Origin of the sequence: Pseudomonas sp. PS01297 (genome assembly GCF_029959305.1) — a bacterium.
Classification (GTDB): domain Bacteria; phylum Pseudomonadota; class Gammaproteobacteria; order Pseudomonadales; family Pseudomonadaceae; genus Aquipseudomonas; species Aquipseudomonas helleri.
The window spans coordinates 1-56,011 of sequence record NZ_JASCPQ010000003.1 but is presented as its reverse complement, the minus strand read 5'-3'; the positions used below and the strand labels follow the sequence as shown (position 1 = coordinate 56,011).

The 56,011-nt window shown below is 58.0% G+C and carries 52 protein-coding genes and 3 pseudogenes (1 of these 55 cut by a window edge); 18 read left to right on the top strand and 37 right to left on the bottom strand.

The window, feature by feature from the left end; translation table 11 throughout:
* Positions 1-558, bottom strand: partial view of a LysR substrate-binding domain-containing protein gene (locus QMX84_RS02120; RefSeq protein WP_262125719.1) — the 5' portion only. Its footprint begins 351 nt before the window's first position; 558 of the gene's 909 nt are visible here — the first part of the coding sequence; it begins with the start codon at positions 556-558; the stop codon falls past the left edge of the window.
* Between the two features lie 125 nt (positions 559-683).
* On the opposite strand from QMX84_RS02120, the gene QMX84_RS02115 reads away from it, so the two are divergent.
* Both QMX84_RS02115 and QMX84_RS02110 read left to right on the top strand, forming a co-directional pair.
* A complete protein-coding gene (locus QMX84_RS02115; RefSeq protein WP_048390829.1) occupies positions 684-1,295 on the top strand; it encodes an FMN-dependent NADH-azoreductase in 612 nt (203 codons plus the stop codon).
* A gap of 169 nt (positions 1,296-1,464) precedes the next feature.
* Positions 1,465-2,496, top strand: coding sequence for a dienelactone hydrolase (locus QMX84_RS02110; protein WP_153332713.1), 1,032 nt, complete (start codon positions 1,465-1,467; stop codon positions 2,494-2,496).
* On the opposite strand, the gene QMX84_RS02105 is transcribed toward QMX84_RS02110, so the two are convergent.
* From QMX84_RS02105 to QMX84_RS02080, 6 genes are all read right to left on the bottom strand, one after another.
* Positions 2,493-3,677, bottom strand: coding sequence for an MFS transporter (locus QMX84_RS02105; protein WP_262125721.1), 1,185 nt, complete (start codon positions 3,675-3,677; stop codon positions 2,493-2,495). The genes QMX84_RS02110 and QMX84_RS02105 overlap by 4 nt on opposite strands.
* A gap of 240 nt (positions 3,678-3,917) precedes the next feature.
* Positions 3,918-4,709, bottom strand: coding sequence for an ATP-binding cassette domain-containing protein (locus tag QMX84_RS02100; RefSeq protein ID WP_123748913.1), 792 nt, complete (start codon positions 4,707-4,709; stop codon positions 3,918-3,920).
* An 18-nt stretch (positions 4,710-4,727) separates the two neighbouring features.
* Positions 4,728-5,465 (bottom strand): ABC transporter permease, encoded by a 738-nt coding sequence (locus QMX84_RS02095; protein ID WP_282362982.1) that lies wholly within the window; start codon positions 5,463-5,465, stop codon positions 4,728-4,730.
* A 21-nt stretch (positions 5,466-5,486) separates the two neighbouring features.
* Positions 5,487-6,203, bottom strand: coding sequence for an ABC transporter permease subunit (locus QMX84_RS02090; protein ID WP_153329899.1), 717 nt, complete (start codon positions 6,201-6,203; stop codon positions 5,487-5,489).
* 65 nt (positions 6,204-6,268) lie between these two features.
* On the bottom strand, positions 6,269-7,126 hold the full coding sequence (locus tag QMX84_RS02085) for a transporter substrate-binding domain-containing protein (RefSeq protein WP_262125723.1): 858 nt from the start codon (positions 7,124-7,126) through the stop codon (positions 6,269-6,271).
* 562 nt (positions 7,127-7,688) lie between these two features.
* Positions 7,689-9,230 carry an aromatic amino acid ammonia-lyase gene (locus QMX84_RS02080; RefSeq protein ID WP_282362981.1) on the bottom strand — a complete coding sequence of 514 codons (1,542 nt, stop codon included), beginning with the start codon at positions 9,228-9,230 and terminating at the stop codon, positions 7,689-7,691.
* Between the two features lie 168 nt (positions 9,231-9,398).
* On the opposite strand from QMX84_RS02080, the gene QMX84_RS02075 reads away from it, so the two are divergent.
* Positions 9,399-10,376 (top strand): LysR substrate-binding domain-containing protein, encoded by a 978-nt coding sequence (locus QMX84_RS02075; RefSeq protein ID WP_262125727.1) that lies wholly within the window; start codon positions 9,399-9,401, stop codon positions 10,374-10,376.
* 58 nt (positions 10,377-10,434) lie between these two features.
* Here the strand turns inward: QMX84_RS02075 and QMX84_RS02070 are convergent, their stop codons facing one another.
* Positions 10,435-12,021 carry an ABC-F family ATPase gene (locus QMX84_RS02070; protein ID WP_282362980.1) on the bottom strand — a complete coding sequence of 529 codons (1,587 nt, stop codon included), beginning with the start codon at positions 12,019-12,021 and terminating at the stop codon, positions 10,435-10,437.
* 20 nt (positions 12,022-12,041) lie between these two features.
* A pseudogene (locus QMX84_RS02065) lies at positions 12,042-12,251 on the bottom strand (site-specific integrase); the annotation flags it as partial.
* Between the two features lie 175 nt (positions 12,252-12,426).
* On the opposite strand from QMX84_RS02065, the gene QMX84_RS02060 reads away from it, so the two are divergent.
* Complete coding sequence (locus tag QMX84_RS02060; protein WP_262125731.1) at positions 12,427-12,963, top strand: hypothetical protein; 537 nt, start codon at positions 12,427-12,429, stop codon at positions 12,961-12,963.
* A gap of 52 nt (positions 12,964-13,015) precedes the next feature.
* Here the strand turns inward: QMX84_RS02060 and QMX84_RS02055 are convergent, their stop codons facing one another.
* A complete protein-coding gene (locus QMX84_RS02055; RefSeq protein WP_048370123.1) occupies positions 13,016-13,762 on the bottom strand; it encodes an outer membrane beta-barrel protein in 747 nt (248 codons plus the stop codon).
* Between the two features lie 734 nt (positions 13,763-14,496).
* Positions 14,497-15,438: a LysR family transcriptional regulator gene (locus QMX84_RS02050; RefSeq protein WP_153433076.1), complete on the bottom strand. Its 942-nt coding sequence runs from the start codon at positions 15,436-15,438 to the stop codon at positions 14,497-14,499.
* Between the two features lie 129 nt (positions 15,439-15,567).
* Here QMX84_RS02050 and QMX84_RS02045 point away from each other — a divergent pair, with 129 nt between their 5' ends.
* Positions 15,568-15,843 (top strand): DUF2798 domain-containing protein, encoded by a 276-nt coding sequence (locus QMX84_RS02045; protein WP_153372658.1) that lies wholly within the window; start codon positions 15,568-15,570, stop codon positions 15,841-15,843.
* A 12-nt stretch (positions 15,844-15,855) separates the two neighbouring features.
* Here QMX84_RS02045 and QMX84_RS02040 read toward each other — a convergent pair whose 3' ends face one another.
* Positions 15,856-16,356, bottom strand: a complete 501-nt coding sequence (locus tag QMX84_RS02040; protein WP_262125735.1) for an HPP family protein — start codon at positions 16,354-16,356, stop codon at positions 15,856-15,858.
* Positions 16,357-16,461: 105 nt separating this feature from the next.
* Between QMX84_RS02040 and QMX84_RS02035 the strand changes: the two genes are divergently transcribed.
* The 7 genes from QMX84_RS02035 to QMX84_RS02005 all read left to right on the top strand — a co-directional run bounded on the left by QMX84_RS02035 (position 16,462) and on the right by QMX84_RS02005 (position 21,633).
* Positions 16,462-17,019, top strand: coding sequence for a TetR/AcrR family transcriptional regulator (locus QMX84_RS02035; RefSeq protein ID WP_262125736.1), 558 nt, complete (start codon positions 16,462-16,464; stop codon positions 17,017-17,019).
* A 25-nt stretch (positions 17,020-17,044) separates the two neighbouring features.
* The gene (locus tag QMX84_RS02030) at positions 17,045-17,422 is read left to right on the top strand and encodes a hypothetical protein (protein ID WP_262125737.1); all 378 of its coding nucleotides are present in this window, start codon (positions 17,045-17,047) and stop codon (positions 17,420-17,422) included.
* A 182-nt stretch (positions 17,423-17,604) separates the two neighbouring features.
* Positions 17,605-18,642: a zinc-dependent alcohol dehydrogenase family protein gene (locus QMX84_RS02025; RefSeq protein WP_262125739.1), complete on the top strand. Its 1,038-nt coding sequence runs from the start codon at positions 17,605-17,607 to the stop codon at positions 18,640-18,642.
* Positions 18,643-18,933: 291 nt separating this feature from the next.
* The gene (hdeA, locus tag QMX84_RS02020; protein WP_262125740.1) at positions 18,934-19,248 is read left to right on the top strand and encodes an acid-activated periplasmic chaperone HdeA; all 315 of its coding nucleotides are present in this window, start codon (positions 18,934-18,936) and stop codon (positions 19,246-19,248) included.
* Positions 19,249-19,498: 250 nt separating this feature from the next.
* The gene (locus tag QMX84_RS02015) at positions 19,499-19,960 is read left to right on the top strand and encodes a hypothetical protein (protein WP_262125742.1); all 462 of its coding nucleotides are present in this window, start codon (positions 19,499-19,501) and stop codon (positions 19,958-19,960) included.
* Positions 19,961-20,091: 131 nt separating this feature from the next.
* Positions 20,092-20,466, top strand: a complete 375-nt coding sequence (locus QMX84_RS02010; protein WP_262125744.1) for a hypothetical protein — start codon at positions 20,092-20,094, stop codon at positions 20,464-20,466.
* An 18-nt stretch (positions 20,467-20,484) separates the two neighbouring features.
* Positions 20,485-21,633 (top strand): PQQ-dependent sugar dehydrogenase, encoded by a 1,149-nt coding sequence (locus tag QMX84_RS02005; RefSeq protein ID WP_262125746.1) that lies wholly within the window; start codon positions 20,485-20,487, stop codon positions 21,631-21,633.
* Between the two features lie 55 nt (positions 21,634-21,688).
* On the opposite strand, the gene eco is transcribed toward QMX84_RS02005, so the two are convergent.
* Positions 21,689-22,171 carry a serine protease inhibitor ecotin gene (gene eco, locus QMX84_RS02000; RefSeq protein ID WP_048370392.1) on the bottom strand — a complete coding sequence of 161 codons (483 nt, stop codon included), beginning with the start codon at positions 22,169-22,171 and terminating at the stop codon, positions 21,689-21,691.
* A 235-nt stretch (positions 22,172-22,406) separates the two neighbouring features.
* Between eco and pgm the strand changes: the two genes are divergently transcribed.
* The gene (pgm, locus tag QMX84_RS01995; RefSeq protein ID WP_262125749.1) at positions 22,407-24,047 is read left to right on the top strand and encodes a phosphoglucomutase (alpha-D-glucose-1,6-bisphosphate-dependent); all 1,641 of its coding nucleotides are present in this window, start codon (positions 22,407-22,409) and stop codon (positions 24,045-24,047) included.
* A gap of 73 nt (positions 24,048-24,120) precedes the next feature.
* Here pgm and QMX84_RS01990 read toward each other — a convergent pair whose 3' ends face one another.
* The 3 genes from QMX84_RS01990 to QMX84_RS01980 form a co-directional block, all read right to left on the bottom strand.
* Positions 24,121-24,603, bottom strand: coding sequence for a YbaK/EbsC family protein (locus QMX84_RS01990; protein WP_048370150.1), 483 nt, complete (start codon positions 24,601-24,603; stop codon positions 24,121-24,123).
* An 80-nt stretch (positions 24,604-24,683) separates the two neighbouring features.
* Positions 24,684-25,694, bottom strand: coding sequence for an NAD(P)-dependent alcohol dehydrogenase (locus tag QMX84_RS01985; RefSeq protein WP_048387862.1), 1,011 nt, complete (start codon positions 25,692-25,694; stop codon positions 24,684-24,686).
* A gap of 54 nt (positions 25,695-25,748) precedes the next feature.
* Positions 25,749-26,045, bottom strand: a complete 297-nt coding sequence (locus QMX84_RS01980) for a helix-turn-helix transcriptional regulator (RefSeq protein ID WP_048387864.1) — start codon at positions 26,043-26,045, stop codon at positions 25,749-25,751.
* A 183-nt stretch (positions 26,046-26,228) separates the two neighbouring features.
* On the opposite strand from QMX84_RS01980, the gene hemB reads away from it, so the two are divergent.
* The gene (gene hemB, locus QMX84_RS01975) at positions 26,229-27,203 is read left to right on the top strand and encodes a porphobilinogen synthase (RefSeq protein ID WP_048370157.1); all 975 of its coding nucleotides are present in this window, start codon (positions 26,229-26,231) and stop codon (positions 27,201-27,203) included.
* Between the two features lie 58 nt (positions 27,204-27,261).
* On the opposite strand, the gene QMX84_RS01970 is transcribed toward hemB, so the two are convergent.
* From QMX84_RS01970 to QMX84_RS01930, 9 genes are all read right to left on the bottom strand, one after another.
* Positions 27,262-28,878 (bottom strand): alpha/beta hydrolase-fold protein, encoded by a 1,617-nt coding sequence (locus QMX84_RS01970; RefSeq protein ID WP_282362979.1) that lies wholly within the window; start codon positions 28,876-28,878, stop codon positions 27,262-27,264.
* A gap of 7 nt (positions 28,879-28,885) precedes the next feature.
* Entirely contained in the window at positions 28,886-31,264 is a 2,379-nt protein-coding gene (locus QMX84_RS01965; protein ID WP_282362978.1) for a TonB-dependent receptor, read from the bottom strand.
* A gap of 69 nt (positions 31,265-31,333) precedes the next feature.
* Complete coding sequence (locus QMX84_RS01960; RefSeq protein ID WP_282362977.1) at positions 31,334-32,296, bottom strand: FecR domain-containing protein; 963 nt, start codon at positions 32,294-32,296, stop codon at positions 31,334-31,336.
* Positions 32,289-32,819 carry an RNA polymerase sigma factor gene (locus tag QMX84_RS01955; protein WP_048387871.1) on the bottom strand — a complete coding sequence of 177 codons (531 nt, stop codon included), beginning with the start codon at positions 32,817-32,819 and terminating at the stop codon, positions 32,289-32,291. The genes QMX84_RS01960 and QMX84_RS01955 overlap by 8 nt, the downstream gene beginning before the upstream one ends.
* Positions 32,820-33,007: 188 nt before the next feature.
* Positions 33,008-33,784 carry an energy transducer TonB gene (locus QMX84_RS01950; RefSeq protein WP_282362976.1) on the bottom strand — a complete coding sequence of 259 codons (777 nt, stop codon included), beginning with the start codon at positions 33,782-33,784 and terminating at the stop codon, positions 33,008-33,010.
* Positions 33,785-33,853: 69 nt separating this feature from the next.
* On the bottom strand, positions 33,854-36,784 hold the full coding sequence (locus QMX84_RS01945; protein ID WP_282362975.1) for a TonB-dependent receptor: 2,931 nt from the start codon (positions 36,782-36,784) through the stop codon (positions 33,854-33,856).
* A 102-nt stretch (positions 36,785-36,886) separates the two neighbouring features.
* Complete coding sequence (locus QMX84_RS01940) at positions 36,887-37,846, bottom strand: FecR family protein (RefSeq protein ID WP_262125758.1); 960 nt, start codon at positions 37,844-37,846, stop codon at positions 36,887-36,889.
* Positions 37,839-38,378 (bottom strand): sigma-70 family RNA polymerase sigma factor, encoded by a 540-nt coding sequence (locus tag QMX84_RS01935; RefSeq protein WP_178110070.1) that lies wholly within the window; start codon positions 38,376-38,378, stop codon positions 37,839-37,841. Before QMX84_RS01935 ends, QMX84_RS01940 begins: the two co-directional genes overlap by 8 nt.
* A gap of 656 nt (positions 38,379-39,034) precedes the next feature.
* Positions 39,035-39,304, bottom strand: a complete 270-nt coding sequence (locus QMX84_RS01930; RefSeq protein ID WP_153433090.1) for a short-chain dehydrogenase — start codon at positions 39,302-39,304, stop codon at positions 39,035-39,037.
* 446 nt (positions 39,305-39,750) lie between these two features.
* Here QMX84_RS01930 and QMX84_RS01925 point away from each other — a divergent pair, with 446 nt between their 5' ends.
* Positions 39,751-40,440 carry an HAD-IA family hydrolase gene (locus tag QMX84_RS01925; protein ID WP_262125760.1) on the top strand — a complete coding sequence of 230 codons (690 nt, stop codon included), beginning with the start codon at positions 39,751-39,753 and terminating at the stop codon, positions 40,438-40,440.
* A gap of 26 nt (positions 40,441-40,466) precedes the next feature.
* Here QMX84_RS01925 and QMX84_RS01920 read toward each other — a convergent pair whose 3' ends face one another.
* A complete protein-coding gene (locus QMX84_RS01920; protein ID WP_262125961.1) occupies positions 40,467-41,885 on the bottom strand; it encodes a PLP-dependent aminotransferase family protein in 1,419 nt (472 codons plus the stop codon).
* A 122-nt stretch (positions 41,886-42,007) separates the two neighbouring features.
* Here QMX84_RS01920 and QMX84_RS01915 point away from each other — a divergent pair, with 122 nt between their 5' ends.
* Positions 42,008-42,460 carry a carboxymuconolactone decarboxylase family protein gene (locus tag QMX84_RS01915; RefSeq protein WP_262125761.1) on the top strand — a complete coding sequence of 151 codons (453 nt, stop codon included), beginning with the start codon at positions 42,008-42,010 and terminating at the stop codon, positions 42,458-42,460.
* 326 nt (positions 42,461-42,786) lie between these two features.
* Here QMX84_RS01915 and QMX84_RS01910 read toward each other — a convergent pair whose 3' ends face one another.
* The 4 genes and pseudogenes from QMX84_RS01910 to QMX84_RS01900 all read right to left on the bottom strand — a co-directional run bounded on the left by QMX84_RS01910 (position 42,787) and on the right by QMX84_RS01900 (position 45,782).
* Complete coding sequence (locus QMX84_RS01910) at positions 42,787-43,779, bottom strand: hypothetical protein (protein WP_282362974.1); 993 nt, start codon at positions 43,777-43,779, stop codon at positions 42,787-42,789.
* Between the two features lie 487 nt (positions 43,780-44,266).
* Positions 44,267-44,449: a hypothetical protein gene (locus QMX84_RS01905; RefSeq protein WP_262125763.1), complete on the bottom strand. Its 183-nt coding sequence runs from the start codon at positions 44,447-44,449 to the stop codon at positions 44,267-44,269.
* 283 nt (positions 44,450-44,732) lie between these two features.
* Positions 44,733-45,028, bottom strand: a pseudogene (locus QMX84_RS26480) (hypothetical protein); the annotation flags it as partial.
* 163 nt (positions 45,029-45,191) lie between these two features.
* The gene (locus tag QMX84_RS01900; RefSeq protein WP_282362973.1) at positions 45,192-45,782 is read right to left on the bottom strand and encodes an ABATE domain-containing protein; all 591 of its coding nucleotides are present in this window, start codon (positions 45,780-45,782) and stop codon (positions 45,192-45,194) included.
* Between the two features lie 173 nt (positions 45,783-45,955).
* Here QMX84_RS01900 and QMX84_RS01895 point away from each other — a divergent pair.
* A pseudogene (locus QMX84_RS01895) lies at positions 45,956-46,827 on the top strand (alpha/beta hydrolase).
* Positions 46,828-46,877: 50 nt separating this feature from the next.
* Here the strand turns inward: QMX84_RS01895 and QMX84_RS01890 are convergent.
* The 6 genes from QMX84_RS01890 to nikA form a co-directional block, all read right to left on the bottom strand.
* Positions 46,878-48,992 carry a TonB-dependent siderophore receptor gene (locus tag QMX84_RS01890; RefSeq protein ID WP_262125766.1) on the bottom strand — a complete coding sequence of 705 codons (2,115 nt, stop codon included), beginning with the start codon at positions 48,990-48,992 and terminating at the stop codon, positions 46,878-46,880.
* Positions 48,993-49,100: 108 nt separating this feature from the next.
* Positions 49,101-49,889 carry a nickel import ATP-binding protein NikE gene (gene nikE, locus QMX84_RS01885; RefSeq protein ID WP_262125767.1) on the bottom strand — a complete coding sequence of 263 codons (789 nt, stop codon included), beginning with the start codon at positions 49,887-49,889 and terminating at the stop codon, positions 49,101-49,103.
* A complete protein-coding gene (locus QMX84_RS01880; RefSeq protein WP_048387897.1) occupies positions 49,886-50,659 on the bottom strand; it encodes an ABC transporter ATP-binding protein in 774 nt (257 codons plus the stop codon). Before QMX84_RS01880 ends, nikE begins: the two co-directional genes overlap by 4 nt.
* Positions 50,656-51,501: a nickel ABC transporter permease subunit NikC gene (nikC, locus tag QMX84_RS01875; protein WP_282362972.1), complete on the bottom strand. Its 846-nt coding sequence runs from the start codon at positions 51,499-51,501 to the stop codon at positions 50,656-50,658. Before nikC ends, QMX84_RS01880 begins: the two co-directional genes overlap by 4 nt.
* Positions 51,498-52,439: a nickel ABC transporter permease subunit NikB gene (gene nikB, locus QMX84_RS01870; protein ID WP_282362971.1), complete on the bottom strand. Its 942-nt coding sequence runs from the start codon at positions 52,437-52,439 to the stop codon at positions 51,498-51,500. Before nikB ends, nikC begins: the two co-directional genes overlap by 4 nt.
* Positions 52,440-52,442: 3 nt before the next feature.
* Positions 52,443-54,017: a nickel ABC transporter substrate-binding protein gene (nikA, locus tag QMX84_RS01865; protein WP_282362970.1), complete on the bottom strand. Its 1,575-nt coding sequence runs from the start codon at positions 54,015-54,017 to the stop codon at positions 52,443-52,445.
* Between the two features lie 92 nt (positions 54,018-54,109).
* On the opposite strand from nikA, the gene nikR reads away from it, so the two are divergent.
* Entirely contained in the window at positions 54,110-54,526 is a 417-nt protein-coding gene (gene nikR, locus QMX84_RS01860) for a nickel-responsive transcriptional regulator NikR (protein WP_048370204.1), read from the top strand.
* A gap of 7 nt (positions 54,527-54,533) precedes the next feature.
* Here the strand turns inward: nikR and QMX84_RS01855 are convergent, their stop codons facing one another.
* Positions 54,534-55,745 (bottom strand): MFS transporter, encoded by a 1,212-nt coding sequence (locus tag QMX84_RS01855; protein ID WP_282362969.1) that lies wholly within the window; start codon positions 55,743-55,745, stop codon positions 54,534-54,536.
* Positions 55,746-56,011: the final 266 nt, after the last annotated feature.

Genomic DNA, 56,011 nt, shown 5'->3' with positions numbered 1-56,011 from the left:
TTTGAGATCGTCCGGAGTCTTGATTGCCCACTGCTCAGCGAACGCCGGGCTGGCGACCATGACGGTCACCGCCTTGCGCAAACGCCGCGTCACCAGCAGCGGGTCTTCATCGCCCAGTTCGCGGACGCGCATGGCCACGTCAATGCCTTCGGTGATCAAGTCTACGCGGCGGTTGAGCAGGCTGACTTCCAGTTGCACATGGGGGTAGGCGCGCAGAAAAGAGCTGACCACATCGGGCATAAACTGATGGGCCAGACCCACCGGGCACGAGACCCGCAGGCGCCCTCGGGGCTCGCTGGACATGCTGGCCACGGCCTCGTCGGCCATTTCGGCTTGCAACAGCATGGCCTGGCAATGACTCAAGTAGCGCTCGCCAACGGCGGTGAGCTTTAGCTGGCGCGTGGTGCGCTGCAACAGACGTGCACCCAGGCGCTCTTCAAGTTCGGCCACACGCCGCGACAGGCGTGACTTGGGGATGCCCAACAGACGGCCCGCTGCCGCAAAACCACCGGCTTCGACCACTTTGGCGAAGTAGTACAGATCATTAAGGTCCTGCATTGCTTTTCTCACTGTCCTACAGGTGGGACGAACTATCGCATGCTCGCTGACTTATCGTCGATTGCTTTCATCGGTAGCATCACCTTCACTTGATCGCCTGAGGCGGTCTTAATTTGGAGATCCGCATGAAACTTTTGCATATCGATTCGAGCATCTTGGGCGACAACTCGGCTTCGCGTCAGCTGAGCGGTGAAGTAGTCAAGGCTTGGCAAGCGGCTGAGCCGAGTGTTGAAGTGAGCTACCGCGACCTCGCCAGCGAAGGCATTGAGCACTTCTCGGCGGCCACCCTGGTGGCGGCTGGCACCCCGGCTGAACTGCGTGATGCGGCGCAAAAATACGAAGCGCAATTGAGCGCAGACACCCTGGCGCAGTTCCTGGCCGCGGATGCAGTGGTTATCGGCGCGCCGATGTACAACTTCACCATTCCAACCCAACTCAAGGCCTGGATCGACCGTATTGCGGTGGCCGGTCAGACCTTCCGTTACACCGAAACCGGCCCGGTTGGCTTGTGCGGCGGCAAGAAAGTGATCGTGGTCTCGACCTCTGGCGGCATTCACTCGGGCCAGGCGACGGGCGTTGCGCACGAAGAGTATTTGAAAGTGTTGCTGGGTTTTCTCGGCATCACTGATGTTGAGTTTGTTCGTGCGCAGGGCCTGGGTTATGGCGATGAAGTGCGCAGCAAAGCCCTGAGCGATGCTCATCAGCACATTAGTCAGGGTCTGTTCAGCGCCGCGTAAGCTGCCCTGTAGTGCCCGCATAATAAAACTCTGTATTCTGGATACCGTCATTGGCCAGAGTACGGAGTTTTTTGCATCTGGCTTTAATGGCTTGGGTTATGCAAAGAAGTGGGTAACCGTCTTTTTTCATTGCCTGCTGCAAGCTGAGCGCTATTAAAGGTAAGCCGCCATGATGCGTCTATGCGCTGTCGTGTTTCTCATAATGGCTAGTTGCCCTGTGCTGGTGCACGCCGAGCCACTGAACCAATGGAGCGTGGGCTTTCATCGCCTCAGCTTTCTGGACCCGGTGGACGGCCAGCCTATGAACGCCATCGCCTTCTATCCGTCTACCGATGACGAAGTCCACAGCCGCATTGGCGTCTACGACATCGATGCCAGCGAAGATGCCAAAATTGCCATCGGCCATTACCCGTTGCTGGTGCTGTCCCATGGAAACGTCGGCACGCCGCTGGCGCTGCACGACCTGATCACCGCACTGGCACGCAAAGGCTTTGTTGTCGTCGCGGTGCTGCATCCGGGTGACAACTTCAAAGACCACAGCCGTACCGGCACCCTGAGCAATCTATACGGGCGGCCGATGCAAATATCGGCGGCGATTAGCGCCGTGCTGGATGAAAACAGCCTGTCTGCTTACGTCGATGCGGATCAGGTCGGAGTGATCGGCTATTCGGCAGGTGGTGAAACGGCGCTGATTCTGGCTGGGGCCGAGCCTGACTTGAACCGACTGCGGCGTTATTGCCAAGAGCGGCCCGATGACCACGATGCCTGCACGACCCAAGGTGAACTGATCGCTGATCGGGATGATTTGTTGCCCGTCGCGGACCCGCGTGTGCGTGCGTTGCTGTTAATGGCGCCGCTGAGCCTGATGTTTGGCCGCGACACCCTGGCCCAAGTGCATGTGCCGGTTTTGTTGTACAGCGGCGAGGGTGATCAAACCGTGTTCCCGGACAAAAATGCCGAAGCCCTGGCGCGTAAATTACCGATCCCCCCTGAGTTCAATCTGATCCCCGGCGCTGGACATTTTGTGTTTCTGGCGCCTTGCTCGGATGAACAGCGCGCAACCATGGCCTGGGCCTGCACCGATGCTGACGGGGTTGATCGTGAGGATATCCATCGCGATTTGATTTACGAATCAGGGCGCTTTTTCAGTAAGGCGCTGAATAACAACGCCCACACACTGTTACGTACCGCAGACCACTAGCGGGCCCGGCGCGAGAGCCCTAGGGTAAGCAGCAGGCCCGCAATGCACATCAGTGCTGCGCTGAAGAAAATCCAGGGATACCCCAGGTTCAAGGCGATGGCGCCCATCAGCGGCCCGGCCATGGCCAGCGCCAGATCAAAAAATACTGCATAAGCGCCCAAGCCTGCACCCCGGCTCGAACTGGGGACTTGCTTGACCGCCTCAACGCCCAGGGCCGGGTACACCAGTGACAGGCCAAACCCTGCCAACCCGGCACCGATCAAGGCATAGCCGGTAGACGGCGCGAGCCACAACAGCACCAGCCCCAGGGTTTCCATGGCCATACAGGTCATTGCGACGCTGTAGCCACCCAGGCGGTTAATGCTGTTGGTGAAAATCAGCCGGGACAGGATAAAACACACGCCAAACACCGACAGGCAATAGGCGGCGCCCGTCCAGCCCCGGTCGATATAGAACAGCGTGATAAAGGTCGTCAGCGTGCCATAACCAATAGATGCCAGCATCAGGCTGAGGCCATAGGGCGCGATCAGCCCCAGCACCGACCAAAAGGACAGGCGCACCCCGGCGATCACCGGCGTCGAGGTTTTGTTGCGGATGGTCAGCAGTGCCAGCAACGCCAGCCCCAGCAGCGCAATGCCCAGGCTGGAAAACCCCAATGTGTCGATCATCAGCACGCCCAGCGGGGCACCCAGGGCAATCGCCCCGTAAGAGGCAATACCGTTCCAGCCAATGGTGCGGGCGGTGTGTTCCGAGCCGACTTGCGCGATGCCCCAACTGATCGTGCCGACACCGATAAGCCCTTGGGCAATGCCCAGAAAAATGCGCCCGACGATCAAAATACCAAGGCTCAGCAGCGGGGAGCTTTGCAGCATAACGGCGACGTACGTGAGTACGCCGCTGATGGCGATGCCGATCAGGCCGTACACCACCGCAGGCTTGGTTCCGCGTTTGTCGACGATACGCCCTGCCGAAGGACGCGTCAGCAGGGTGGCGAGGTATTGCGAGGCGATGGTCAGGCCGGCAACCACAGCGCTGAAACCCAATTGGTCATGCACATAGCCCGGCAAGACCGCGATGGGCAAGCCAATGCAGATAAAGGCGATAAAGGTGTAAAAAACAATCGACAGGATTTGCAGCGTAACCGACAGAGAACTCGGATGAGGAGGGTGTTGCGCAGACATGAGCAGCGGTTCCGGCTGGCGTTTGGGCGCCGCTATGATGGCGTGCCTGCCGGTTAAATGAAAGCAGGCTAACGATAGTTCGTTTGGAGCACCCTTTTAACCTCGTGAGCCATAACGCCGATCGGTTCAAGCCCCGCCTTTTTCCAGTGATACGCAACCCCGAATCGGCAGCAGCTTATGAGTTGCTCCAGTAAGGGGTTGCGCAGGGTTTCGCCGCGTCGCATCAGGCCCGGGACCTGTTTATTCGGCACTTCTATCGTTATGGCTAGAGACGAATTGGCGAAAACGTTCGGTGGGCAAGCCTTCGAACAGTTCCGTCGGCGTGCCCTGAGCGTCGATCAAGCCGCCGTGCATGAACACCACCCGATTCGACACGTGCCGGGCAAAGCCCATTTCGTGTGTGACCACCAGCATGGTGCGGCCTTCTTCGGCCAGTGAGCGCATCACTCGCAACACCTCGCCCACCAGTTCAGGGTCGAGCGCCGAGGTGGGTTCGTCGAACAGCATTACTTGCGGGTTCATCGCCAGTGCGCGGGCAATTGCGACCCGTTGTTGCTGCCCGCCGGACAGGTGCGCCGGGTAGTAGTCCTTACGCTCGTACAGGCCGACCTTGTGCAACAGGGCCTCGGCCTCTTCGATGCATTCGGCGCGAGGGCGTTTGAGCACACGCATCGGGCCTTCTATCACGTTCTGCAGCACCGTCATGTGCGACCACAGGTTGAAGCTCTGGAACACCATGCCCAGGCTACTGCGCATGCGCTCGACCTGGCGGTTGTTGCTCGGCGTTTGACGGCCGTCGACATGCTGTTTCATCTCGATCACTTCACCGTTGACGCGGATGATGCCTTGATCGGGGGTTTCCAGCAGGTTGATACAGCGCAGGAACGTACTTTTACCGGACCCGCTGGCGCCGAGGATCGAGATCACGTCACCTTTGTGTGCGTCCAGATCAATACCCTTGAGGACATGGGCGCTGCCGAAGGACTTCTGGATGTTAGTGACCGACAAGGCTGAAGCGGACTGAATGCTCATGGCAGGCTCCGTATCAAATCAGGAATGGGAAGGCAGTGAAGGGCTGGATTTTTTTGCGACGTCTGCGGGGCGTTCGCGCAAGTGTGGCGAGAGGCGATATTCGAGCCAGGCGACTGCACGCACCACCAGGTAGTTCAGCACCAGGTAGATCAGGGCCGCGCAAATGAACACCTCCATGGTGCGGTAGGTGCGCTGGATGATCTGCTGGGCGACGCCCGTGACATCCCAGACCGTCACCAGGCTGGCGAGGGCGGTGGATTTGACCAGCAAAATGGCTTCGGTGGAGTAGGCCGGCAAGGCCTGGCGCAGGGTCACAGGGGCAATGATCCGGTACAGCAGTTCCCAGGGCGACATGCCAATGGCCTTGCCGGCCTCGATCTGACCTTGGGGCACGCTGAGCAGGCCACCGCGGATGATTTCTGCGGTGTAACCGGCGGTGCACAAGGCCAGCGACACCACTGCGCAGCCATAAGGTGAGCGCAGCACGACCCAGGCAAAGCTGTCGCGGATGGCCGGGAACTGGCCCAGCCCGTAGTAAATCAAGAACATTTGAATCAGCAGCGGCGTGCCGCGAAACAGCATGATGTAGAACCGCGCCGGGTAGCTGAAAAACCACCAGCGGCTGACCCGCAGGCTGACGATGCCGACCGACAGGGCAAGGCCGAGCACCAACGAGCAGAAAAAGATCGACAAGGTGGTGGGCAGGGCGGCCAGCAGCTTGAGCATGGTGTCTGCGAGGAACGGAAAATCAATCATAGGTGTCGCTCCCGACGCGAACTAGACTGGGCTGCGCTGCCGCGTACGACGCACGCGAGCTTCAGCCATATGGAACAGCCGACCGGATAGGCCGGTGAGAATGAGGTACAGCGCGCCCCCGATGATGTAGAAGGTGAAATATTGGCGGGTGGACCCGGCTGCGACCTGACTGGCGCGCATCAATTCCACCAGACCGATCACGGAAATCAGCGCGGAATCCTTCAAGCTCATTTGCCAGACATTGCCCAGCCCCGGCAGCGCGTAGCGCAAAATCTGCGGCACCAGAATCCGTTTGAAGCGCATGGCACGGCTCATGCCGATGGCCATCCCGGCTTCCAGCTCGCCCCGCGACACGGCAATAAAGGCGCCCCGGTAGACTTCCGCCTGATAAGAGCCGGAAATCAGCCCCACCGCCAACGCCCCGACCAGAAAAGGCGGCACGTCGATATAACCTTCGCCGCCGAACCAATGGCCAACAGCCGTCACCACACTGGCCCCGCCAAAGTAGAACAGGTAGATCACCAGCAACTCGGGAATCCCCCTGAACAGTATCGAGTACAGATTTCCCAGCCCGCGCAAACTGCGGCGGCGGGAGAGTTTGGCCGCCGCCACCAGGCTGCCAAATACCGCCCCCACCAGCAGTGCTGCGAGGGTCAATATCACGGTCATGCCGGTGGCCTTGAGCAGCGCCATTCCCCAACCTGAGTCACCAAAACTGAGTAGCTGCAAGAGGTTCATAGAGGATCCCACGTCTAAAAAGGGTTAAGCAGCCCGGCACGCTTCACGTTGCCGGGCCGTTCAGATCATTGCTTGGGGGTCAGGTCCTGCTTGAACCACTTCTCGCTCAGGGTTTTGATCGTGCCATCAGCCATGGCTTCCTTGAGGGCGGCGTCGAACTTGGCTTTGAGCTCCACGTCGTTGTGGCGAAAGCCCAGTGCTTCGCCTTCACCCCAGATCGGGCCTTTGATCACCGGGCCGGTGTACACCAGTGACTTGTTCTCCGGCTTGTCCATGAGCGAGTTGAAGAAGGTCACGTCATCAAAGGCAACGTCGATTCGCCCGGATTGCAGGTCGAGGATGGCCTCGGACGAGCTGCCGTATTCACGGATCGTCGCTACATCCTTGAAGTTTTGATCAATGAACGAGGTGTAAATGGTGCCGGAGGCGATGCCGATGGTTTTGCCCTTAAGCGCCTTGCGCAGATCTTCAATGCCCGCCCGGATTTCCTTGGGGTCGGTGCCCAAGGTGATGGCCGCGTCAGTACCGGTTTTACCCGGCAGCAAGTCGGCTTGCAGGGCGACGAAACTGGCCGGGGTCTGGGCGTAAGGCGTAGAGAAGGCCATGACCTTCTGGCGTTCGTCGTTGATGACAATGGCGTCCATCAGCACGTCGAATTTGCCTGCGTTGAGGCTGGCGATCATGCCGTCCCAGTTCTGCACGACGATGTTGCACTTGAGCTGCATGCGCTGACAGATCACGTCCATCAGTTCTGGCTCGAAGCCGCTGATTTTCCCGCCTGGCAGTGTCAGGTTCCAGGGTTCATAGGCGCCCTCTGTGGCGATATTGACCGATGTCCACTCTTTGGCCTGGAGTGCCGGAGCACAGGCCAACACCATTGCACTGAGCGCTACAGAACCCAACCAGCTTGATTTGTTCGACATCTTGGTACTTCCTGTCTAATCAATTGAGTGTTGCGAACTGATCCGGCTCAGGCCGAATCGCCAAGGTCGGTACACACCGTTTTTTCTGGGATTGCAAACGGATGCAAACCGGTACTAAGCCAGTGAAGGCGAATGCATTTTCCACGCCGACGTCCCGGGCCATCTGACGGATATTGTTGCCGTGGTTGAGCGTTGGAACGTCCATTTATCTGTCACTCGACTCGATCAAACCAAACCCGCTGGGTAGAGAGGTACGTGCGAACATGTATTTGCTTGTACATACAAGCATATGCAATCAATCGGCCAACTTGATTTCTCATCGATCAATCCGTTTTGAGTTCAGTAAAAAGGTTTTAAAAACAGTGAGTTATGGGTGTTTATTGGTTGCGGGGTTTTTATCTGGCAGTGGCAAGACGGAGGCTTGAGTCTGAAAGTGCACCACGGTGGTACGAACGGTGACAGTGTGGATTAAAGTGGTGCGCGATGAGGGGTAACGGGTACGACTGTCTGTGTGGGGAGGGCCGTACCTCATTGGCCAGCCCTCCCTTGGAACGCGGCCTGTTTACTTGAGGTTTTTCTGCACAGTGGCCAGTACTTCGCCGCTACGCACTTGCTCGGTCACGCTGGCAATGTCGGTATAGAACGCGCGGTCATGTTCAGCCACCGGTACACGGCTGCGCACCAGGTCATACACCGCCTTGGTCACGCTGGAGGCTTTGCCCACGTCATGGAAATCGAGGGCCTGGCAGCCCACCAGCAGCTCGATGGCCAGCACTGATTCCAGTTTTTCGGACACCTTGTACGCCTTGATCACGGCGTTATAGGCCAGGCTGACCAGGTCTTCCTGGTTGGCGCAGGTCGAGAAGCTGTCGACAGAGGAGGGGAACGACAGCGACTTCATTTCTGCATACAGGCCTGCCGCAGTGTATTGCAGGATCATGTAGCCGCTGTTCAGGCCCGGATTGCGCACCAAAAAGGCGGGCATTTCGCTGAAGTGCGAGTTGACCATGCGATCGATACGGCGCTCGGCAATTTTCGCCAGGTTGGCCAGTGCCACGCACAAGGAGTCGGCTGACATGCCGATATAGGTGCCATCAAAGTTGGCGCCCGAGATAGCAATGCCATCGCCGTCATCAAGCGGGTAGATCACCGGGTTATCGCCTGAGGAATGAATTTCGTTTTCTATATTTTCCCGCGCGTGCTCGATAAAACGCTTCGACGCGCCGTGTACTTGGGGGATGGAACGCAGGCTGTAGGCGTCCTGCAGCCGGTAGTCGATGTTGTCAGCGATCAGTTGGCTGTCATGCAGCATCGCCTTTATGTCCCGGGCGGTTTGCGCCTGCTCTTTGTGTGCCTTGATCGAGTGATAGCGCGGGTCGAAAGCCCGAATCGTGCCTTTTAACGCTTCCATGGAAAGCGCCGCAGCGACGTCTGCCAACGAGGCAGTCTGCATGGCGTTGTACAGGGCCAGAATGGCGATGGCCGTTACCGAGGTGGTGCCATTGAGCATGGCCAGGCCTTCTTTGCACTGCAGATCGGTGGGTTGCAGGCCAACCTGTTTCAGCGCGGTGGCGCCGTCGACCCATTCACCGCCATTGACCCGCGCTTTGCCTTCGCCCAGCAGGACCAGAGCCAAGTGCCCCTCGACCGCCAGGTAACCCACCGACCCTTCGCCGGGTGCAAACGGTACGACATCGTTATTGAGCAGGGCGGCAATCAGTTCCAGCAACTCCAGGCGCACCCCCGAGTACCCTTTACCAAGGCTGATCAGCACCATCAACTGGATCGCCCGCACCTGCTCACGCTTGAGCGGCTCGCCCACCGCCACCGCGTGGGAGCGCACGATATTGACCTGAAGCTCCTTGGCATTGCTCGCAGAAATCACATGGCGAACGTTGTCGCCGAACCCGGTGGTCACGCCATAGACCAAGCGATTCTCATCAAGAAAACGCTCCACCAGCCCACGAGATTTTTTCACGCGCTGCTGATAAGCCTCAGAAAACGAGACCTTGGCTGCATAACGGGCGACCGCCACAAACTCTTCGATGGAAGGCTCTTTATCGCCAAGAACAACCTGAGTGATCTGTTGAGGATGAGCTTTCATTGCGAACTCCCGAGAAACCATATGAATAAGGGGCTGGACCGGCCAAGCCGTCGCTCGATTGAGCGTGGGAGAAGGCTAAAGCGATTTTTGAGTGAAGAAAATATGGAGATTTCTGTCAGTTTTATTAGTATTTCTAAACTTTAAATGCCTGTGAGGCTGCACCTTGCCATGAGTCGCTTACCGCCTTTGCGCGCCCTGCAAATATTCGAAACCGTCGGCCACTGTGGCGGTATCTCCCAAGCGGCAAAACGCTTGAACCTCTCGGTGGGGGCAGTGAGCCAGCAGATGAAGCTGCTGGATGAGGCGCTGGGCATGAGCCTGACGGTCAAGGACGGCCAGCGATTGCGCCTGAATGCCATTGGCCAGCGTTTCCATGCCCGATGTTCGACAGCCTTTGAAGAGTTGAGAGCCGCTGTGGCTGAAGTCGAACGCTCGAAAAACCCCAACAACTTGTATGTCAGTGGCCTGCCTTCACTGATGAACAAGTGGCTGGGGCCGCTGATCTACGAATGGCAGCACGAGCATGACGATCTCGACATCTATCTGGATGGCACGCTTGCGGATACATCGGAGGAGGAAAACGCCGATTTTCGGATTGGCTATGGCGAGCCGGTCCAATACGCCGAGCGCAGCGTTGTGCTGTTTCACGATTGTGTGGTGCCAGCGTGTTCACCGGCGCTTTTAGGCCATTCGGGCCCGGTGGGGCAGGCCAGTGACTTGCTTCAATACCCATTGATACGCGTTGACTCACGGCCGAAATTTGATTCGCCGCCGTCGTGGGTTGAGTGGTTTGGTCTGGAAGGCGGGGAGGTGGAACAGACGATTGCCGTGCGTCGAAATTTTTCATCGGCCAGCATGGCCATCCAGGCTGCCATCGATCATCAGGGCATCGTACTGGCGCAGTACTCGATGATTGCCCGGGACATTGCTGAGGGGCGTTTGAGCATCCCGTGGCCGCGCGCCATGGCACTGCCATCGCCGTATTACCTGAGCTGGCACCCTAACACGCTACAGAAAGCACAATGCCGGGCGTTTCAGCGCTGGTTGATAGGCCGGGGAAAAGCACAGGAAGACATGACCGAGCGGTTGATCACAGCTCTGCCTGCACAAGCAACTGTAGGAGCGAGCTTGCCTCGCGATCTTTAAAAAGATCAAAAGATCGCGAGACGAGCTCGCTCCTACAGGGCTTTACCGGTGTCTGAAATCAGAACACCACGCCTTGGCTGCGCAGGTAGTCGTCGTAGGTGCCGCTGAAGTCGATCACGCCGCTTGGGCTCAGCTCGATAATACGAGTGGCCAGCGACGATACGAACTCACGGTCATGGCTGACGAAAATCAGCGTGCCCGGGTAGTTTTCCAGCGCCAGGTTCAACGCTTCGATGGATTCCATGTCCAAGTGGTTGGTCGGTTCGTCCATCACCAGCACGTTTGGCTTTTGCAGGATCAGCTTGCCGAACAGCATACGGCCTTGCTCACCACCGGAAATCACCTTGACCGACTTGAGGATATCGTCGTTGGAGAACAGCATGCGGCCCAGGGTGCCGCGAATCATTTGCTCGCCTTGAGTCCATTGGCCCATCCAGTCGAACAGGGTCACATCGTCTTCAAAGTCGTGTGCGTGGTCTTGCGCGTAGTAGCCCAACTCAGCAGATTCAGTCCATTTGATCGAACCGGCATCCGGTGTCAGCTCATTGACCATGGTGCGCAGCAAAGTCGTTTTGCCGATACCGTTAGGGCCAATGATTGCCACGCGCTCACCGGCTTCAACGGTGAAGCTGAAATCTTTGAACAGCGTCTTGCCATCAAAGCCTTTAGCCATGTGTTCAACGATGACGGCCTGGCGGTGCAGCTTTTTGGTCTGTTCGAAACGAATGAACGGGCTGACACGGCTGGAAGGCTTGACCTCGGCCAGGGTGATCTTGTCGATCGCCTTGGCGCGCGAGCTTGCCTGTTTGGATTTCGAGGCGTTGGCCGAGAAGCGGCTGACGAACGCTTGCAGTTCGTTGATCTGAGCTTTCTTCTTGGCGTTTTCAGACAGCAGTTGCTCACGCGATTGGGTCGCGACAGTCATGTACTCGTCATAGTTGCCCGGGAACAGGCGCAGCTCGCCGTAGTCCAGGTCAGCCATGTGGGTGCAGACGCTGTTCAGGAAGTGTCTATCGTGAGAGATGATGATCATCAGGCTGTTGCGCTGAGTCAGAACGTTTTCCAGCCAGCGGATCGTGTTGATATCCAGGTGGTTGGTGGGTTCGTCGAGCAGCAGCACTTCAGGATCAGAGAACAGCGCTTGAGCCAGCAACACACGCAGCTTCCAGCCCGGCGACACTTCGCTCATCGGGCCGTTGTGCTGTTCAATGCCGATGCCCAGACCCAGCAGCAATTCACCGGCGCGGGACTCAGCGGTGTAACCGTCCATTTCTGCGAACTCGGTTTCGAGTTCGGCAACGGCCATGCCGTCTTCTTCGGTCATTTCTGGCAGCGAGTAGATGCGATCGCGCTCAGCCTTGACCTTCCACAGTTCTTCGTGGCCCATGATCACGGTATCGATCACGGTGAATTCTTCGTAAGCGAACTGATCCTGGCGCAGCTTACCCAGACGCACGTTCGGTTCCAGCATGACCTGGCCGCCCGACGGATCGAGATCGCTGCCGAGGATTTTCATGAAGGTGGATTTGCCGCAACCGTTGGCACCGATCAAACCGTAGCGGTTACCTGCGCCGAATTTTACTGAAACGTTCTCGAATAGCGGCTTTGCGCCGAACTGCATCGTGATGTTAGCTGTGGAGATCAATTACTTTACCTATCAATAACTTAGAGAGCGCGTATTTGAGCTGGTAACCGTTTGGTACCAACCTGGAGCTTTTCAAGCCCACTCCGATCTGAGCTTGAGTTGACCCAACGCGCATAAGTCGACAGCAACAATTGGACGCTAAGGCCAAGCTGCTGAGGAATAAAAGCGGGGTTCATGCCAGACATGGCGCGCATTGTCGCATAGGTGTGACGACAGTTGTATGGCAGGCGACCATTGAAATCGAATGACCGCAGAGTGAGCACTGCGCGAAAGCCCTGTTTCGCCGGGCCATTGGTGCGACTTGGGTCTTCACCTCAGCGTGGAGGGGTATGTCTGTACAGACTCAAGAATGAACCCCTTGAAAAGAAGGCCTTCTAAGATGACTCAGTCCATCGGAGGCACGTTGTGGTCAAAATCATCACTGAAGATATTCGCCTTCAACAGGCGTGCACGGATGACGTCTTATTATTTGGCACCCCGAAAGATCGGTTGGACTTCTATCGCAGAGAAATTCAGTACGAGACCACCTTGCTCTCCAATAGAACGAACGCCTATTTAACGGCCCAGTCGTTCCTGGTCATTGCGTTTGCATCGTCAATGGCCAATCTCAACCCTGAATGGGGAGAGCTGTTCACATTGGTGGTGCCAAGTTTGATGGCCGTTCTGGGCATCTTTAGCTCACTGCATGCCTGGCCGGGGTTTCGGGCTTCGTATGTGATTATTGATCACTGGCATTTTAAACAAAGCCATTTGTTGCGAAGTGACCCGGTGATGGGTAAAGCCTACGATGACTCGCCCTTGTTTAACGAAAAAGAATCCAGTCAGAAGGGCTATCGAAAGTCGCTCATGTTCTCAATGAGAACACCTTGGCTATTTGTGATTTTCTGGCTGCTTCTGGCCAGTTTTTGTATCTATGTGCAGCTCGCCAACGCCAGTCAGTGAGCTTGATGGGCGCGGTGCAAGCCCCGACAACGCCGGGGCCTGACCGGGCGGATCAGAAGACCATACCGACCTTCACGCCGAACTCGTCACGTTTGAGTTTGGTGTTGTCAGCAACCGGTGAATCCTCGTCGATCTTGTACTCGGTACGGGTGTAGTACACGCCCGCCTGGATCGGCAGATCGCCTTGCTGGTTCATCAGCAGCGACACTTCAGCGTAAGGGTTGGTGCGGTCTTTCATGTCGACGGTGTCGCTGCCGAAGTTTTTAACTTTGACCTTGGCTCGGCCATCGAGGGTCTGGCGGGCACCCACTTCAACGCGCAGGGTCGAGGTGTCGAACTGGTGGTTGTAACCCAGAGCGGCCTTGGCGAACGGCGATTTGTAGGTCAGTTTGGTGTCGATATCGTTGATCTCTGGCTCGAAACGGGTCCAGGTGTAACCGCCACCCACGATCACGTCGACAAAGTTGCGCGCATCCAGCGCCGCACGCCAGCCAAGGTCGAGGTCAGCTTGGGCTTCCTTGAGCTTGTTGCCATCCTTCTTGCTGTATTTGGCTTCGCCACCCAACTGGTAGATGAAACCCGATTCAGCGGTCATTTTGTTGCCATAGTTGGCAAATACGCCGCCTTGGCCCATGTGTTCCTTGTCGGATCTGCTGCCGCCTTCAAATTTGAAGTCTGTGTAGGAACCCAGCAAGCCCACGTTGAACAGCGGGTCGGTGCTTGGAGCGGCCATCACTGCCAGCGGAGCGCTGAAAAGCGCCAGGGCGCAGGAGTGACGTAGCAGTTTTTTTGTAAACATTCGCAAGAGTCTCCATGACTTGAAAAATATCGAACGAGCGTTTCGATATAGCGTCAGAGAGAAAGTTCAAAAATAATGGCGAGGGAGTTACGCACTGTTCGTAACAGACCGGCGACAATCGGCGTCATGCAGGCAGGTTATTGAGCGTTAGCGATAAATACGAATTTTCTGCCAGCTCACCTTGCTGTAAAAAGTCCCGGTGTCGCCCAGCAGGGCATACCGGGTTGCCCGATAGGCCGATGTAAACTTTGAGCAGTGCAAGCCCCGGATCTTTTTATAAGCCCATGACCAGCCGCGTTTGCTTTTATTCTCCATAGCCTTAGCCTCACACAAGGAGCATCTATTGTTGTTAGATGCTAGCGACGAAAGATGACACTTGCGGGTGCGCAGATAAGCCAAATGAGCTTATTTAAAAGTCGTAAGTTGCGTGTTTTGTTATTTGTCGTCGGGCTTTGTCGAGAGCTAATCAGGGTTAACGCTTTTGTTTTACTGACACTCGAGTGGGGAGTCAATACGCCAACTCTGGCAACTTTGTCCGTTTAATTGGCGGGCAGAGGGATTTGCGGCTATAGAGGTCTACCCTCTGGCACCATCAGACCGCCAGGGTGTCACTGCTGATCGCGACAGTCTGCGGCTTTGCGGGCGATTCGCTTGGCCGGGCCTGGTGTCTATGGTTGCGGCAGGCAAGCGTTAAAAGTTAAATTTTGTCGGTCATTAGCGCCCTGTATCGGAGATCAAACATCGGTAAATATGTTCTCTTTTGGCCAGCGTATTTCCAGGTATTCGCTCAGGTAATTGATAAAAGCTTTAACTTTTGGCGTCATGGCAGCCCGGTCTTGAACGCAGGCATAAATGTCCAGGGGCTTGGTGTATGACTCAGTCGGTGAGTGGCTGTGTTGAAGCAGCGGGATAAGCTGGCCCGATTCGATATAAGGTGCGGCGATGTACTCTGCCAGTCGCGCAATACCGGCGCCATGGGCAGCCATTTGTGCAAGTGCGTCAATGTCGTCACTGGTGGCCGTAACATTAAGCGCTGCATAACTGTGCTGGCCATTGTTGATAAAACCCCAGCGCAGAAAGCGGCCATCCAGAGGGTAGCGAAAACCCAGGCAGGCGTGATGTTGCAGGTCGTCGGGGGAAGCCGGCCAGCCCGCACGTTCGAGGTAAGCCGGTGAGGCGCAGACAATAAAAGGCACCGAGACGATTTTGCGGGCAATGATCCCGTCTTCCAGTTGCGGCTTGATTCTCAGGCTCAGGTCAATGCCGCTGTGGATGTGGCTGATTTTGTTGTCAGTGATGTTCAGTTCCAGGGTCAGACGCGGGTAGCGCGTGGCAAACCCCGCGACCAACGGGGCGACGACATGGCGCCCGAAAGCGGAAGTCGACGCGATGCTCAACCGCCCTTGCAGTTCGCTGTCGCTATGGCTGATGGCTCGGTGCGCCAGCTCCACATCCGTAACAATGCGCTGCACTTTGTTGTAGTAAAGGGCTCCGTCCTCGGTCAGCGCCATGCTTCGGGTGGTGCGTTGCAGCAAACGCGTGCCCAAGTGTGCTTCCAGGCGGTTGATGGTCTGGCTGACGGCGGCGGCACTGAGGCCGAGATTTTTCGCCGCGCCAGCAATCGATCCGGCTTCAACTACTTTGATAAAACTGTTAATCGCAGCAAAAAGATCCATGTTTTGATCCTGAACGGGGCGTATTCGTAAGATCTGCTTTATAAACAAACTAGAAATGGCCGTCTAGTTACGTGTTTTTGATCTTGTTAAGGTGCGCCATCCATCACTTTCAGGATTAAAGGGCCACACATGAACGCTAAAAGCACTTCAAACACGTTGATTTCAAGCCGCCTAAAGTTCTCGGTGCGTGCAACGCCCTATGTATTCGCGTTGTACATGTCCACGATAATGGCCTTTCTAATGTCGCTGGTGATTACTGCCGCGAATACGGGTATCGATGCGGATTACTTGAACAACACGTTGCAGGCTTATAAGTTGGCCATGCCTGCCGCCTTCCTGTGCATCCTTGTGGTGCGCCCCATCGTTATCAAACTGGTGGCCATGACGGTTCATCCGCATCGCTAAGCTAGGCGGCTTTTACAGCCAGTATTTGGGATAGCTGCCTTTGCTGCGTGCGTTGTTAAGGCACAAGGCAGTGATCACCACCACCAGCGAGCCTGCCAACACGGGCGTCAGCAAGAAACTCCACGGGGCACCGGCAGTGATGACCACCAACGGGTTGGCGCCTGCGGGGGCATGCACCGTACGTGTCTGCTGCATGGCGACCAGCGCCAGCCCGACAGCCAATGCGCAAGCCCACCATTCATTGCCCAGGGTGTGCAGCACCACGAGCCCGACCAGTGTCGACACCATGTGCCCGCCAATGATGCTGCGCGGCTGGGCCAGGGGGGAGTCAGGCACGCCAAAGGCCAGCACACAACTCGCGCCAAACGAGGCCATCAGCCAGGGCGTTCCGCTGATCAGGCTAAGCCAGCCGGTGGCGCCGATGGCGATGACGACGCCGACAAACGACATTAGGCTGAAACGCAGGTCAGGGGCGGGTGGAGCGCTTGATTTAGGCAGGCGAATAAGAGGCATGGCGTTAACTCGGTGAGTGGACAGTGATAAAAGGATACCGATCGGTTTACCTGTAAGTCAACCGATCGGTATACACTGGCCGCATTCACTCCAAAGGGATGCGTGATGAGTACTGCAGATGTGATCACCCGGGCGGCCCTCGATCTGTTTTATCGCCAGGGCTTTCATGCCTCGGGGGTCGAGCAACTCAGCCAGAGTGCTGGTGTGACCAAGAAAACCCTGTACCGGCATTTTCCGAGCAAGGAACACGTGGTCGAGGCTGCGCTGCAACTGCGGCACGTCGAGTTCATGGGGCAAATGGCCGAGGTGGTAGAGGGCGCTGACGAAGCGGACAGACCCCAGGCGTATATCGACTTCATTATCCAATGGGTGCAGTCGGCTGATTTCCATGGCTGCGCGTTCATCAATGCTTCGGCTGAATACAGCGCCCAGAGCGCTCCTCCCCATGTCCTGGCCAGTCAACACAAGCAGCAGGTCCTGAATTACCTGCAAGGTATTTGCACGCAGGCAGGCCTGACGCAACCGTCGGCGGTGGCGATGCAACTCTTTGTGATTGGCGAAGGTCTTATCGTCACGTCCCAGGTGAGTGGATTTGCCCCGGCGATGCTCCCTGCAATACACGAAATGGTGGCTGTGCTCTGCGGCGCTTCGCCCTGTGAATAGCCACGCCAGGGGATATCAACACGGCATGACGCCGTCTCAAGGAATGATTATGTTGACCAAGACAAAGCAACACAGCGCCCTTTTTAGCCTCGTATTGGCCGGGGCTTTATTGGCAGGCTGCGCCAGCAGCCCTCAGTTCTCGGGGCAATCGGTCACTGATCCGCTGCTGCGCAAGGATGTATATGCAACAGTCGAGCGTCTGTTTTCAGCGATGACCCAGTGTCGCTCAATCAGCGCCGTTGATAGCCGTATTGCCAAGATAGATCAGTCACCGAGTGGCGCAGTCCAGAAGGCAGAGGAGACCTGGCGGGTTTCCGGTTGCGGGACGTCTAAGGCTTTCAATGTGGTGATGCGGGCAGATGACAAGGGCGAAACCGACTTCTCGGTTTCAGCGCAACCTTAAAGTATTGTGCGCAGGACTTTCACTAACGCTCTGCTCCTCGTCGGGAACAGGGCGTTTTTTACTGGGGACGAAGGCATATCTGCCAAAGACTGCTTAACTGCATCGAGTAATTTTCGGTCTGCTGATCACGGAGTACCGATTGGCAGGGCTGCTGATTCTTGAACTGCTAAAGGAAGGCTGTCATGAAAGCGCTCACCTACCAGGGTCCCGGTAAAAAACAATGGTCGGAAATCCCTACACCTGTCGTCGATAAACCCACCGACGCCATCATCCGGATTTTGCACACCACCATTTGCGGTACCGACTTACATATCCTCAAGGGCGATGTGCCCGAAGTGACGGCAGGCCGTGTATTGGGGCATGAAGGCGTCGGCGTGGTTGAAGAGGTCGGCTCGGCGGTTCGCAACTTCAAAAAGGGCGATCATGTGCTGATCTCCTGTATTACTTCATGCGGCAGCTGTGCCAATTGCCGTCGCCAGATGTATTCGCATTGTGCCGATGGCGGCTGGATTCTGGGCCATTTGATCGACGGCACCCAGGCGCAATATGTGCGCATTCCCCATGCCGACAACAGTTTGTATCCGGTCCCGGCGGGGGCCGATGAAGAAGCCTTGGTGATGCTCAGTGACATTTTGCCCACCGGGTTCGAGATCGGCGTGTTGGCAGGCAAGGTCAAGCCAGGCGATAGCGTCGTGATTGTCGGCGCCGGGCCGGTAGGCATGGCCGCGCTGCTGACGGCACAGTTTTACTCACCGGCGACGCTGATCGTGGTCGATGGTGATAGCAATCGCCTGGACGTTGCCAAGCGTTTTGGGGCAACCCATGTGATCGATATCAAGACTGAAAATGCCGTTGAGCGCATTCTTCAATTGACGGACGGGGTAGGGGTGGATGTCGCCATTGAGGCGGTGGGTATTCCCGCTTCGTTCGACACGTGCCAGTCAGTGATCGCACCGGGTGGCACCATCGCTAACGTTGGGGTACATGGCAAAAGTGTTGAGTTGCACCTGGAAAAACTGTGGATCCAGAACGTTAATATTTCAACCGGTCTGGTGAATACCAACACCACTCCGATGCTGTTGAAAACATTGCAGTCGGGCAAGATCGATGCCGGGCAACTGATCACCCACCGCTTTGCGTTGAACGACATTCTTAAAGCCTATGAAGTGTTCGGTAATGCTGCCCAGGAAAAAGCCATGAAAGTTATTTTGACTCAGTAAGTCAGGCGGTGTGCCGTCTATATAAGCGGCTTTTATAGTGGCGGCGTTGACTTGAATCAATTGCTTATAGCCCTAGGGTAATAAGCTGTAACTTTATATAACTGAAGTTCAGTCAGTATCTGATATCTGTCTGTTTTTTATGGGTTTTTATCATTCGTCTGCCGTGCGAAGTTGTCTTTTTAGCGATCACAAAAAGCCGGGGGTGTGGTTTGACAGAAGTCACATCCACAACTATGGTCTTTGGCGGCAGAACCAACGTAACTGTCTCATTGATAATAGGGAAATATTCATATGAAGAAGCACATTCTGATGATTGGCGCAGCAAGCCTGCTGGCGTTGTCGACACTGGCTCAGGCAGACGCCAAGAAGCCATTGGCGCAGTGGACTTGCGAAGATTTTCTGGCCGTCAATGAAAGCTTCCAGCCTGTCGCTGTCGGCCTGGGTGAAGCCGTTAACAAAAGTGGCAAGGTAGAAGACGCTGTGCTCGATGTTGATGGTGTGGCAAAAGTGACTCCTGAAGTCATCACTGCTTGCCAGCAAGACAAAAAAGCCACCTTCGTGCACAAAATCAAAGATGCCTGGAGCAAGGTCAAAAAAGACGTTTAACGTCTTTTCAGCCTGTACTTTCCCCAAGTACAGGCTGCACCCGCTTGCTGGCCTGAACCCTTCACCAGCAAAAAAACTGCCACATCCCACCTGAATTTCCTGAGCGACACACCCTCTATATAAAGACCTGCTGCCTGGTGCGCAGGGGTGACGTAGTAGACTGCCTGCGTGTTATCTCTTTTTGTTGGGGAATCTTATGTTAATCAGGTCATTAGCCGAGCTTGACCGCATTCGTGACGAGTGCAAGTCCATGGTTACCAAGCGCTCCGCTGTGTCTGCCGGGGCTGCCGCCATTCCGGTACCGGGGCTGGACCTTGGCACAGACGTGGCGCTGCTGGTGGAGATGCTCCCGGCGATCAACAGTAAATTCGGGCTGACCCCGCAGCAAATCGAACAGATGGACTCGCGCTCCAAGCGCCTGGTGATCGTGGCGGTCAGCAGCATTGGCAGCGAAGCCATCGGCAAATTCATCAGCCGTACCCTGGTCATGTCGATGCTCAAGAAGATGGGCACCAAGGTGGCGACCAAGTCAGTGGTGCGCTTCGTCCCGTTTGTGGGGCAGGCGGTGGCGGCGGGCATCAGTTTTGGGGTCATGAAGATGGTCGGTAACGGGCATATCGACGATTGCTATGAAGTCTGTCGTCAAGCGTTGCTGGAGGAAGCCCGGCAATCGACGGTCATTGTTATCGGCCCAGAATCGAACGACCAATGACGCGGACTCAGCGCTCTGGCAACAAGATGTGACATTTGAGCGGGCGCGCATGACGCGTTCACTGGATTAATCGCGAACCGGATCGGCAAACTGCACTCCAACGCTCAGGCTTACCTGAATTGGAGCAAACCATGATCAGTGCGCGACACAGTGCTTTTGGGCTCTTGCTGCTGGCCGCAATGGCCGTCCACGCGTCAGCCCAGGCTCAACCCGACATTGCCAACGGTGGTCATGCTCAACGACCGGCCACCGTGTTGCTGGCGCAGAACACGCTTACCCCCGGCGTGGCGCCTTCCAACAACAACGCCATCCGGCGCATTAACCCTAACAGTCGACAAGGCACAGGCCCCGCTCCCGGTCTGATTCGCCCGGGTCAAACCGTGCCTCAAGGGCAAAGGCCGTCGATTGAAAATGGCCAGATCGGCAACGGTTACCCGCGAAATCCACCCGTACCTCAAACCTTGCAGCCAACGGCACCCTCGGTACAGCCCAGGGATGCGCGTTAATCGAAAAAGGACTATCGGATGTTGAAAAAAACCGCATTGGCGACCTTTGTCGTCACCTCGATGTTTGCGCTAACGGCAAATGCCCAGACCGGGCAGGCGCAGACGTTCAAGTCAGAGTTGGGCCCCGTCACCGTCACACCTGTGGTGCAGGGGCTAGACCATCCCTGGGCACTGGCTTTTTTGCCCGATAAAAAAGGCATGCTGGTTACCGAACGCCCCGGCCACCTGCGTTGGGTGAGCCCCGAGGGCAAGCTGTCGGCACCGTTGGCGGGCGTGCCCAAGGTCTGGGCCAAAGGGCAGGGCGGTTTGCTGGATGTGGTCTTGTCCCCGGACTTTGCCAACGATCGACTGGTTTACCTGTCATTCGCCGAAGAGGGCCCGGATGGCAACGCGGGCACGGCGGTCGGGCGCGGGCGTTTGTCTGATGACATGAGTTCGCTGAGCGACTTCAAGGTAATTTTCCGTCAGGAGCCCAAGCTCTCAACCGGCAATCATTTTGGCTCACGGCTGGTCTTTGATCGCGACGGTTACCTGTTTATCGCGCTGGGCGAAAACAACCAGCGCTCCACTTCACAAGACCTCGACAAGCTGCAGGGCAAAGTGGTGCGCATCTACCCGGACGGGCGCATCCCCGAGGACAACCCGTTTGTCGGGCAAAAAGGCGCCAGGCCCGAGATTTGGTCTTATGGCCACCGCAACCAGCAAGGCGCAGCCCTGAACCCCTGGACGGGCACGCTCTGGACCCATGAGCACGGGCCAAAGGGCGGCGACGAAATCAACCTGATCGAACGCGGCCAAAACTACGGCTGGCCACTGGCGACTCACGGCATTGATTATTCATCGAAGCCAATTCCGGAGGCCAAGGGCAAAGTGGTCGAAGGGACGGTTGCGCCGTATCACGTGTGGGAGAAGTCGCCCGGGATCAGCGGGATGACATTTTATGATGGCGAGCGTTTCAAGCCTTGGCAGCACAATCTGTTTATCGGTGCCCTGGCGGATAAAGACGTGATCCGTCTACAGCTGGACGGGGACAAGGTGGTGCACGAAGAACGCTTGCTGGGTGGCTTGAAGGCGCGAATTCGTGATGTTCGCCAAGGCCCGGACGGTTATGTGTATGTACTGACCGATGAGGACAAGGGCACGGTGTATCGCGTCGGCCTGGAGTAACCTAAGCGTCGGACGGGCAGACGCATGCCTGCTCGCCCGAAGGCTTGTGTAGGGATTATTCAGCGGTCGCTTGCTTGATCTGTTTGGACGCGGACCAGATCCGGTAGCGCACTTCAACGCCCTTAGGGACGTAGAGCACAATCGGCAATTTGCTGTTGTAACGCAGCATAAAGCCATCGCCCACCACCGGCACAAAGTCGGGGTGCGGCTTGCCGTCGGGGCAGGCCATCATGGTGCTCAACGGGCCGCTGACCTTATCTAGGCGGTACATCGGATAGCCCCAGCCCTTAAGGGTTTTTTCTTGCAACTTGCCGGTCAGGCGCTGCTGGTTGCAGTCAACCTGGAGCGTCTTACCGGCAATGATCTGGACCTTGTAATCTTCTTCGTTCTTTTGCGACGGCAGGCGAATGACCTGACGCGTGAAACCCGCATCGGCTTTAGGGTAGGGGGCTACATCTTCCAGTTTGGCGGCGTTGGCCACGCTGCACAGCGTACTCAACGAGAGGGTCAGGGCCGCGCTGATAACGAGTGGTTTCATGCTGCTTCCTTTTTCGAACTTAAACATACGCATCCGTAAACACATTGCAGACGCACCGGGATGAGGCAATTTTTGCCATGAGCGGGAACAGGATGCAAATTGTGCCGTCATATAAAGCAGAATTTGCTGACAAGACATAATTGATACGTTGTGTCAGGACAATTGCTTCGCGCCAATGTCGAAGTGCCAGTAAACTGCGGTTTTTCCTCCGAATCATTTCTTTTTGAGGTTTTGCATGACACTCAGTCCTCTTGCGGGCAAACCGGCTCCAGCTCAATTGCTGGTCGATATTCCGCGACTGGTGACCGCTTACTACACCGGTCAACCCGATGCAGCGATTGCCACCCAGCGAGTCGCTTTTGGAACATCCGGGCACCGCGGCAGCTCGTTTGAGCTGAGCTTCAATGAGTGGCATGTGCTGGCAATCAGTCAGGCCATCTGCCTGTACCGCCAGTTCAAAGGGATCAATGGCCCGCTGTTCGTCGGCATCGACACCCACGCCTTGTCCACCCCAGCGGGTGCCAGTGCGCTGGAAGTCTTTGCCGCTAATGGCGTCGACACCATGATCGCCGCGAACGATGAATACACCCCGACGCCTGCCATTTCCCACGCCATTATTTGCTACAACCGTGGCCGTACTTCCGGGCTGGCCGATGGCGTGGTGATTACGCCTTCGCACAACCCCCCGGAAAGCGGCGGTTTCAAATACAACCCGCCTAACGGTGGCCCGGCGGACACCGATGTCACCAAGTGGATCGAAGCCAAGGCCAACGAACTGCTGGCCGCCAAGCTCGCCGGTGTCAAACGCATCAGCTACGAGCAGGCGCTCAAAGCCAGCAACACGCACCGCCACGACTACCTGAACAGCTATGTCGCAGACCTCAAAAACGTCATCGACATGGACACCCTGCGCGGTGCCAACTTGCGTTTGGGCGTAGACCCGCTGGGCGGTGCCGGTGTGCGTTACTGGTCGGCAATCGGCGAGCACTACGGGCTGAACCTTGAAGTGGTCAACACCGCGGTCGATCCAACCTTCCGCTTTATGTGCGTGGACTGGGATGGCCGCATCCGCATGGACCCGTCCTCCAGCCACGCAATGCAAGGGCTGATCGGCCTTAAAGAGCGTTTCGACGTGGCTTTCGCCTGTGACCCGGACCACGATCGCCACGGCATCGTTACCCCGTCTGGCGGCCTGCTGGCGCCTAACAACTATTTGGCGGTGGCCATTGACTACCTGTTCCAGAACCGTCCGCACTGGCGTGCCGATGCGGCGGTGGGCAAAACCGTGGTCAGCAGCGGTTTGATTGACCGTGTGGCAGCGCGTCTGGGGCGTCGCCTGTACGAAGTGCCGGTCGGTTTTAAATGGTTTGCCGATGGCCTGTTTGACGGCTCGCTGGGCTTTGGTGGTGAAGAAAGCGCCGGGGCTTCGTTCTTGCGCCTGGACGGCACGGTGTGGTCGACGGACAAGGACGGCTTGATCCCTGCGCTGCTAGCCGGCGAAATGACCGCTCGCACAGGCCGCGATCCTTCGCAGCTGTATCAGAAAATGACCGAAGACCTCGGTTTGCCGTTCTCAACCCGTGTCGACGCCAAAGCCACCCCGCAACAGAAAGCCCTGCTGGGCAAGCTGTCGCCAGAGCAAGTCAAGTCGACGACTTTGGCGGGCGAAGCGATTACCCAGATCCTCAGCCATGCACCGGGCAATAATCAGCCGATTGGCGGGCTCAAGGTGATGACCGAGAACGGCTGGTTTGCTGCACGCCCGTCGGGCACCGAAGACATCTACAAGATCTACGCTGAAAGCTTTGTCAGCGACGAGCACCTCGGCCGTCTGGTCGCAGAAGCTCAAGTGCTGGTTGATAACGCCATCGCGTAAGCATCAGTACCTGTAAAAAAGGCTGGCCCCGCAAGGGTCCAGCCTTTTTTACGGCTCTTGGAACAGACTCGTGCTACACCGCGCACGGTGCCTCAAGTTCCTGACACACATCCACCCACTGGGCATTCACCAGTTGTGCCATACGGGTCGGGCTGATGCGCACGGCCGAGTTCGTGGTGCCTGCGGCGGGCATGACTTCGCTGAACGCCTGCAGAGAAATATCGCAATACACCGGCAGATCAGTGGCCAGGCCGAACGGGCAGACGCCGCCCACCGGGTGGCTGGTAAGTGCAACCACTGTCTCGGCATCAAGCATCTTGGCCTTGCTGCCCAGTGCGTTCTTGATCTTCTTGTTATCAATACGCGCATCGCCACGGGCCACCAACAATACATTCTGCTCACCCACGCGAAAGGCCAGGGTCTTGGCAATTTGCCCCGGTTCAACGCCATGGGCTTCAGCCGCCAAGGCAACGGTCGCGGTGCTGGTGGCCAATTCGATGATGTGCAAGTCAGGGGCGTTGGCAGTGAAGAAAGCGCGTACGGATTCAAGGCTCATAAGGTTCTGCTCGCTGGGCAAAACCTCGAATCTAGTAAAGCCGGAGGCGCACTGTCAATGCGCCATCCGGTAATGGCGGGTCAGATGTCCAGGACGATCTTGCCGAAATGCTGATTGGTTTCCTGGTATTTGAACGCGTCAACAATCTCGCTCAGCGGGAAGTGGCGATCAATAATCGGGCGCATGCCAGCGGCATTGATGGCACGGACCATGTCTTGTTGCTGAGTGCGGCTGCCGACCAGTACGCCTTGCAGGCGAACTTGCTTGACCAGCGCAGGCACGAAGTTCATGGCGCCCGAGACGCCGCTCAAGATACCGATCACCGAGATATGACCGGCCACGCGCACGGCAATCATCGACTGCTCAAGCGTTGATGGGCCGCCAACTTCAATCACGTGGTCGACACCACGGCCGCCGGTCAATGCGCGCGCCGTTTCGCCCCAGTTTGTGTCTTTGCGGTAGTTGATCACGTGGTCCGCGCCCAGCGCTTTAAGGCGCTCAAGCTTTGCGTCGCTGGAGGAGGTGGCGATCACGGTGGCACCGGCCATTTTGGCGAACTGCAGGGCAAAAATAGATACGCCACCCGTGCCTTGTACCAATACCGTATCGCCAGGTTTGAGCGAATCATCGGCCATCAGTGCGCGCCAGGCGGTCAGCCCGGCCGTGGTCAGTGTTGCAGCCTCTGCGTGGCTGTAGCCGACAGGGGCGAGGGTGAAAGCGGTGGCCTTGGCGGTTACTTTCTCACGGGCATAACCGTCAATACCGTCACCCGGCACAGTGACGAAACCTTCAACCAGCGGCGTGCCGTCAATCCATTCAGGGAAGAAGGTGCTGACCACGGAGTCGCCAACCTTGAACTCGCTGACACCAGCGCCAACAGCAACCACTTCGCCCGCGCCGTCGGCCATCGGGATGCGTTGTTCAGTAGGGCCCCACATGCCGCTCACGACCGCGAAGTCATGGTAGTTCAGTGAGTTGGCGTGCAGGCGCACGGTGATTTCGTCATTCGCCGGCGCGCGCACGTCGCTGCTGCCGACCACTACATTTTGATAGCCGCCGCCAGGTTGGACGAAAATGGTTTTGTTGCTCATGGGGCTTCCTCATGTTTTTACATTCCGCGAAATAACGAAATGATTGGTTAAAAATTACAACTCGATTTTCAGCCTAGCTGCAAAGTCAGCAATCGCTTGTTCATTGCGTCGATAGTAGGTCCACTTGCCGATGCGCGTGGTCAGCACAAAACCTGCACGTTGCAAAATCGCCAAATGGGCAGACGCGGTAGAAGGGGACAACCTGGCCTTGTGCTGCAAATGTGTCACGCACACACCAATCGCAGGATCACCATGGTCCTGGGGCGGAAAATGCGTGAGAGGGGCTTTGAGCCACTGCATCATTTGCATGCGGGTGTCATTGCCCAAGGCTTTAAGCTGTTCGAGAATCATGGACCGCGATATTACGCTTTTTAACGAAATGATCAACCGGTCTTGGCCCGCGACAACGGGACGCAGTCAGGCCGCAAGTTTTGCAATTGCAGGTTCATTCCTGTATTTGTTGCGCCATTGAGCCTGGGTCAAGGCTCTACTGTTTTGCCGTTCGTTTTATGAACCTGCCCTTCAGGAACCATGATGCCTAACCAGTTCCCCTCTGTTCGTCCCCGTCGTCTGCGCCGTAACCAAACCTTGCGCGACATGTTCCAGGAAACCGAATTCAGCTTGAACGACCTGGTGCTGCCGATTTTCGTCGAAGAAGAAATCGACGACTTTGTGCCCATCACCAGCATGCCGGGCGTGATGCGTATTCCTGAGTCGAAACTGGCAGGCGAGATCGAGCGGTATGCTCGCGCGGGTATCAAGTCGGTGATGGCGTTCGGCGTGTCGCACCACCTGGACGCGACGGGCAGCGATTCCTGGCGTGAGGATGGTCTGGTTTCGCGTATGGCGCGGATCTGCAAGGACGCCGCCCCGGAAATGATCGTGATGAGCGATACCTGCTTTTGCGAGTACACCTCTCACGGCCACTGCGGCGTGATGCACGACCACGGCGTGGACAACGATGCGACCCTGATCAACCTGGGCAAGCAAGCCGTTGCTGCCGCTGCTGCTGGCGCCGACTTCATTTCGCCTTCAGCTGCCATGGACGGTCAGGTGCAAGCGATCCGCTCTGCGCTGGACGCGGCCGGCTTTATCGACACCTCGATCATGGCCTATTCCACCAAGTTTGCGTCGGCACTCTACGGCCCGTTCCGTGAAGCGGGCGGCAGTGCCTTGAAAGGTGATCGCAAGTCTTACCAGATGAACCCGATGAACCGCCGCGAGGCCATCCGCGAGTCGTTGCTCGACGAACAGGAAGGCGCTGATGTGCTGATGGTGAAACCGGCCGGCGCGTATCTGGACATCATTCGTGATGTGCGCGAAGCCTCGCGCCTGCCGTTGGCGGCCTATCAGGTCAGTGGTGAGTACGCGATGATCAAGTTCGGCGCCCAGGCCGGTGCCATTGATGAAGCCCGCGTGGTACGTGAAACCCTCGGCTCGATCAAACGTGCCGGCGCCGACATGATCCTCACCTACTTTGCGATGGACCTTGCCCTGCAAGGTATTTGATTTAGCTGAAAGAAGAGGGCCTGCGATCTTTTGATCATCAAAAGATCGCAGGCCGTTATTACCTCAACGCAACCGGAACACACGCCTCGGGTGTCTCGGGGCTCTTGCCTATCAGGCTGATCAAGCCGCACGCCAGTGAACCCCGCCATTGCAGGTAATCGTGGCCGCTGGCGTATTCAACGTGTTCAACCGGGTAGCCCTTGGCCTGCAAGACATTGCGCAGTTGGCGGTTGCTGTCGAGTATCCCGGCACCCGGCGAACCTGATTTGTCTTCAAACAAACCCGCCTGCAAATAAAAGCGCAACGGTAGCCGTGGGCTGGCCGCGTATTGGCGGGCAAGCCATTGATCTTCAGTGTTCGGCGGGCTCCACCAGTACGAGCCGGACAAACTCAGCACATTGCCAAACAGTTCCGGGTGTTGCAGCCCAAGCCATGCCGAGGCCAGCCCGCCATAGCTGGAGCCCGCGACCACTGTGTGTCTGGCGTCAGTGGCCAGGCCTTGTTGCTTGGCCCACGGCATCAGCTCTTGTGCCATAAACCGGGCGAAATCCGCGTTGGGCGGTAGCTCCATGGGGCGGGTTTCATCGCTCGGGTTGGCAATGATCAACGCTGCGGTGGGCGGGATCAGGCCGTCGGCAATCAAGTTGTCGAGAATCGTCGGCGTGGGCACTTGGCGCGTGTACGCGTGAGCATCGAACAGCACCAGCAAGCCCGGCTGCTGGTCGATGTTATTCCAGCCCGCCGGGCGATAGACGTAAACATCGCGGGTGTTGCCCAAAATCTCGCTTTTCAGGGATTGGCGCTCAACGGTGCCGGGGGCCACGTGCGCGCGTTTGTTCAGCCAGGGCTGAGGCGGTGCATCAGGCAATTCCATGACCGAACGGGTCAGGCTCGGCTCATATTTCTGATTGCCGAAGGTGTGCGGGTTGAGCGGGTCGCGCTGAGCCGTGGCCAAGAGGGTGCGGCGATCGCCGGCCTCTGGCACGTCCGGAGCCAATTGATAGCTCAAGCGGGCGCTGGACGGCACCCGGTACGTGGCGTACCAGACGTCGCTGTCGCCCAAGCGCTGTAAGGCATCGTGGCCGCCGGAAGGCGAGCCGAACAGCCGCACATTTTGCCGGGCCCCGCGCCACAAAAACGTGACCAGACGCTCGTTGGGGCTGTCAGCCAGCGCTTCAACCAGTGGCGTGCCTTGTTGCTCGCGGTCTTTCCAGAACGCTTGCGTGGTGGCGCCCTGTTTCAGTTGCTCTGCCAATTGGCCCAAGGTCGGGCTGAGCAGGGCGGCCGGGGCGCGCTGTTGTTCGCTCAGCGCCAGTACCTGGCTCAAGGTGAGGGTGAACTCGGCCTGTGGGCGCGTCGCCAATTGTTCAGCGCGCAGCAGGTACTGGCCATCCTCGCGGGCAACGAACATAAAGTCCCGCGACATGTCCGCGCCATCCACCAGCAGGCGCAGCGGGTTACCCCGCGCGTCAAGCAGGCGCAGGCTGACATCGCCCACCACCTTACCCTGCACCAGATCACCGGCCTTGAGATCCAGGCTCCAGCCGGGCTGCAGGGTTTTGGCAACACTTGCGCGAACGCTTTGGCCCTGGCTGAGCGGTTCGACCGCCAGGGCTGACGCGCAGGCCATGGCGCTAAACAGGCAACCAAGGCTCCAGCGATTGAATGGACTCATGCTCACCTCAGAAGTCGATGCTGGTAGAGAGCTTCAGCGTGCGCGGTTCACTGACCGTGGCGAAGCCATCGTTGAACACGCCTGCCCAGTAGGAACGGTTTTCGACGTTCTCTAGGCTGGCGCGGAACACTACGTCTTTGCTCAGGATGCGCGTGCTGTAACGCGCGCCCAGGTCGTAACGGGTCCATTGCGGGATTTTCAGGGTGTTGGCGTCATTCAGGTACTGCGAGCTGCTGTGAATGATTAGCGTGTTCAAGGTCAGGCCTTCGACCCACGGCGTGTCCCACTCGGCACCCAGGTTGGCCGACCACTTCGGCACACCACGTGCGGTGTTGCCGTCCAGCGCGCCGTTAGCCGTGCGGGTCAGCTCGGCGTGGGTGTAAGTGACGCCGCCCAGCAGTCGCACCGAAGGAATGATCGAACCGAACATGTTCCATTCCACACCACGGTTACGTTGCTTGCCGTCGTCGCTGTAGAGGTTGCTGGCCTTGTTGAGGATCAGGCTGGGTTTCTCGATCTGGAACGCGCTCAAGGTATGGGTAAACGTGCCCAGGTCCCATTTCACACCGGCTTCCACTTGCTTGGCTTTATACGGTTCGAACTGATCGCCGTAGTTAGCCGCCGTCACGTCGCCGACGGTGTTGCCCTGGGTCAAGCCTTCGATGTAATTGGCGTACAACGACACGGGCACATCCCAGGGTTTGATCACCAGGCCCACCGCCGGGGTGATGGCTTGCTCATCGTAGGTTTTTGGCTTGCTCATCTGCTGGCGCACCCGTTGTGAACGAGCTCCCAACGTTAGCAGCACTTTGTCATCAGCGAAGGCCAGGGTGTCGGCAACGGCAAAGCTGGAGAGAGTGTTGTCACCGGTTTTCGAGTTGGAGCCCGTGTGCCCGGCAATAATCGGCTTGCCAGGGTGGTAGATGTTGCTCGGGTAGCGCGCGCCGGTCACGGTGGGCGCCCGGCCAATGTTCTGGTGCAACAGGCTGGCGGTGAAGACCAGCTTGTGGTCGATGGGGCCTGTGGTCACATGCCCGCGAATACCGGCCTCGTAAGCGGTACTGGCGGTATAGCCAGCCTGGTTGTAGGTTTCGCCGATAGCGTCGCCCTTGTCATTGTTGACCCGCAAGCGGGTACCGTTGAGAAAGCCCTGATAGCGGCTTTTCGAGCTGCCAGCGCTGGCGAAGGTTGTCCAGTCGTCGTTGAGTTCATATTCGCCGCGCACAATCACGGCCTTGCTGATCTGCTTGGCGCTGATGCCTTTGAGGATGTTGGTGTCAGCTTTCGGCGCCTTCAGCACATGGCCAATGTCGCTGAAGCCGACCATCATCGGGCTGCCGTTGATGGCGCGCTCGTGGGTTTCATAAGCGTCCAGTGCGAGCTTCCAGCCGTCGCCACGATAATCCATGGCCAACGAGGTGAGCGTGCGTTCCTTGGACTGTTTGTCGACGCCGGTGTCGCCGTCGCCGTACACGCCGTTAAAGCGAATGCCAAAGCGCTGTTCGTCACCCAGGCGACGGCTGAAATCCAGGTGCTCGGCAAAATAGCCGTCAGACACATAACTGGTGGTCAGGCGGGTCAGCGGTTTTTCCCCGGCGCGTTTGGGCACCAGGTTAATCACGCCGCCCACGCCACCGCTGGGTGCCATGCCGGACAGCAGGGCGCCCGGGCCTTTGAGCACTTCGACGCGGTCCAGAAATTCGGTCGGCACGTGGCCGTCCGGGGCCATGCCGTACAAGCCATTGAGTGCCAGCTCTGCCGAGTCGAGGGAAAAACCACGGATCATGAAGTTCTCATACGCGTGACCTTCGCCGGTGCTGAAGCGGATTGACGGGTCGTTGCGCAGAACTGCACCCACGGTGCCGCTTTGCTGGTTTTCGATGGTTTGCGCGGTGTAGGAGGTGATGTTGAACGGCGTGTCCATGATCTGGGTATCGCCCAGCAGCCCCAGCCGGGCACCGGTGGCCACCTGGCCGCCGCTGTAGGCTTCAGGCAAGTCACTTGCGCCCAGGCCAGCACCGTTGACCCGGGTTTCACCCAGGTTCAGGGCGCCGTCAATCTGTGCCTGGCGCAACACGATCACACCGTTTTCTTCGCTGGCGACCAGCCCGGTATTGGCCAACAAGTGCTGCAAGGCTTCATGCAGGGTGTACTGACCATTCAGTGGTTGCGCACTGCGCCCGGCGAGCAATTGGCTGTCGGCGGCGATGGCGACGCCCGCTTCACGGGCCAAAGTATGAACCGCAGCCTCCAGCGGCTGTGCGGGCAGGTTCAAGTTGAGCGGCGTGTTGCTGCCCGCCAGAGCGGTCCCGGCGCCGAATAGCAGCGAGCACGCCAGTGCCAGGCGGCTCAGTGGGGCGCGGTAAGGGGAGGCGTAATGCGACATGGTCAGTCCTGACTCGAGTGTAGTTATGGGTGAAGACGGACCTCGACGCGTTTACCCCTCAAAAAAAATTCAACGCAATTGCACATAGAGCTCACCGGCCTTGTTGATCACTTGTACGGGCAGGATTCGCGGCAGCGTTTGCAGCAGCATCTGCGGTTTATCGCTGGGGAAACTGCCGGTCAGGCGCAAATGTGCGGCGTCGGCACTGACCCGCACAGGGTTGGCTGCGTAAGCGTTGTACTCAGCGAGTACTTCGGACAGCGGCGCATCGGTGTAGGACCACCAGCCCTTGCGCCAGTTTTCAATATCCGGCCCGGCCTGGCGGTGCGGATTGAGCGCGATTACCTCGCCTTGGGCATTGAGACTGACGTGCTGCCCGGCGGTGAGAATTGTCGCTTCCCCCTTGAGCCCTTGCACATGCACCCGGCCACGGGCCACCGCCACCTGAATACAGCCGCCACGGTCGCTGACACTGAACGCCGTGCCCAGGACCTTGATCTGGCCCAGTCGGGTATTGATGACAAAACTGCGCAAGGTTTCGTGGGCCACGTCGAAATACACGTTGCCGTGCAGCAGCATCACCTGGCGTTGAGCGTGGCTGAACTCAACGCGCACGTTGGATTCAGCGGCCAGCAGCAGTTCGCTGCCATCGGGCAAGGTGACCGGACGCGACGGCTCGGCGTGTTCAGTCAGCAGCGACTGTGTGAAAGGTCTGGTTTCGCGCCACAACCAGCTCAACCAGCCCGATGCGCCGATTACCGCCAGCAGCCCGGTGCCTTGGCGCAGCAGGCGGCGACGGCTCAGATTGACCGGCTGCGACTGCACCGTGCCGCGCAACTGTGGCGTCAACCGGTGGATCATTTGCCAGCGCCGCTCGGCCTCAAGCCAGGCATGCTCGTGCTCGCTGCTTTGGCTTCGCCAGCGCGCCAGTTGCTTGTGGGCCTGCTCCACTCGCAAGGGGTCATCGCTATTGAGCTTGGCCAGATACGTCAGTGCCTGTTGCACTTTGCGCGCAGAGAGTGGCTCAGACATGGCGGCAGGCCAGGCTCAGCTCAGACAGATCAAACACGGCCCGGGCGATGTGCAACTCAACTGACTTGGCCGACAGCCCAAGCTCCTCGCACACCTGGCGATGGCTACAGCCCTCCAGCCGCACCCGCACAAACACCTCACGGCGCAGACGCGGCATGCGCTCGATGCGTTCGATCAAATGCTGCAACTGCTCGCGGGCAATGACGATTTCTTCAACGGTGGGGCTCAGCACATCGAGCCGGCTCATCCAGTCATCCAGCGCCGCAATCTCGCTGCTGTGGCGGCGATATTGATCGATGCACAGGTTGCGCGCGGCTTTGAACAACAACGCCCGAGGATTGGCCACCGGGCTGTTCAACGCATGGGCATAGGCCTGGGCAAAACTGGACTGGGCAATATCTGCTGCATCGTCAGGGTTGCGCAAACGCCCGCACAAATAGCGGCGCAGCTCGGTGTAGCTGGCCAACAGATCGTCGACCACTGCGTTCAAAGAGGATGTGCAAGACGGGGTAAGGAATGACATGCAGAGCCGCTGGAGAGAGATGCTAATAGGAATTCGTATCATTCTCACATATGTGTAACTCTTTGTGCCAGCGTGTAATCGTGCCCCCAAGCCCGGTGGGAGCGGCTTGCTCGCGATACGTACAACCCGGTGCGCCTGTTGACGCCGTGTCGAACCCATCGCGGGCAAGCCCGGCTCCCACAAAAGCTCTATTTCGAGAACACCACCGGCACTGTAAACCGCAGCTTGCTGCCTTCTGGCGGTCGCGGTACCGGTGAGGCGCGGTTGATCATGTCGAGGGTGGCGTTGTCCAGCTCGCTGAAACCTGCTGAACGCACCACCGTGGCGCTTAGAACCTTGCCATTGCTGTCGATCTCAAACCGCAAGTAGGCCACGCCCCGGTCACCCCGATCGCGGGCGTTTTGCGGGTAACGCTTGAAGCGCTCCAGGTGTGCCAGCAACTGCGCTTCCCATTGCACTTTCAACGCCGGATCAGCAGCGCCGCGCGATGACTCTGCTGCCGCAGTGGTCGCCGCCTTTTGCGCGTCGAGTTTAGGCGGGGCGGTGGTGGTCGACACCGCCGGCTGTTCTTCCTGTTTTTTCGGCGGTGCCTGAATCTCCGCTCCCTGCTGCGGTGCGCTTTGATACGTCCCGTGGGCGGTGTCCTTGAAGGGCGATTTGGCCTGTTTGGCCGGTGACGGTTGCGGGGTGGGCGTGATTTTTTTTACCACCTCTTTGGGCGGTTTGGCCGATGGCGTGCTGATCTGTTTTTGCATCAGTTTGTCAGGCGCCACTTGCAGGTCTTGTTCGACCACTTGTGCCACGGGCACGGCGGCCAGCTCGATCATCATCGCCGCCGGTGCTGCCTCGGCCGAGGGGATCGGTGAAGTGTGCAACAGCCAGACGGTGATGCCCGTGTACACGCTCAGGGTAATCAGCGTCGCCACGCTCCAGAGCGCCTTGCGGGATTGGTTCAGGTAGGTCATGAGCTCATCAATAGTAATCAACGTAAAACGGGACACCCGTGGGCATCCCGTGTTTTAACCACAGTCAGGTCAGAACTTGACCGTCAGGCCTGTGCGCAGCGTGCGCCCCGGTGCAGGCATAAAGCTTTGTGCCAGAGGGTCGAGGTAATACACGTTGGTCAGGTTCTGCACGCCGAAGTCGATCTGCGTGCCCTTGTAGATTTCGTAGCTGGCAAACAGGTCGAAAATCGCCGATTGGCGGTAGTATATCTGGTTGGTGGTAATGCCATCGTTCCACGGTTTGTTCAGCTTGGCGGTCGGTGCGCTGTTGTAGACCATGCGCCCACCGAGGACCAGATGGTTGTCAAACCAGCGTGTTCCGACCGTGGTGTTGACCGAGTACTTGGGCGGGTTTTGGGTGTTGGTGTAAGAACCCGGGAAACCGCCGTCCACGCAGTTAGGCGTCGGGGTGCCGTCGTCGCGCAGTTTTTGTGCGAGGTCCGGGGCACAGGTTTTGGCGTTCAGGTAGTAGGTGGCGGATACATCAGTGAACACGCGGCCCATGTCGTAGCTGGTCTGCAACTCGACGCCCTTGACCCTGAAGCTGTCAACGTTCTGCAGGTTGCCGGCGTAGATGTCTTGATAGTCGCGGGTGATGTAGTTTTCGATCTTGTTGTCGAAGTAAGCCAGTTTGGCTGCGGCGCTGTCACCATCGAGCAATACGTCGTTCTTCAGGGTACTGACGCCCACTTCCCAGTTTTTGCTGTGCTCAGGCTTCAGTTTTGCTCCGGGTACGGCCGCTGTGAACAAGCCCAAAGTGGACTCGAACAGGCTCGGCATACGCACACCTTCGCTGTAGTTGAGGTACACGAAGCTGCTGTCGTTGATGTCGTACTTCACGCCGAATGAAGGCGTGAAGGCATGGTCGCGACGTTCGATCGGCTTGGCATAGCTGTAGCTGGTGGCGTACTTCTGACTTTGCGGGTCATCCGCCTCATAGCTGTCATACCCGCTGCTACCCACTGTGCTTTTTGCATAAGGGGTGGCGTTGAGCGAGTCCTGGGTGAAGTTGCCTTGCTGGTCAGGCCGCCAGTAAACATAACCAATGCGATCTTTGCCTTTGTACAGCCATGTCCAGCGTACTTGGCGGGTGGCAAAGGTAGCAGGGGTGGCGAGCTGGTTGTGGTCCTTGCTATGAAATTCGCTGTAGCGCCCGCCGACGGTAAAGGTCAGTGGCTTGACCGGAGCCCATTGCAATGAGCTCACCAGGCTGCCTTCCTGGCGGTCGCCGCTGCGGATAAAGCGGTTTTGTTCGAGGTCAGATTGCAGCACCGGCGAGTTGTCGTCCGGGCGCAGTTTTTCGTTCTGGTAAGAGGCGCCATAGTTCCAGGCGAATTTGCCGACCTGTGTGTCGAAACGCGAGGTGTTGCTCACGTCGGTGCCCCAGCGCAGGTCTTTGCTGCGGTTGAGCAAGGCGTCCTGATAACCGTCCGGGCTCAATTGATCCGGCTCATCAGCCCCGCCAAACAAGGGTGTCACGGTACTCAAGCCGTTATAAGCCTTGCTCTGGGCCTTGGTCACCCAGGCGTTGGCGCTCAAGTCGATCAGCGGGTTGTCTTCAGGCTTGAAGGTGTAGCGTGCGGTGTAGGCGTTGATCCGCATGGTGCCGGGCTGCCACTGCGGCACGGTGCCGGTGGTGTTGCGGATGATGCGCGAGGGCATCACTTCGCCGTATTCGCCATCGGTCCAGCGATAGGCCAGCTCAAGGGCCTGATCCGGTGAAGGCTTGATGATGGTCTTGAGCAATACCGCCTTGGAGTCGGTGGACGTGTTGAGCACTTCGTTGCCAGCCTTGAACACTTTGGCCGGGCCGTTGGCCTCTTCGGTTCTGTAGACGTACTGCTTGGTCGCCGGGTCCCAGCGTCGCACTTGCTTGAACACCTGGTAATCCTTGAAGCCCTTTTTACCGGCGTAGTAGTTGCCGCTTTCGCGCTGGGTGTAGGCCGCGACAAAATCGATGGTGTCACTGGTGCTGGCAAACGCCGCGCTGCCCGAATGCGCCTGCGGGTCGAAAATGCTGTTGCTGCCTTTGCGCGGGGTGGCGTTGTACTCGTGGGGGCGGTCGATGCTGTTGCTGGAGATATCGCCCTTGAGACGGAAACCGGTGGTTTCGCCGTCCTTGAGGATGTCTTTGGGTTGCAGAGTTTTCATCTTCACCATGCCACCGATGGCGCCCGCGGCATCAGCGCCCAGGCTTGGGCCTTTATCGACGGTGATGTCGCTGATCAGGTCGGGGTCGATGTAGCTGCGTTGCTGCATACCGCCGTAACCGCGATAGGCGTCAATCGCTTGCTGGCTGCCGTCGATGGTCACCGGCACGCGGCTCTGGCCCTGAATGCCACGGATGTTCACGTCCAGCGCGCCGCCGTTGCGGGTGTCACCGGTTTGCACGCCAGGCACGCCCTTGAGAATGTCGGCCGGAGAGGAGCCGCGAAAGCGATTGATGGTCTCGCCGGAGATATACACGCTTGAGCCTGCCTGGGTGTAAACCTGCGCGGCCGGGCCGGTCAAGCGGCTGCTCTGGCCACCTTTGATGGTCACGGCGCCGAGCAGTTCAGATTCGTCCAGATCACCGTCCAGGGCGGTACTGGCCTCGCTGCGCGGGCTGAGGATCAGGCTGCGCTGGCCGTCGATTTTCCAGCTGACCGGCGCATCGCCGAGCAACTGGCGCAAGGCCTGTTCGTTGCTGAAATTGCCGCGCACGGCAGGGGCTTGCAGACCATCTACCAGCCCGGCCGCCAGACCCAGTTGCAGATTGGCCTGACGCGCAAAAGCGCTGAGGGCGTTGGTCAGTGGCTGGGCCGGGATATCGAAGAAACGGGTAGCTTGATCACTTGGCAGCGCGTTGGGTTCTGCTGCCACCGCCGACTGCGGCTGAAAAATCGCGCTGTTGATTGCCACACACAGTACGGCCAGCGCCACCGGTACTTTGGAGTGCGCAACGTGTGATCGGTTACCCATGCTTCATCGCCTTTCGTTTTGGTATTACGAGTCATTCGCAATACAAGGAGCTACAAAGACGAACACCTTCAGGATTTTTTTCAGTGATAACGAAAATATTTTTCATTTAGCTTTTTTGGCAGTGCCAATGACCGTCAGCAGAGGCGAGTACTGACGCACTTCACCGCCAATCGGCGCGACCAGGGCTTGCAGTGCGCGCCGGGTATCGCGCATGTCGTAAAGGCCGGTCACGCGTTTGTTGGCCAGGGCCGGATCATTAATCACGATCCAGCCGCGCTGGTAGCGGTCGAGTTGTTCCACCACCTGGGCAACGCTGGCGTTTTCAAAAAACTGCGCACCTTTGATCCAGCCCGCGACTTCATCAGGCATGACCAAAGATTGCGTGGCGTTGCCGGTGTTGCGGTCGATCCACAAACGCTGGCCTGCGCCTAGCCGATACTGTTTGTTGACGCCGACAGTGCCGTCGCGCACCTCGACACTCAGGCCGGCTTGGCGCTGTGCCACATCGAAGGCGGTGCCCAAGACCCTGATCACGGCTTCTTCGCTGCGCACTTCAAACGGTTTGCTGGCGTCATGCTCCACGTCGAAAAACACTTCGCCTTGCACCAGAGTGACCTGGCGCTGGTGATCGTCGAAGCTCACGTTGATCGCGCTTTGCGGTGCCAGGGTCAGGCGGCTGCCGTCACTCAGGGTGACTTCACGGGTCTGCGCGGTGCCAGTGCTGTAATCCGCTCGCCAGTTCGGGCTCAGCACCAGCGCTGCGCACACCGCCAAGGCACTGATGCAGGCTGCGGCCAGCAGCGGCAGGCGCGCGCGCGGTGTGAGCGTTGTGACGTTCGCAGGCGCCTGTGGCCATTGTTGCTCGGTGCTTGGGGAGTGCGAGCCGAGGGCTTCCCACGCGCGATTGACCTGCGCCCAGGCCTCAAAGTGCTCCTCGTGGCTGTGCAACCAGCTATCGAACTCCTCGAAACGCTCGGGTTGCTGTTGCAGGTCCAGCAGCCACTGGCCGGCGTCTTCCAGGCTTTGCGCCGAGACAGTCCGGGGCAGGGGGGCGTTATGCATACGGGCGTTCCTTACTGTGCGCGCTGTGGCCAGAGTCGTGGGTGGCGACGCTTGAGGCCAGGTGAACGATGGCATCCTTGACCAGGCGATGAGCGCTGGAAAGCGAGATTTTGAGATGATCGGCGGTTTGCTGCAATGTGAAACCACCCAGGCGATGCATCTCTACAGCGATGCGCATTTGCTCGGGCAGGCTGGCCAGCGTAGCAGCAATACGGCTGGCGTCATCACTGTGCACCACCCGTTGCTCGGGCGACAACTCGTGACCGGGGCGCATCCATTGTGGCGGCGACTGCTGCTGACGTTTCTCTGCGGCCTGGCGGCGAACGGCGTCCAGGGCCAGATTACGGACGATGCGATACAGATACGCCACGGGTTGCTCGACGACCTCTTCAGTACTGGCGCAAAAGCGCAAAAAGGCATCCTGCACCACATCTTCAGCGCGCGCGTGATCACCCACTACCACCTTGGCGTAGTTGATCAAAGCGACGCGATGCTCGAGATAGAGTTGCAGCCTGGCGTTGGAGTCGTTCACGGGTGAACTCAAAAGTGATGAGCCTGAAAGCGCGGCGACGTTAATTTAATTGAGAGTAATTATCAATACCGTTGTTTGTGTGGGAATACCCCACCTGCCACAAAACGGCTGCCCCGTCTTCGAATCCGCGCTATCGCGCAGCAAACAGGCCACCAAATATCTTCAGCATCCCCCAATCGGTTCCCTCTCCTTCGGGAGAGGGCTAGGGTGAGGGGGGCTCTTGATGTGAGTGCATATCCATTGCTGCGACGACGGACTTTTAGATCAAAAGATCGCGAGACAAGCTCGCTCCTACCGGTTTGTGGAGTATTTCTACGCCTAGAGCAAACCTGACCCGGTCACTGTAGGAGCGAGCTTGTCTCGCGATCTTGTGATCTGGCTTTTGATCTTGATCTACCCGCCCCTTCGGGAGACCGCAGCGAAGGCCGTACGCCGGGGCAAGGCCTTTTTGGGTACTTTTGTGGCTGTTTGACAAAAGTGCCTCGCTGTAAGAGCGAAACCCGTAAAAAGCCGTTATGCATCGAATGGATATGTACACAAGAAAGCATTACGGCTTCGCCGCAGTGGCTCACCCTCTTGATCGCAGCCTTCGGCAGCGACTACAGGCTAAGAAGATCAAAAGATCGCGAGGCAAGCTCGCTCCTACAGTGGCCGGGTCAGGTTGGTTGTAAGCGCCAGCCCAAGACGTTGAGCAGGTCGCAGCCGTCGCGCAGCAAGATCATGGCGGTGGTGGCGAGTTGTTTGAGGTCGAGGGCGTCGGCGTCCTGGACGTCGCGGCTGGAGAAGGTTTCCATCAATTGGGTTACCGCCAGTACGCGGGCGGCGGCGTTAGCGTGCAAGACGTCGAGCGGGGCGTTGCGGTCGATGAGCAAGGCGGGGATGGTGCAGTCGATGGCAGTAAGCGGGATGTACGCTGAATTAGTCATGGATGAATCTCTTAAATTTCACGGATTAAGCCATCTGTTTTCGTCGCCAAACGAAAACAGGTGGCCGCTGTACGCGGGTTGGCGAACCGGTAAATTTAAGCAAAACCCGGCAGACCCGAAGATCTCCCACGCACAGCTGCCATAAAGCACAGCGAGCAAAATACACGCTTAGCCAAATACAACAACCGTACTGCAAAAATTATTACGCCAAGTCGCCAAACCCGGTCGCCCATTTGGGCGAGCGCTGACTATAGGCGCCGTACTGCAGCCTCAGCAATTGGCAAAGCTGTGCGAAACATCCCGCAATTTTGTGGGCGTACACGACCTCTGTAGACGGGGCGGCCTCTACTGCACCGTGAATGAAATACGGGTCTGCACTGGCATTCAGGCAAGCCCGCCAGTTAAGGTGCTGCAATCCTTTCGCCTTCTACCAAGGATCTGTTGTGATGAATACACCGCGTACTGTTGTCGGCCCGATCAAGGCCGTGATTTTTGATATGGACGGTTTGTTGCTGGATACCGAAGGCATTTACTCCGAAGTTACGCAGATCGTCGTCGAACGTTATGGCCGCACGTATGACTGGAGCATCAAGCAGCACATCATCGGGCGCGGTGCCCAGGATCTGGCTGAGTACATTGTCAAAGCGCTGGATCTGCCGATTACCTGGCAAGAGTTCCTCAAGGCCCGCGAGCCGCTGATGGCCGGGTACTTTTCCAAGGCACTCGCCATGCCGGGGGCTGAAGCGCTGGTGCGGCACTTGAAGGCGCACAACATCCCGATTGCCGTGGGCACCAGTTCAACCAGCAGCGGCTTTGGCCACAAAACCACGTTGCATCGCGAGTGGTTTGCGTTGTTCGACACTATCGTGACGGCCGATGACCCTGAGGTGGGTGCAGCCAAACCCGCGCCCGACATCTTCTTGACCGCTGCCCGCCGCCTCGGCGTTGCGCCACAGGATTGCCTGGTGTTTGAAGACTCGCCGTTTGGCGTAACCGCCGCCAAGGCCGCCAGCATGACTGCCATCGCCGTACCCGATGCCGCCATGCCCGACAGCAAGTACCACCACGCAGACCTGATTATTCGCCAGTTGCCAGAGTTTGATCTGGGCGCCTACGGTCTGCCGCCGCTGCGCTGAATAGACTGTCTAATCCGCCACGGCGGTTACATCAACGCCAGGATACGTTGGCCCAGCGCTTGAGCGCTGGCCAGCGAGTCGATATTGGCGAAACCCAGCAGCAACCCCGAAGGCTTGTCCGTGCCTTGGTGCCATTCGCTCAACGCTTCGGCAAACAGCCCGGCCTCGCGCATGCGCTGCACCATCAAGCTGTCCGCGCAGGACGCGTTGAGCCGCAGGATGAGGTGCATCCCGCCGGGGTTGGCATCAATTTGAATCCGCTCGCCGAGCACGCTTTTAAGTCCGTTCACCGCCATCGCCCGACGCTCGCTGTAGAGCTTGCGCATGCGCTGGATATGGCGCCCGAAATGCCCTTCAGCCATGAACGTCGCGACGATGGCCTGGTTTAATTCCGGGCAACCGCCCTGGAAGGTCTTGCAGCTTTCCTCAAAACGCTCAACCAGCGCCGCAGGCACGACCACGTAGGCCAGGCGCATGCCCGGAAACAACACCTTACTGAAGGTGCCGCTATAGAGCACGCGGCCCTCACGGTCCAGGCTCTTGAGGGCGGGGAGCGGGCGGCTGACGTAGCGGTATTCGCCGTCGTAATCGTCCTCGACGATCCAGGCGTTTTGCTGGCTCGCCCACTCCAGCAACGCCAACCGTCGTGGCAATGAAAGCGACACGCACAAAGGGCTTTGATGCGCAGGGGTAACCACGGCGGCGCGGGCGTTATGGCCGATTTCAAGGGCCGTTGAAACCCGCAAGCCGTCTTGATCAACGGGCACCGCCACCGGCGTGATGTGCAGGCTTTGCAGCAGGCGCCGGGTCGGCGGATAGCCAGGGTCTTCGACCAACACGCGGTCGGCGGGTTTGAGCAAGGTGTGGGTGATCAGCGACAACGTCTCCCGATACCCTGCGGTGACAAAAACTTGAGCCGGTGAGCAGGCGATGCCGCGCGCCACCTGCAAGTACGTGGCAATTGCTGCGCGCAGCGCCTGCAAGCCATAGACCGAAGGGTTGGCCATGTCTTGGGGCTGTGTGCCGCGCACGCAACGAGCGCCGATTTGCGCCCATATTTTTCTGGGGAAGGCATCCAGCGCCGGCACGCCCATTTGAAATGGCAGCACTGCCGACTGTTGGCGGATCGCCTGATGGGGCGCTGCCTGTGCGATGGCGGAGGCGGGCGGTGAAGAGCTTGTGCCGCTAATGCCGTCAGCCACTCGCGTACCGGCCTGACCACATGCCACCAGGTAGCCTTCAGAGGTGAGCAGGGAATAGGCGTTGTCGATGGTGCCACGGGCCAGCCCCAATTCTTTGGCCAATGCGCGGGCTGCGGGCACGCGGTCACCCGGCTTAAGCAGGCCGGCGTTGATGGCTTCGCGAAAGCGCCAATAGAGCTGACGGTAAATCGGTTCGCTGGAGGCGGGGTCAAGCGCCGATAAACTGGGGACAGAGGTTTGCATGGTGAGGCCTGCGCGGGTGAGCACAATCATGGTCCAGCCATAGAGCTGAATCATGGCCCTTTGTGACAGGGCCAAGAAACCGCACTATGGCGCCACTCCACTTATCAATGCAAGGGCAGACCATGAGCACGCGTATCGACTACTCCAAAGCATCCCCTGAAGCCTTCAAAGCCTTCGGCGGTGTGCACGTTGCACTGCAAAACGGCGATCTCTCCAAAATGCTTATCGACCTGGTGTTCCTCAGAGTGTCGCAAATCAATGGCTGCGCTTACTGCATCGACTTGCACTCGCGGGACTTGCTCAAACTGGGCATGACTGTCGACAAGCTGTTGTTGGTGCCAGTGTGGCACGAAGCCCAATCGCTGTTTACCGCCCGCGAGCAAGCAGCACTGGCATGGGCCGAAAGCGTCACCCGGGTTGAGCAGACTGGCGTGCCTCAGGCTGACTATGACGCGGTAACCGCCGAGTTCAACGACAAAGAGCTGGCTGAACTGACCTATGCCATCAGCCTGATGAATGCTTACAACCGACTGGGCGTGGCGTTCCGTATGGTGCCGACGGCAGCCAAAGAGTGAACTGAAAACTTGCGAGTACGCCCTTGGCGTACTCGTTATGGTAGGTGCTTACAATCAGCGCACTTTCAGGCTTGGATTAATTGCGACTGAAGCGGCCCCCGTGCAGGCATTAGCTGCGACTGTGTTTGCATTCAACGCGGCGTGCTTGCAATTGATCTTCGCGTGCTCACTTTATGTGCGACTGACGGACCGTCCATAAAACGTTAGTTTGATAGACGGCCCCTGATGAGAAAATAAGCAAACCACCGGGCCCAGATTAAAGGTTCCATGTATCCAAACCAGCGTTCGCACACACTGGTTGTTAAGTATCTTTGTGCCTTAAAAAATCAGGAGGCTGAATCACGCCATTTCCACTCCGTATGCTCAGTGCTAATCCCCAAAGCTTCAAACTTTTCGGCCACATAGCGCAGACAGGCTCCACCATCTGGTTTGTAATGACCTGAGGCATCGTTGACCATAGAGATAACAGACTGCAGTTGCTGATCGATGACCTTGAACTCACCTGCACATATCACAGGGCGACCACTACCAAGCTGACTATGCCGGATATACGCAGCGTGATTTGTTTTATCCCAGCGCCTATAAATCAGGGAGCCTTCCGGCGTATAAACCCAAGTGTAACTGCTTGTCGTGGTATTAGACTCCAGCTGTTCGCTTTGCCCCGAAGAAAGTTGATGACCAATCAACCTCCCATTCAACCTCCCAATCAACTGGCCTACCCCGGGTATTTTTGAAGGATCATAGCTGCGCCACCGCATAATATCTCCAATATAAGGCATCCACCTCACGGGATAAGTTTGTGAATTCAGATCAATGGGTTTTTTATCGGAGTTTATCCAGTTAGTGTAAAGCACTTGCCCTGACCAAACGGTGTCCAGATGAGAAGATGGAGCATGCAACCACTTATTGATCTGTTTGAACGTAGTATTACTATAAATATCATTCGCTATAAGTGTGACTGACTCGAGCGCCCAATCATCTTCATTCGACTTGATAGTACCCGCGACACCAAGGGTGAGTCCGTTGAGGAAGTCTGCACCAAAAGAGGTCTCCCGGCCGACCTGATGAAAACTGATACCCTGAATTTCGAGAAGTGTAATATTTTTACGCCCAAACATTTTGTTGAGATCAATGCTCAGCGCGATGGTTTCCCCTGCGCTGGCAGTTTCACAAAACCTTTGTAGCTGAAGAGTGGGGCCTAGGGAAATGTAAATGCTGGTGCCCGTACCTGCCCATTTAATATTTTCAATAGTCGCTATCACCGTGAGGCTGTCTATTGTTTGCGAATTGGAGGCCTGCCCTGTAAATATTGAATTCATAATTTGATTTCTCGATTAGTCTTAATGAGGTTTGTAAAACCTAGCAAGGAAGCCTTGAAAAGGTCTAGCGATATCAACTTGTTGATGGGGTTAAGCTGTTTCAAACTATATAAACGCTTTTGGTTAAATACTTCCTGCTTTCCCTGAAGGACATGTCTGTGCATGGCTGAATTCAATGGCCTACAAATAAACTCCTCCGCCCCAAAATTATCGACCTGCATTCCTCACGCTTGTCGACTGACATTAATTGCGACGACAGCCCTCAAATCGGCAATCCTGATGCCAGCCTCTTATCGCGCAACTCAGCAGCTCGCGCCGGGTCAAGCATGTTTCTGAATAACACTTTGATTTTTGGTGGGCTTGGAGTCTAACTGCTCTAGCAAGCCCTTTATCTTGTACCCATGACGAGTGAGTGTCGGTTCCAGATCATCCAGTTGTTACGACAGCACTGACCCCACCAGCTCCGCCGAAATAGGGTTCTCACCAGTCAGGTATGCAGCAGCCAGTGAATGTATTCGCGCTGACTGCCAGTAATACCATCGAGTGAAAAAAACCTCTGTGCGATAGCTATTTCCTCCATTGTCGGACGACGCAAATCATTGCGCAGCTTGGGATGGCCAGCCAGCACCACTGAGAGACGTCCCGCACCACCCTCAACCAACTCCATCAAGCGCTTGATTCCTGACAGAGTATGTCCATTAAGGTCGTAAACTTTTCGGTCGGTGTGGGTATATAAACGTTTTATTTCGAGGATAAATGGTAATTGAGCGCAGCAATCAAGGTCGTCAGATTAATGCTGTGTTTCTCGATAGCGAAGGACGTGGTAACGATGATCTGCTTTTAGTCTTTCATCACCTGTTGACGGCGCCGTAGCATCACAGTTTTACCACTGCCGATGAGACAATACAGGTCAATCAAACGGCCTTCAAAGATGGCGCCCTTGATGTCTTTAATCAGTTGCTGAAGGCGCGCTCCAGGACAATACGTCGATTCAGGGTTGCACTCAGCATCTGGTGGATGAAGGCTTGATCTTCGGTAGATAGTTTGGATAACGGCTGCGCTAGTTCATCGACTTTGCCTCGCTTGAATGCGCGGTACCGATGCAACTGAATCGGTACGGAGACCGGATAGTAGTGCCTAAGCGCTGGCCATTCAGCTCAGTATAAAGAGCGTTATCAAACAGTCCCTACAGCGACACCACAAACTCTCCTGCCATATTTGGCTCCACCTCAAAAGCGGTGACTTCAACCATTGTCCAGATAGATCATCTTTGGATGGCCTTAGAAGGTGAAGGTAGAATCAGCCTTCGGCGCGATGGCGTTGAACAGGAAACGCAACGCCGTCTCCGCATCATTGGCACTATGCCGCCTACTGGGCACTGCATTCAGCTTCGCTCAGATAGTTTAGAGCGTCTATTGCTGCAGTTTGCGTTTACGAAATTCAGCCACTTTATGGCGGTTTCCACACAGCGCCATGCTGCACCAGCGGCGTTTGTGTGCCTTGGTGCGGTCATAAAACCACAGCACACAGTCCGGGTGTTCGCAGGTGCGAATCAACTCGGCATCGGCATTCACCAGCAAGTCGGCGGCAGCTTCAGCGATCGGCGCCAAAAACTGTTCCGCCGTTTGCTGTTTGTGCAGGCGTTGCAGGCTGAGTTCGCCCGCTTCATTCCAGGCCAGTTGCGGGTAACTCACCGCCTTGCGCAAAAAACTGTTCAGCGCAGCGGGATCCCCTTGCTGCCCCGCCTTGCGTTGCTCCAGCAGATCACGGATCACTTCTCGCAGATGCCTTGCGGCTGTCAGCAGGGCGCCTTCCTCAAACTCGGGTATTTCCCCCGGCGCAAACCATTCAAGACGCACGAGCCAGCGCTTGACGTCGGCATCGCTTTGCCAAAAGTCGACCGGCACAGCCTCGACATTGGCTCGGGTGTTGAGCATGTCCAGCACGGGGTGGTCAGCCAGCACATATGGCTCAAGCGGTGGAGTGGCGGGGGTGGCGCTCATGGTCGGTCCTCGAAAAAAGCTGGGCTATCGTAACCGTTAATGAGTGATATGGGTAGTTACCAAATCGGATCGTGTAACCATAATAATTAATTTGACAGGTTACTAATTTGGGCGCAGCTTTTTAAAAGCTAACCCGAATATTTGATTTTAATGGTTACTTTAGGAGCGTCTGTATGCCCAATTCAAACCCCGTGGTGCGTTATAAACACATTGAGGCCGATGGTGTTCGTGTGTTCTATCGCGAGGCCGGTGATCCGTCGGCGCCGGTAATGTTGTTGTTGCATGGTTTTCCCAGCTCATCGCATATGTTCGCGACCTGATCCCGTTACTGGCGGCTCACTACCGGGTTATTGCGCCGGATTTGCCGGGCTTCGGTTTTACTGAAGTGCCTGAGGCGCGGGGCTACAGCTACAGCTTCGATAACCTGGCAATTACCCTGGGGCATTTTGTCGATGCGTTGAAACTCACGCGGTATGCGCTGTATGTGTTTGATTACGGCGCGCCGGTGGGTTTTCGTCTGGCCGTGGCACAGCCGCAGCGGGTCAGTGCGCTGGTCTCGCAAAACGGCAATGCGTACCTCGAAGGACTGGGGGATGCCTGGGCGCCGATTCGTGCGTATTGGGCCGAGCCGACGGCGGCTAATCGTGAGGTTATCCGCAACGCGGTACTGAGCCTGGAAGGCACGCGTTATCAGTATCTGCACGGCGTTGAAAAGCCAGAACGGGTGGCCCCGGAGTCATGGATGCTGGACCTGCTGCTGATGCAGCGGCCGGGCAATGACGACATCCAGCTGGACCTGTTTCTCGACTACCGCAACAACTTGACCCTGTACCCGCAGTTTCAGGCGTTTTTCAAGGCTGCACAGGTGCCGACGCTGGTGATTTGGGGCAAGCACGATCCGTTTTTCATCCCGCCGGGGGCTCACGCCTATAAAACCGATAACCCCAACGCGGTGGTGGAGTTGTTGGACACCGGCCACTTTGCTCTGGAAACCCACGCCGAGCACATTGCCCAGCGGATTTTGGCGGTGCTGCCACGGGGTTGAGCCTTGAAGCCCGGCAGGCTTGCCAGCAAAGGCAAACCTGCCGGGTGGTTTTAGAACTTCCAGCTCACGGAGGCCGTGACGTTGCGCGGGTCGCCGAAGTTGCTTTGGGCGTAGCGCACGCTGTCCAGGTACTTCTGGTTGGTCAGGTTGTCGAGGTTCAGTTGGGTGCTCCAGTGCGGGTCGATCTGGTAACTGGCCATCAGGCCCACCAGCGCGTAGGCATCCTGGCTGGCGGCCGGGGTGGTGTCGTTTTCGACCTTGCTTTGCCATTTCAGGCTGCCACCGACCTTGACCTTGGGCGCCATCGGCAACTGGTAAGTCATGGAGGAGGTCAGCGCATTGCGCGGGATAAATTTGTTGCCGCGCTGATCATCAGCGTTGGTGATGTACACATAGGTGTAACCGCCGCTGACTTGCAGGCCGGGGGCCAGTTCGCCCGACGCCTCCAGTTCAATGCCGCTGCTCTTGTACGACTCGCCATCGTACACATAGCCGCCCAGTGCAGGGTTGTAACCGGCATACGTCGCTACGTTGTCTTGTTGGGTGTGGAACACCGCTGCCGTGACATTGAGTTTATTGTCGAGCAAACGGCCCTTGATGCCGGCCTCATAACTCTTGCCTTCCAGCGGGTCGATAACCTTGCCCTGGGTGTTCAGGTTGTACTGCGGGTTAAAGATCTTGGTGTAGCTGGCGTACACCGAGTATTGCTCACTCAGGTCGTAGATTACCCCGGCGTAAGGCGTGACCTTGCCGTGAATGCTCACATCGCGGGCGGTGTCGTAGTTTTCGCCATCGCTGTCAGCGCTGAGCATGCGTGCGCCGGTTATCAGGTGCAGGTCATCGGTGAGGTTAAAGCGCGCTCCGGCGTAAAGGCTCTTTTGCCGGTCGGTGTAGTTGGAGGTCGCGGCGTCTGTGGCAATGTTGTACGTCGGCTTGGGGATATCGCCGTTCAGGGCGTCTTGCAGCGACACCGAGGTGTAGTACGACGAGGTGCCGTACAACGAGGTTTCCTGGGTGTGCGAGCGCGCGATGTTGGCGCCGAAGGTCAACTGATGCTCACGCCCGCCAAGGCTGAAAGGGCCGCTGAAAGACAGATCGCCATCCAGCTCGCGGGTATCGTCCTTGTACTTGGAAGCCAGGCCGGTATAGCCGGTGGCCGACGCGCTGTTGCTGTAGACGTAGAACATGTTGGTGTCTTCACGGTGTTCCATCGCCGTCAAGGTCAGCGTCGACTTCCAGTCATTCTCGAAGCGGTGTTCCCACTCGGCAAAGGCGCGGGTGGTGTGCACGTCCCAATACACCCACGGCTGGGAAATATTCGAACGGGTGCTGTGATAGTGGATCGGGTTGCCGTTGGCATCGGCCAGCGGCAGCGCACCCCAACTGGCGCCATTGGAGTTGGACTTCTGGTCTTCGATGCCGACGGTCAGGGTGTCGCTGTCGGTCAGGTCGAAGGCCAGCAGGCCACTGAGAATATTCTTTTCCCGGGAGTAGCGGTCGAGGTAGGAGTTGCCCGTGTCATTGGCGTAGATAAAACGGCCGCGCACATTGCCTGAGTCAGTCAACGGCCCGGAAACGTCCAGGTCAACCCGGCGCTTGTCCCACGAACCGGCACTGACGCTGACGGTGGCCTGGGTGTCAGCTGTCGGCCGTTTGCGCACAAAGTTGACCGTGGCCGACGGGTTGCCGGTGCCGCTCATCAACCCGTTGGCGCCGTGCAGAATGTCCACTTGCTCGTAGGGCGCCATGTCGATGTCGCCCACCAGCAGCCCCCCGTTCAACGGCATGCCCATGCCGTCGTACTGAAAGTTGGTGATGTCAAAACCGCGCGCGGTGAAGTAGGTACGGTCGGTTTCGACCTTCTGCACATTCACCCCCGGCGTACTGTCCAGCACATCGCGAATGCTGTTGAGCTTGAAGTCATCCAGTTGCTCGCGCTTGATGCTGGTGACGCCTTGCGGGGTTTCTTGCGCGGTCAGGTTCAGGCGGGTCGTGGTGGCGCTGGGTTTGCCCTGATAGCCCTCGGGCGAGTCCTCTTCGGTGTCAGCGGCATTGACCGTGGTGGCGGGCAGGTCGACAGCGCCTTGAGCGGCGAAAGCGTGATTGAACATACCTAAAGCAACCAACGTCAGTGCTGACGTCGGCAGGGTGAACAGTTTGTGCATGATCTGCGAGTACTCCGGATGTGGAACTGCGTAACCGAAATCGGTTACAAAGTTTTACATCTATACGGATGCAAATCATTTCTATTTACAAATCTTTACCATTTGTATTTAGCTGGCGCGGACTTTGGACGGCATGGCCGGCAATACCGCCTCTTGCAGCGTGCGTGCCGCCGGGTGTTCGAAGCGCATGCCGGGGATGACCTCGCGGTCTTCGACCAGTTTGCCATCGGCCAGCACCACCACCCGCTGGCAAAACCGCCGGACCAGGCTCAGGTCATGGGTAATCAGTAAAAAACCGGTGCCAGATTCGCGCCGCACGTCAGCCAGCAGGTCGAGTATTTGCACCTGCAACACCCGGTCGAGGTTTGACAGGGCCTCATCGAGAATGATCATCTGCGGGTCGATCGCCAGCGCCCGGGCGATACCGGCGCGTTGCAACTGGCCGCCGCTGAGTTGCGCAGGCAACTTGTCGCTGTCGCTGGCCGACAGTTTGACTTGCAGCAACAGGCGCCCCACGCGGGCCTGGATGGCTTGGGCGTTCATGTCCGAGAGGTGGCGCAATGGCTCGGCAATGCTCCAGCCAATGCTGCGCTGGGGGTTGAAGGCACTGATGGCGTCTTGAAAGACCATTTGCACCCGTCGCAGAAAGTGCTGCGGGTCCAGCCCCTGTAACGTCTGGCCCTCGAACAGGACAGTGCCCTGAACGGGTGTTTCCAGGCCCATCAGCAAGCGGGCGAGGGTGCTCTTACCGCTGCCGCTTGCGCCCAGCAAACCAAGGCTCTGGCCTGCGAGCAGGTCGAGGTTCAGGCCTTTGAGCACCTGTACGCGGTGGCGTTTGCTGAACATTCCGCCAGCGGTGTAACCGTGGTTCAGATCGCATACCTGAATAAGCGTCATGGCGTGCAGGTCTCCAGAGTCAATGCATGGTGCGCGGCCAGCAGCGTGCGTGCTTCTTCGCTTTGCGGGGTGTTGAACAGGGTGTGGACATCGGCCTGTTCGACGATGCGCCCATGGGCCATGACCGACACCTGATCGGCACAGCGCGCGACCACGCCCATGTCATGAGTAATCAGCAGCACCCCGAGGTTTCGCTCTGCGACCAAGCGCTCCAGCAAGTCGAGAAAGCGTGCCTGGGCGACAACATCCAGATCGCTGGTGGGTTCGTCGGCCAACAAAAAGTGGCTGTCCGCGAGCAGCGCCAGGGCAATCATGAAGCGTTGCAACATGCCGCCGCTGAGCTGAAAAGCAAAAGAATCGAGCACCCTCGGCCCATCGTTGAGGCCGACTTCGTTGAGGGTGTCGAGAATTAATTGATCGGCGTGCACCCCGCGCAATCCTCGGCTGCGCAGGGTCTCCTGGGCATGTTGACGCAATGAGCGCACCGGGTTGAAAGCGCTGCGCGGGTTTTGCAGCACTAGCGCGGCTTCGCGCCCGCGCAACTGCGCCGGTTGCACCACGTGGCCGTCCAGACGCAGCGTGCCGCCCTGGCTGTGCACGCCGGGAGGCAGCAGGTCGAGAATGCCCAGGCAGCTCAGGGATTTGCCCGAACCGCTGGCGCCCACCAGTGCGTGCACCTCGCCAGCCTTGAGCGTGAGATCGAGTTGTTCCACCAAGGTGCGTTGCTGGTGTGTGAGGCACAGGCCTTGAATGCTCAGGGTCCGGGTCATTCCTTGATCTCCGCCAGTACGCTGGGGTCGAGCCGGTCGCGCAAGGCGTCACCGAGCAGGTTGAAGGCCATCACCGAGATAAAAATCATCAGCCCCGGCCACAGCAGCAGTTGCGGATGAGTCCAGATAAATTCCTTGGAGTCGTTGATCATCACGCCCCACTCGGGCGTCGGCGGGCTGACCCCGAGGCCGAGGAAGGACAGCCCCGAGACGTGCAGCATCATGTGGCCGATGTCCATCGACGCCAGCACCAGCAACTGCCCGACCACGTTGGGCATCACATGCTGGCGCAGGCGGGTCAGGCGCGAAGCCCCGGACAGCCGCGAAGCCAGCACGTAGTCACGGTTGCGCTGGGCCAGCACCATGCCGCGCACCATGCGCGCATACCAGGCCCAGTGCGACAGGGCGATGGCGATGATCACGTTGGTCAGCCCGGTGCCCAGCAGGGCAATCAGGAAGAACGCCAGCACCAGGGTCGGGAAGGTCAGGAACATGTCGCATAGGCGCATCAAAAACATGTCGACCTTGCCGCCAACAATCCCGGCGATGCCGCCAATCGTCACGCCCATGATCAGCACCAGCCCCAACACCAGCACCACGCTGCCCAGCGACCATTGTGTGCCGACGATCAACCGCGACAGCACATCACGGCCCAGGTGGTCGGTGCCCAGCCAATGGCTGGTACTGGCGGGCAGCAAACGGTCGTCGAGGTTGACCAGGGTGGCGTCATAGGGCGCGATCCAGGCCCCGAATAAAGCGAATATCAGCAGCAGCGCAACCAGTACATAACCGACACGCAGGCCGCTTTTTTTACCTGCCAACGCAGTGTTCACGCTACTCATGCCATCACCCCCGACAGGCGCGTGCGCGGGTCGAGCCAGGCGTAGCAGATGTCGACCACCAGGTTGCACAGCACCAGCAACGTGGTGAGCAGCAAGGTGAAGCATTGCATCACCGGGAAGTCGCGGTTAAGCACAGCGCTCACCGCAAAACGGCCGATACCGGGCCAGGCGAATATGGTTTCGATCACCAGCGCACCGCCCAGCAACTCGCCAACATGCATGCCGGTGGCGGTGACCAATGGCATCCAGGCGTTGCGCAGAATATGGTCGCGCCAAACCCGGCGCTCGTTCAGGCCGCGCGCTCGGGCATAAAACACATGCCGCTGCTGGCGCACATCGAGCAGGCTGGCGCGCAGCAGGCGGGCATTGATCGACATCGACATCAGCGCAATCGCCAGCACCGGCATGACCAAGTGTTGCGGGCCGCCACGGCCCATGGGCGGCAGCCAGCCGAGCCACAGCGAGAGCAGGGCGATGAGCAAAAAAGCCAGCCAGAAGTTCGGCATCGACACCCCGATAAAGGTGATAAAACGCACCACTTGATCCGGCCAGCGGCCTTTCCAGCGGGCCGCTGCCAGGCCCAGCGGGATACTCATCAACAAGGTCACGAGCAACGCCAGGCCGCCCAGTTGCAGGGTGGCGGGCAGGTAGTACAGCACGTCATCCAGCACCGGGCGCCCGGTGATATACGACGTGCCGAAATCCAGGTGCACAGCGTTCCATAGCCAACTGACGTACTGCTCAACCAAAGGCCGGTCGAGGCCCAAGGCATGCCGCGCCTCGGCCAGCGCCACGTCGGTGGGCGGGATCTGTGACAGGCGCAGGTAATCCAGCGCCGGGTCGCCATTGCCCAGATGCAGCAGGACAAAGACGATCAACGACACCCCCAGCAACACCGGAACCAGCAGCAAAAGCCGCAAAACGATATAACGCAGCATGGCTCAGGGCTTCCCGGTGGCAGGGCGCATGGCTTCAAACGGCACGTCAAACAGCGTGCTGCCGAACTGCACGTTATCGACCCCTTTGGCGCTGACACTGATGGCCGTGAGGTAAGACAGCGGCAGGTACACCGCCTGGTCATGCAGCGTGGTGAGGATCTCGCGGTAACCTTCGGTACGTTTGCTTTCGTCGGTTTGCCCCAGTACCTCGGCTATGGTGTGGTCGATCTGATCCTTCATCGGCAGCCCGCGCTGGGCCATGTAATCGGCATGTCCCGGGTAGCGCATGGAGCTTACAAACGAGTGCGGATCGTACGGCGCGCCCCAGGTATCCGCGAAGATCATGCCGAAGCGGCCCTCGCGTTGGCGCTGCACCAATGAGCCTTCTTCTTCGGCGCGTAACTTGACCTCGATGCCGACCTTGGCCAACTCACCTTGAATGATTTCAGCCAGGCTTTTTTGCAGCGCGCTGGTGCCCAGAAACACCAGTTCGGTGCTCAACGGCTGGCCGTCTTTTTCGCGGACGGTTTTACCGGCAGGTATTTTCCAGCCCGCAGCGTCGAGGGCTTGGCGGGTGTGATCGGGGTCATAAGGCAAGGCTTTAAGGCCGATGTTGGCGTAGGGCATGTTGCTGGAAAACAGCGCGTCGGCACGCGGCTCAAGGCCGTGCAGCACCTTGGCGATGATGGTGTCTTTGTCTACCGCCTGATTGATGGCCTGACGTACCACCAACTCGTTCGTCGGCGCCTGCCCGGTGTTCATCGCCACCGTGCGGGTGGCCAGCGGCGCGGATATGGCGGTTTTGAAACCGGCGTCGCGTAGCCGTACAAAGGTCCCGGGGGAGATTTCGCCTTCGGCACCCTGGATCAGGTCCAGTTCGCCGGTTTGCAAGGCAATGGCGCGGCTGTCCGGGTCTGAAATCACTTTGACCAGCACCGCGCCATAAGCCGGTTTGGCCCCCCAGTAATGCTCGTTGCGCTCGAAACGGTCGTACTCGCCGCGCCGGGTTTGCGCCAACACCCACGGACCGGTGCCGACCGGTGTGCCGGGTTTGGCGTCGGGCGCGGCAAAACGCAGCGGCCGCACTTGCGCCAGCTCCATCAGGGTTGGGTAGTACGGGTGCTTGAGGTGCAACACCAGGGTGTGTTCGTCGGGGGCTTCAACACGGTCCAGGGTCGAGACCAGCTCCATCCACTGATGGCGTTTCGCATTGGCCAGGACCGCATCCAGATTGGCCTTGGCTGCGGCCGCATTAAACGGGCTGCCATCGCTGAACTGCACATGTTCACGCAGGGTAAAGGTGTAAGTTTTGCCGTCAGGCGAGACGCTCCAGTGTGTGGCGAGCCACGGTTCGAGCGTGCCCTCGGCGGTGTAACGCACCAGGGGCTCATACACCATGGCCTGGGCGTACATCTGGTTTGGCGAGTAGCCTCTGGGGTCCAGCGGCCCGGCATTGGTGGGCCATGAATAGGTCAAGGTCGGGGCGGCAGTGGCGCTGTAGGCCGCGATTGTGCCGGTGCTCAGGCAGGCGCCCATGATCCAGAGGGCAAGCTGTTTTTTCACACTTGACTGCTTCACACTGCGTCTCCCAATGATTGATGGCCAGTAGCCTATTCACGCGTTGGGTGTGAAGTCTATGTAAAAAGCTCATAACTGCGAGGCAAATTTTAATGCAAAGGGTCACAATTTCGCTGGACGATGCCTTGCTGACCGTCATTGACGAGCGGGTTGCGGCGCACGGCTATCAAGGTCGCTCCGAAGCCATCCGGGATTTGTTGCGTGCAGGCTTGCTGGAACAGGCGGCAGACGACCCCGAGGCACCCTGTGTGGCGACCTTGAGTTATGTTTACGATCACGCCACGCGGGAGCTGTCCAAGCGCCTGAACAACGCGTTTCATGAACACCACGACCTGACCTTGTCGACCCTGCATGTGCACCTCGACGAGGGCAAATGCATGGAGGTCTCGGTGCTCAAGGGCGCAGTAGGGGAGGTTTCAGCGCTGGCGCGTCAGGTCATGGCCGAGCGTGGCGTGCGCCATGGCAGCGCGCAGATCATTCCGCTGGAGGCGCTCGTCGCTGAACAGTGACCCGTGATCAGGCATTGGCGCACGTGGCGGTCCGTGTGCGCCACAACAGACGGCCCGCAGTGATTGACCAGTTGCACAGCGCGATCAGCAGAATGATCGACAGCAGGGTCGGGATGCCGTAACTGACGATGATGTGCCCGGCCAGCCATGGGAAACCAAACACCCCGACAAAATACGCCAGGCTGAACAGCACCAGTGATTGCGAGGTGTGCCCGGCGGGTGCTTCGTTGGCGGCCAGCCCGTTGATCACTGAATAGGTCAGCCCGTAACCCACCCCAAGCGTCACCGCAGCCAGCACATAGGTCGCGCTGGAAGTGACACTGAACATGAACATCAGTACCGAGAGCACGATCATGGCGGTCAATGCACAGGCCATCCAGTACGGGTCGCGCTTGACGATAAAGCCCGCGATGAAAAGTCGACAGGAAATCGCGGCGCTCATGAAGCCCAGAAAGAACAGCGAATAATCCAGCTGATTGAGCGTCGCGTAAGAGGTTTGAAAACTCGACAATCCGCCGAAAATCGCACCGCCCAAACCGACCATGACAATCGCGAACAGCGCTTTTGAGCGCAGCACCGTTACAGCGGCACGCGGTGTGATTTTGCACACGCTGACCGGGCCGACAATTGCGCTTTGCTCCTTGATTTTCGGGCCGATCAGGACAAACGCCAGACCGCCCAGCAAACTGGCGACGGTGGCCGCGATAAACGCGGTTTCGACCGGGTAGCCCAGCGCTTCACTGGCTCGACCGAGCAAAGGGCCGGTGCCGATGCCGATCATCATGCTGCCCGACAGCAGGGCAAAATATTTAACCCGGCGCGCGGGTTCGATAATCATCGCCACGATGATCGGGCCCAAGGTGTAAAACACCCCCCAACCCAGGCCCAGCAGCAATCCGAACAGCAGAGCCGCGACGCCGAACGTCTGCACATTGGCGAATCCCAGGCACGCGGCGGCCAGCAGCAGGGCGCCTGCCGCAATGGATTTGGGCGCGCCGAACAGATCGGTCAGGTGCCCGGAGAAAATCACCGCAGCAAACGTGCTGACCATGGCCGCCGAAATAATCGTACCTGCATCAGACTCACTACCACCGTGTGCGCTCAGCATCATGGCCAACAAAAACGTCGTGCCGTACGACACGGACAACAAGTAACTGCCCAGACAAAACAGGCCGAACACGCCGTTGGAGGTGCGGGTGGCAGGTGCAGAAGATGGCATGGGGGGAGGGAGTCCTTGGGCGGCGATTGTTGTTGTGCGGTACTTAATACCAGACTTGCCCGGCCACACAGGATCCAAACCTTCGGATCCTGAGGTCGGGATGTTCTAAACAATGGGCACAATTAACGACTGTAGGAGCGAGCTTGCTCGCGATCTTTTGATCTTTTAAAAGATCGCGAGGCAAGCTCGCTCCTACAGAGAACGGATGGTGATCGATAATCGCACAGTAATATCAGTCATGTCATGAGAGCTTAACTGTCTGATAA

What these genes read in the sequence shown, in the direction of transcription:
- QMX84_RS02115 (WP_048390829.1), top strand. Translation starts at nt 684, where the DNA reads ATGAAACTTTTGCATATCGATTCGAGCATCTTGGGCGACAACTCGGCT.
- QMX84_RS02110 (WP_153332713.1), top strand. Translation starts at nt 1,465, where the DNA reads ATGATGCGTCTATGCGCTGTCGTGTTTCTCATAATGGCTAGTTGCCCT.
- QMX84_RS02105 (WP_262125721.1), bottom strand. Translation starts at nt 3,677, where the DNA reads ATGTCTGCGCAACACCCTCCTCATCCGAGTTCTCTGTCGGTTACGCTG.
- QMX84_RS02100 (WP_123748913.1), bottom strand. Translation starts at nt 4,709, where the DNA reads ATGAGCATTCAGTCCGCTTCAGCCTTGTCGGTCACTAACATCCAGAAG.
- QMX84_RS02095 (WP_282362982.1), bottom strand. Translation starts at nt 5,465, where the DNA reads ATGATTGATTTTCCGTTCCTCGCAGACACCATGCTCAAGCTGCTGGCC.
- QMX84_RS02090 (WP_153329899.1), bottom strand. Translation starts at nt 6,203, where the DNA reads ATGAACCTCTTGCAGCTACTCAGTTTTGGTGACTCAGGTTGGGGAATG.
- QMX84_RS02085 (WP_262125723.1), bottom strand. Translation starts at nt 7,126, where the DNA reads ATGTCGAACAAATCAAGCTGGTTGGGTTCTGTAGCGCTCAGTGCAATG.
- QMX84_RS02080 (WP_282362981.1), bottom strand. Translation starts at nt 9,230, where the DNA reads ATGAAAGCTCATCCTCAACAGATCACTCAGGTTGTTCTTGGCGATAAA.
- QMX84_RS02075 (WP_262125727.1), top strand. Translation starts at nt 9,399, where the DNA reads ATGAGTCGCTTACCGCCTTTGCGCGCCCTGCAAATATTCGAAACCGTC.
- QMX84_RS02055 (WP_048370123.1), bottom strand. Translation starts at nt 13,762, where the DNA reads ATGTTTACAAAAAAACTGCTACGTCACTCCTGCGCCCTGGCGCTTTTC.
- QMX84_RS02050 (WP_153433076.1), bottom strand. Translation starts at nt 15,438, where the DNA reads ATGGATCTTTTTGCTGCGATTAACAGTTTTATCAAAGTAGTTGAAGCC.
- QMX84_RS02045 (WP_153372658.1), top strand. Translation starts at nt 15,568, where the DNA reads ATGAACGCTAAAAGCACTTCAAACACGTTGATTTCAAGCCGCCTAAAG.
- QMX84_RS02040 (WP_262125735.1), bottom strand. Translation starts at nt 16,356, where the DNA reads ATGCCTCTTATTCGCCTGCCTAAATCAAGCGCTCCACCCGCCCCTGAC.
- QMX84_RS02035 (WP_262125736.1), top strand. Translation starts at nt 16,462, where the DNA reads ATGAGTACTGCAGATGTGATCACCCGGGCGGCCCTCGATCTGTTTTAT.
- QMX84_RS02030 (WP_262125737.1), top strand. Translation starts at nt 17,045, where the DNA reads ATGACGCCGTCTCAAGGAATGATTATGTTGACCAAGACAAAGCAACAC.
- QMX84_RS02025 (WP_262125739.1), top strand. Translation starts at nt 17,605, where the DNA reads ATGAAAGCGCTCACCTACCAGGGTCCCGGTAAAAAACAATGGTCGGAA.
- hdeA (WP_262125740.1), top strand. Translation starts at nt 18,934, where the DNA reads ATGAAGAAGCACATTCTGATGATTGGCGCAGCAAGCCTGCTGGCGTTG.
- QMX84_RS02015 (WP_262125742.1), top strand. Translation starts at nt 19,499, where the DNA reads ATGGTTACCAAGCGCTCCGCTGTGTCTGCCGGGGCTGCCGCCATTCCG.
- QMX84_RS02010 (WP_262125744.1), top strand. Translation starts at nt 20,092, where the DNA reads ATGATCAGTGCGCGACACAGTGCTTTTGGGCTCTTGCTGCTGGCCGCA.
- QMX84_RS02005 (WP_262125746.1), top strand. Translation starts at nt 20,485, where the DNA reads ATGTTGAAAAAAACCGCATTGGCGACCTTTGTCGTCACCTCGATGTTT.
- eco (WP_048370392.1), bottom strand. Translation starts at nt 22,171, where the DNA reads ATGAAACCACTCGTTATCAGCGCGGCCCTGACCCTCTCGTTGAGTACG.
- pgm (WP_262125749.1), top strand. Translation starts at nt 22,407, where the DNA reads ATGACACTCAGTCCTCTTGCGGGCAAACCGGCTCCAGCTCAATTGCTG.
- QMX84_RS01990 (WP_048370150.1), bottom strand. Translation starts at nt 24,603, where the DNA reads ATGAGCCTTGAATCCGTACGCGCTTTCTTCACTGCCAACGCCCCTGAC.
- QMX84_RS01985 (WP_048387862.1), bottom strand. Translation starts at nt 25,694, where the DNA reads ATGAGCAACAAAACCATTTTCGTCCAACCTGGCGGCGGCTATCAAAAT.
- QMX84_RS01980 (WP_048387864.1), bottom strand. Translation starts at nt 26,045, where the DNA reads ATGATTCTCGAACAGCTTAAAGCCTTGGGCAATGACACCCGCATGCAA.
- hemB (WP_048370157.1), top strand. Translation starts at nt 26,229, where the DNA reads ATGCCTAACCAGTTCCCCTCTGTTCGTCCCCGTCGTCTGCGCCGTAAC.
- QMX84_RS01970 (WP_282362979.1), bottom strand. Translation starts at nt 28,878, where the DNA reads ATGAGTCCATTCAATCGCTGGAGCCTTGGTTGCCTGTTTAGCGCCATG.
- QMX84_RS01965 (WP_282362978.1), bottom strand. Translation starts at nt 31,264, where the DNA reads ATGTCGCATTACGCCTCCCCTTACCGCGCCCCACTGAGCCGCCTGGCA.
- QMX84_RS01960 (WP_282362977.1), bottom strand. Translation starts at nt 32,296, where the DNA reads ATGTCTGAGCCACTCTCTGCGCGCAAAGTGCAACAGGCACTGACGTAT.
- QMX84_RS01955 (WP_048387871.1), bottom strand. Translation starts at nt 32,819, where the DNA reads ATGTCATTCCTTACCCCGTCTTGCACATCCTCTTTGAACGCAGTGGTC.
- QMX84_RS01950 (WP_282362976.1), bottom strand. Translation starts at nt 33,784, where the DNA reads ATGACCTACCTGAACCAATCCCGCAAGGCGCTCTGGAGCGTGGCGACG.
- QMX84_RS01945 (WP_282362975.1), bottom strand. Translation starts at nt 36,784, where the DNA reads ATGGGTAACCGATCACACGTTGCGCACTCCAAAGTACCGGTGGCGCTG.
- QMX84_RS01940 (WP_262125758.1), bottom strand. Translation starts at nt 37,846, where the DNA reads ATGCATAACGCCCCCCTGCCCCGGACTGTCTCGGCGCAAAGCCTGGAA.
- QMX84_RS01930 (WP_153433090.1), bottom strand. Translation starts at nt 39,304, where the DNA reads ATGACTAATTCAGCGTACATCCCGCTTACTGCCATCGACTGCACCATC.
- QMX84_RS01925 (WP_262125760.1), top strand. Translation starts at nt 39,751, where the DNA reads ATGAATACACCGCGTACTGTTGTCGGCCCGATCAAGGCCGTGATTTTT.
- QMX84_RS01920 (WP_262125961.1), bottom strand. Translation starts at nt 41,885, where the DNA reads ATGCAAACCTCTGTCCCCAGTTTATCGGCGCTTGACCCCGCCTCCAGC.
- QMX84_RS01915 (WP_262125761.1), top strand. Translation starts at nt 42,008, where the DNA reads ATGAGCACGCGTATCGACTACTCCAAAGCATCCCCTGAAGCCTTCAAA.
- QMX84_RS01910 (WP_282362974.1), bottom strand. Translation starts at nt 43,779, where the DNA reads ATGAATTCAATATTTACAGGGCAGGCCTCCAATTCGCAAACAATAGAC.
- QMX84_RS01900 (WP_282362973.1), bottom strand. Translation starts at nt 45,782, where the DNA reads ATGAGCGCCACCCCCGCCACTCCACCGCTTGAGCCATATGTGCTGGCT.
- QMX84_RS01890 (WP_262125766.1), bottom strand. Translation starts at nt 48,992, where the DNA reads ATGCACAAACTGTTCACCCTGCCGACGTCAGCACTGACGTTGGTTGCT.
- nikE (WP_262125767.1), bottom strand. Translation starts at nt 49,889, where the DNA reads ATGACGCTTATTCAGGTATGCGATCTGAACCACGGTTACACCGCTGGC.
- QMX84_RS01880 (WP_048387897.1), bottom strand. Translation starts at nt 50,659, where the DNA reads ATGACCCGGACCCTGAGCATTCAAGGCCTGTGCCTCACACACCAGCAA.
- nikC (WP_282362972.1), bottom strand. Translation starts at nt 51,501, where the DNA reads ATGAGTAGCGTGAACACTGCGTTGGCAGGTAAAAAAAGCGGCCTGCGT.
- nikB (WP_282362971.1), bottom strand. Translation starts at nt 52,439, where the DNA reads ATGCTGCGTTATATCGTTTTGCGGCTTTTGCTGCTGGTTCCGGTGTTG.
- nikR (WP_048370204.1), top strand. Translation starts at nt 54,110, where the DNA reads ATGCAAAGGGTCACAATTTCGCTGGACGATGCCTTGCTGACCGTCATT.
- QMX84_RS01855 (WP_282362969.1), bottom strand. Translation starts at nt 55,745, where the DNA reads ATGCCATCTTCTGCACCTGCCACCCGCACCTCCAACGGCGTGTTCGGC.